Source organism: Staphylococcus sp. FSL W8-1207 (genome assembly GCF_038003745.1).
In the GTDB taxonomy this organism is placed as follows: domain Bacteria; phylum Bacillota; class Bacilli; order Staphylococcales; family Staphylococcaceae; genus Staphylococcus; species Staphylococcus equorum.
On sequence record NZ_JBBOPU010000002.1, the window covers coordinates 346,028 to 403,698 of the forward strand.

At 32.6% G+C, this 57,671-nt stretch carries 55 protein-coding genes and 2 riboswitches (2 of these 57 running past the window's edge); of the genes, 26 read left to right on the forward strand and 29 right to left on the reverse strand.

The genetic code is table 11. The annotated features are described in order from the left end of the window. Positions 1 to 715, reverse strand: partial view of a xanthine permease PbuX gene (gene pbuX, locus NSR03_RS11330; protein ID WP_002506047.1) — the 5' portion only. The gene continues 554 nt to the left of window position 1, outside the view; only the first 715 of its 1,269 coding nucleotides appear in the window; the start codon lies at positions 713 to 715; its stop codon lies off the left edge, out of view. Continuing rightward, positions 712 to 1,293, reverse strand: a complete 582-nt coding sequence (xpt, locus tag NSR03_RS11335) for a xanthine phosphoribosyltransferase (protein ID WP_002506048.1) — start codon at positions 1,291 to 1,293, stop codon at positions 712 to 714. The genes pbuX and xpt overlap by 4 nt, the downstream gene beginning before the upstream one ends. 248 nt (positions 1,294 to 1,541) lie before the next feature. After that, positions 1,542 to 1,644: riboswitch (purine riboswitch) on the reverse strand. A 227-nt stretch (positions 1,645 to 1,871) separates the two neighbouring features. Between xpt and NSR03_RS11340 the strand changes: the two genes are divergently transcribed. The 4 genes from NSR03_RS11340 (at position 1,872) to NSR03_RS11355 (ending at position 6,034) form a co-directional block, all read left to right on the forward strand. Further along, positions 1,872 to 2,285: a general stress protein gene (locus tag NSR03_RS11340; protein WP_002506050.1), complete on the forward strand. Its 414-nt coding sequence runs from the start codon at positions 1,872 to 1,874 to the stop codon at positions 2,283 to 2,285. A 247-nt stretch (positions 2,286 to 2,532) separates the two neighbouring features. After that, positions 2,533 to 3,195 (forward strand): hypothetical protein, encoded by a 663-nt coding sequence (locus NSR03_RS11345; protein WP_069820972.1) that lies wholly within the window; start codon positions 2,533 to 2,535, stop codon positions 3,193 to 3,195. Between the two features lie 125 nt (positions 3,196 to 3,320). Further along, positions 3,321 to 4,376, forward strand: a complete 1,056-nt coding sequence (locus tag NSR03_RS11350; RefSeq protein ID WP_021339646.1) for a hypothetical protein — start codon at positions 3,321 to 3,323, stop codon at positions 4,374 to 4,376. Between the two features lie 278 nt (positions 4,377 to 4,654). Beyond that, a complete protein-coding gene (locus NSR03_RS11355; RefSeq protein WP_002511994.1) occupies positions 4,655 to 6,034 on the forward strand; it encodes an L-cystine transporter in 1,380 nt (459 codons plus the stop codon). A 120-nt stretch (positions 6,035 to 6,154) separates the two neighbouring features. Here NSR03_RS11355 and NSR03_RS11360 read toward each other — a convergent pair whose 3' ends face one another. Together NSR03_RS11360 and nfsA are read right to left on the reverse strand one after the other, a co-directional pair. Then, positions 6,155 to 6,730, reverse strand: coding sequence for a hypothetical protein (locus NSR03_RS11360; RefSeq protein ID WP_031266072.1), 576 nt, complete (start codon positions 6,728 to 6,730; stop codon positions 6,155 to 6,157). Positions 6,731 to 6,805: 75 nt separating this feature from the next. Continuing rightward, complete coding sequence (nfsA, locus tag NSR03_RS11365) at positions 6,806 to 7,561, reverse strand: oxygen-insensitive NADPH nitroreductase (RefSeq protein WP_069820971.1); 756 nt, start codon at positions 7,559 to 7,561, stop codon at positions 6,806 to 6,808. A gap of 166 nt (positions 7,562 to 7,727) precedes the next feature. Here nfsA and NSR03_RS11370 point away from each other — a divergent pair, with 166 nt between their 5' ends. From NSR03_RS11370 to NSR03_RS11415, 10 genes are all read left to right on the forward strand, one after another. Continuing rightward, positions 7,728 to 8,507 (forward strand): 2-keto-4-pentenoate hydratase, encoded by a 780-nt coding sequence (locus NSR03_RS11370; RefSeq protein ID WP_021339642.1) that lies wholly within the window; start codon positions 7,728 to 7,730, stop codon positions 8,505 to 8,507. 356 nt (positions 8,508 to 8,863) lie between these two features. Next, entirely contained in the window at positions 8,864 to 10,855 is a 1,992-nt protein-coding gene (locus NSR03_RS11375) for a catalase (RefSeq protein ID WP_021339640.1), read from the forward strand. Between the two features lie 417 nt (positions 10,856 to 11,272). After that, positions 11,273 to 11,626: a helix-turn-helix domain-containing protein gene (locus NSR03_RS11380; protein ID WP_021339639.1), complete on the forward strand. Its 354-nt coding sequence runs from the start codon at positions 11,273 to 11,275 to the stop codon at positions 11,624 to 11,626. A gap of 152 nt (positions 11,627 to 11,778) precedes the next feature. Continuing rightward, the gene (locus NSR03_RS11385; RefSeq protein ID WP_002511990.1) at positions 11,779 to 12,711 is read left to right on the forward strand and encodes a LytTR family transcriptional regulator DNA-binding domain-containing protein; all 933 of its coding nucleotides are present in this window, start codon (positions 11,779 to 11,781) and stop codon (positions 12,709 to 12,711) included. Between the two features lie 95 nt (positions 12,712 to 12,806). Continuing rightward, positions 12,807 to 13,655 (forward strand): ABC transporter ATP-binding protein, encoded by an 849-nt coding sequence (locus NSR03_RS11390; RefSeq protein ID WP_064783255.1) that lies wholly within the window; start codon positions 12,807 to 12,809, stop codon positions 13,653 to 13,655. Between the two features lies 1 nt (position 13,656). Further along, positions 13,657 to 14,364, forward strand: coding sequence for an ABC transporter permease (locus tag NSR03_RS11395; RefSeq protein WP_021339637.1), 708 nt, complete (start codon positions 13,657 to 13,659; stop codon positions 14,362 to 14,364). A gap of 381 nt (positions 14,365 to 14,745) precedes the next feature. Further along, a complete protein-coding gene (gene ahpC, locus NSR03_RS11400) occupies positions 14,746 to 15,315 on the forward strand; it encodes an alkyl hydroperoxide reductase subunit C (RefSeq protein WP_002506062.1) in 570 nt (189 codons plus the stop codon). A gap of 16 nt (positions 15,316 to 15,331) precedes the next feature. Beyond that, positions 15,332 to 16,855: an alkyl hydroperoxide reductase subunit F gene (gene ahpF / locus NSR03_RS11405; RefSeq protein ID WP_002511987.1), complete on the forward strand. Its 1,524-nt coding sequence runs from the start codon at positions 15,332 to 15,334 to the stop codon at positions 16,853 to 16,855. Positions 16,856 to 17,202: 347 nt separating this feature from the next. Beyond that, the gene (locus NSR03_RS11410) at positions 17,203 to 17,820 is read left to right on the forward strand and encodes an NDxxF motif lipoprotein (RefSeq protein WP_021339636.1); all 618 of its coding nucleotides are present in this window, start codon (positions 17,203 to 17,205) and stop codon (positions 17,818 to 17,820) included. A gap of 365 nt (positions 17,821 to 18,185) precedes the next feature. Next, entirely contained in the window at positions 18,186 to 18,401 is a 216-nt protein-coding gene (locus tag NSR03_RS11415) for a hypothetical protein (protein WP_002511986.1), read from the forward strand. A gap of 41 nt (positions 18,402 to 18,442) precedes the next feature. On the opposite strand, the gene NSR03_RS11420 is transcribed toward NSR03_RS11415, so the two are convergent. After that, positions 18,443 to 19,021 (reverse strand): histidine phosphatase family protein, encoded by a 579-nt coding sequence (locus NSR03_RS11420; protein ID WP_021339635.1) that lies wholly within the window; start codon positions 19,019 to 19,021, stop codon positions 18,443 to 18,445. A 147-nt stretch (positions 19,022 to 19,168) separates the two neighbouring features. Between NSR03_RS11420 and NSR03_RS11425 the strand changes: the two genes are divergently transcribed. Next, positions 19,169 to 19,534, forward strand: coding sequence for a DUF4870 domain-containing protein (locus NSR03_RS11425; RefSeq protein ID WP_002511984.1), 366 nt, complete (start codon positions 19,169 to 19,171; stop codon positions 19,532 to 19,534). 94 nt (positions 19,535 to 19,628) lie between these two features. Here the strand turns inward: NSR03_RS11425 and NSR03_RS11430 are convergent, their stop codons facing one another. From NSR03_RS11430 to NSR03_RS11440, 3 genes are all read right to left on the reverse strand, one after another. Continuing rightward, positions 19,629 to 20,255, reverse strand: coding sequence for a LysE family translocator (locus tag NSR03_RS11430; RefSeq protein WP_002506068.1), 627 nt, complete (start codon positions 20,253 to 20,255; stop codon positions 19,629 to 19,631). A 123-nt stretch (positions 20,256 to 20,378) separates the two neighbouring features. Beyond that, positions 20,379 to 20,693 carry a DMT family transporter gene (locus NSR03_RS11435; protein ID WP_002511983.1) on the reverse strand — a complete coding sequence of 105 codons (315 nt, stop codon included), beginning with the start codon at positions 20,691 to 20,693 and terminating at the stop codon, positions 20,379 to 20,381. Then, a complete protein-coding gene (locus NSR03_RS11440) occupies positions 20,693 to 21,019 on the reverse strand; it encodes a DMT family transporter (protein WP_002506070.1) in 327 nt (108 codons plus the stop codon). Before NSR03_RS11440 ends, NSR03_RS11435 begins: the two co-directional genes overlap by 1 nt. A gap of 51 nt (positions 21,020 to 21,070) precedes the next feature. Further along, positions 21,071 to 21,168, reverse strand: a riboswitch (guanidine-I (ykkC/yxkD leader). Between the two features lie 300 nt (positions 21,169 to 21,468). On the opposite strand from NSR03_RS11440, the gene NSR03_RS11445 reads away from it, so the two are divergent. Further along, positions 21,469 to 21,693, forward strand: coding sequence for a hypothetical protein (locus NSR03_RS11445; protein WP_021339634.1), 225 nt, complete (start codon positions 21,469 to 21,471; stop codon positions 21,691 to 21,693). Between the two features lie 207 nt (positions 21,694 to 21,900). Beyond that, positions 21,901 to 22,077 carry a hypothetical protein gene (locus NSR03_RS11450; RefSeq protein ID WP_002506072.1) on the forward strand — a complete coding sequence of 59 codons (177 nt, stop codon included), beginning with the start codon at positions 21,901 to 21,903 and terminating at the stop codon, positions 22,075 to 22,077. Between the two features lie 70 nt (positions 22,078 to 22,147). On the opposite strand, the gene merA is transcribed toward NSR03_RS11450, so the two are convergent. Further along, on the reverse strand, positions 22,148 to 23,470 hold the full coding sequence (gene merA, locus NSR03_RS11455) for a hypothiocyanous acid reductase MerA (protein WP_021339633.1): 1,323 nt from the start codon (positions 23,468 to 23,470) through the stop codon (positions 22,148 to 22,150). Further along, positions 23,457 to 23,891, reverse strand: a complete 435-nt coding sequence (gene hypR / locus NSR03_RS11460) for a redox-sensitive transcriptional regulator HypR (protein WP_002511981.1) — start codon at positions 23,889 to 23,891, stop codon at positions 23,457 to 23,459. Before hypR ends, merA begins: the two co-directional genes overlap by 14 nt. A gap of 193 nt (positions 23,892 to 24,084) precedes the next feature. Here hypR and NSR03_RS11465 point away from each other — a divergent pair, with 193 nt between their 5' ends. Then, on the forward strand, positions 24,085 to 24,459 hold the full coding sequence (locus NSR03_RS11465; protein ID WP_021339632.1) for a VOC family protein: 375 nt from the start codon (positions 24,085 to 24,087) through the stop codon (positions 24,457 to 24,459). Positions 24,460 to 24,688: 229 nt separating this feature from the next. Next, the gene (locus NSR03_RS11470) at positions 24,689 to 25,435 is read left to right on the forward strand and encodes a poly-gamma-glutamate hydrolase family protein (RefSeq protein ID WP_021339631.1); all 747 of its coding nucleotides are present in this window, start codon (positions 24,689 to 24,691) and stop codon (positions 25,433 to 25,435) included. A gap of 70 nt (positions 25,436 to 25,505) precedes the next feature. Here NSR03_RS11470 and NSR03_RS11475 read toward each other — a convergent pair whose 3' ends face one another. The 12 genes from NSR03_RS11475 to rpsF form a co-directional block, all read right to left on the reverse strand. Then, positions 25,506 to 26,639 (reverse strand): BglG family transcription antiterminator, encoded by a 1,134-nt coding sequence (locus tag NSR03_RS11475; protein WP_251470786.1) that lies wholly within the window; start codon positions 26,637 to 26,639, stop codon positions 25,506 to 25,508. A gap of 110 nt (positions 26,640 to 26,749) precedes the next feature. Next, complete coding sequence (locus tag NSR03_RS11480) at positions 26,750 to 27,364, reverse strand: BglG family transcription antiterminator (protein WP_226957286.1); 615 nt, start codon at positions 27,362 to 27,364, stop codon at positions 26,750 to 26,752. 83 nt (positions 27,365 to 27,447) lie between these two features. Beyond that, a complete protein-coding gene (locus tag NSR03_RS11485; protein ID WP_069802607.1) occupies positions 27,448 to 28,827 on the reverse strand; it encodes a glycoside hydrolase family 1 protein in 1,380 nt (459 codons plus the stop codon). Positions 28,828 to 28,839: 12 nt separating this feature from the next. Continuing rightward, positions 28,840 to 29,154 carry a PTS lactose/cellobiose transporter subunit IIA gene (locus NSR03_RS11490; RefSeq protein WP_002506079.1) on the reverse strand — a complete coding sequence of 105 codons (315 nt, stop codon included), beginning with the start codon at positions 29,152 to 29,154 and terminating at the stop codon, positions 28,840 to 28,842. A gap of 6 nt (positions 29,155 to 29,160) precedes the next feature. Continuing rightward, complete coding sequence (gene celB, locus NSR03_RS11495; RefSeq protein WP_031266071.1) at positions 29,161 to 30,456, reverse strand: PTS cellobiose transporter subunit IIC; 1,296 nt, start codon at positions 30,454 to 30,456, stop codon at positions 29,161 to 29,163. Between the two features lie 9 nt (positions 30,457 to 30,465). Beyond that, on the reverse strand, positions 30,466 to 30,780 hold the full coding sequence (locus tag NSR03_RS11500; protein WP_002506081.1) for a PTS sugar transporter subunit IIB: 315 nt from the start codon (positions 30,778 to 30,780) through the stop codon (positions 30,466 to 30,468). A gap of 215 nt (positions 30,781 to 30,995) precedes the next feature. Then, positions 30,996 to 31,265, reverse strand: a complete 270-nt coding sequence (locus NSR03_RS11505) for a hypothetical protein (RefSeq protein WP_231111866.1) — start codon at positions 31,263 to 31,265, stop codon at positions 30,996 to 30,998. A 485-nt stretch (positions 31,266 to 31,750) separates the two neighbouring features. Beyond that, positions 31,751 to 33,052, reverse strand: coding sequence for a peptidoglycan recognition protein family protein (locus tag NSR03_RS11510; RefSeq protein WP_069813766.1), 1,302 nt, complete (start codon positions 33,050 to 33,052; stop codon positions 31,751 to 31,753). 216 nt (positions 33,053 to 33,268) lie between these two features. Continuing rightward, a complete protein-coding gene (locus NSR03_RS11515; RefSeq protein ID WP_002506085.1) occupies positions 33,269 to 33,457 on the reverse strand; it encodes a hypothetical protein in 189 nt (62 codons plus the stop codon). 295 nt (positions 33,458 to 33,752) lie between these two features. After that, positions 33,753 to 33,995, reverse strand: coding sequence for a 30S ribosomal protein S18 (rpsR, locus tag NSR03_RS11520; protein WP_002506086.1), 243 nt, complete (start codon positions 33,993 to 33,995; stop codon positions 33,753 to 33,755). A 51-nt stretch (positions 33,996 to 34,046) separates the two neighbouring features. Further along, on the reverse strand, positions 34,047 to 34,580 hold the full coding sequence (gene ssb, locus NSR03_RS11525; RefSeq protein WP_069813764.1) for a single-stranded DNA-binding protein: 534 nt from the start codon (positions 34,578 to 34,580) through the stop codon (positions 34,047 to 34,049). Between the two features lie 19 nt (positions 34,581 to 34,599). Continuing rightward, the gene (gene rpsF, locus NSR03_RS11530; RefSeq protein ID WP_002511967.1) at positions 34,600 to 34,905 is read right to left on the reverse strand and encodes a 30S ribosomal protein S6; all 306 of its coding nucleotides are present in this window, start codon (positions 34,903 to 34,905) and stop codon (positions 34,600 to 34,602) included. A gap of 402 nt (positions 34,906 to 35,307) precedes the next feature. Between rpsF and NSR03_RS11535 the strand changes: the two genes are divergently transcribed. Further along, a complete protein-coding gene (locus NSR03_RS11535) occupies positions 35,308 to 36,102 on the forward strand; it encodes a GH25 family lysozyme (protein WP_069813762.1) in 795 nt (264 codons plus the stop codon). An 887-nt stretch (positions 36,103 to 36,989) separates the two neighbouring features. On the opposite strand, the gene ychF is transcribed toward NSR03_RS11535, so the two are convergent. The 6 genes from ychF to NSR03_RS11565 all read right to left on the reverse strand — a co-directional run bounded on the left by ychF (position 36,990) and on the right by NSR03_RS11565 (position 45,241). Then, the gene (gene ychF / locus NSR03_RS11540; RefSeq protein ID WP_002506090.1) at positions 36,990 to 38,087 is read right to left on the reverse strand and encodes a redox-regulated ATPase YchF; all 1,098 of its coding nucleotides are present in this window, start codon (positions 38,085 to 38,087) and stop codon (positions 36,990 to 36,992) included. Next, on the reverse strand, positions 38,087 to 38,302 hold the full coding sequence (locus NSR03_RS11545; RefSeq protein ID WP_002506091.1) for a DUF951 domain-containing protein: 216 nt from the start codon (positions 38,300 to 38,302) through the stop codon (positions 38,087 to 38,089). The genes ychF and NSR03_RS11545 overlap by 1 nt, the downstream gene beginning before the upstream one ends. Before the next feature lie 21 nt (positions 38,303 to 38,323). After that, a complete protein-coding gene (locus NSR03_RS11550) occupies positions 38,324 to 39,208 on the reverse strand; it encodes a mechanosensitive ion channel family protein (RefSeq protein WP_002506092.1) in 885 nt (294 codons plus the stop codon). 1,303 nt (positions 39,209 to 40,511) lie between these two features. Then, on the reverse strand, positions 40,512 to 40,880 hold the full coding sequence (locus tag NSR03_RS11555) for a DUF2294 domain-containing protein (protein ID WP_002506093.1): 369 nt from the start codon (positions 40,878 to 40,880) through the stop codon (positions 40,512 to 40,514). Positions 40,881 to 41,082: 202 nt separating this feature from the next. Continuing rightward, the gene (locus NSR03_RS11560; RefSeq protein WP_069820969.1) at positions 41,083 to 43,710 is read right to left on the reverse strand and encodes a DUF2309 domain-containing protein; all 2,628 of its coding nucleotides are present in this window, start codon (positions 43,708 to 43,710) and stop codon (positions 41,083 to 41,085) included. Position 43,711: 1 nt separating this feature from the next. Next, a complete protein-coding gene (locus tag NSR03_RS11565; RefSeq protein WP_002506095.1) occupies positions 43,712 to 45,241 on the reverse strand; it encodes an NADH dehydrogenase subunit 5 in 1,530 nt (509 codons plus the stop codon). Between the two features lie 547 nt (positions 45,242 to 45,788). On the opposite strand from NSR03_RS11565, the gene NSR03_RS11570 reads away from it, so the two are divergent. The 6 genes from NSR03_RS11570 to NSR03_RS11595 all read left to right on the forward strand — a co-directional run bounded on the left by NSR03_RS11570 (position 45,789) and on the right by NSR03_RS11595 (position 52,524). Next, entirely contained in the window at positions 45,789 to 46,673 is an 885-nt protein-coding gene (locus tag NSR03_RS11570) for an AraC family transcriptional regulator (protein ID WP_002506096.1), read from the forward strand. Positions 46,674 to 46,833: 160 nt separating this feature from the next. Continuing rightward, positions 46,834 to 48,132 (forward strand): alpha-glucosidase/alpha-galactosidase, encoded by a 1,299-nt coding sequence (locus NSR03_RS11575; protein ID WP_069820968.1) that lies wholly within the window; start codon positions 46,834 to 46,836, stop codon positions 48,130 to 48,132. 197 nt (positions 48,133 to 48,329) lie between these two features. Then, positions 48,330 to 49,694: a melibiose:sodium transporter MelB gene (melB, locus tag NSR03_RS11580; RefSeq protein ID WP_069820967.1), complete on the forward strand. Its 1,365-nt coding sequence runs from the start codon at positions 48,330 to 48,332 to the stop codon at positions 49,692 to 49,694. Positions 49,695 to 49,817: 123 nt separating this feature from the next. Beyond that, positions 49,818 to 50,084 carry an FmdB family zinc ribbon protein gene (locus NSR03_RS11585; RefSeq protein ID WP_002511959.1) on the forward strand — a complete coding sequence of 89 codons (267 nt, stop codon included), beginning with the start codon at positions 49,818 to 49,820 and terminating at the stop codon, positions 50,082 to 50,084. Between the two features lie 321 nt (positions 50,085 to 50,405). After that, positions 50,406 to 51,224 carry an oxidoreductase gene (locus tag NSR03_RS11590; RefSeq protein WP_002506100.1) on the forward strand — a complete coding sequence of 273 codons (819 nt, stop codon included), beginning with the start codon at positions 50,406 to 50,408 and terminating at the stop codon, positions 51,222 to 51,224. A 22-nt stretch (positions 51,225 to 51,246) separates the two neighbouring features. Beyond that, a complete protein-coding gene (locus tag NSR03_RS11595; protein WP_002511957.1) occupies positions 51,247 to 52,524 on the forward strand; it encodes a condensation domain-containing protein in 1,278 nt (425 codons plus the stop codon). Positions 52,525 to 53,095: 571 nt separating this feature from the next. Here NSR03_RS11595 and NSR03_RS11600 read toward each other — a convergent pair. After that, positions 53,096 to 57,671 carry the 3' portion of a non-ribosomal peptide synthetase gene (locus NSR03_RS11600; protein WP_285328665.1) on the reverse strand. Its footprint extends 2,873 nt past the window's final position, so the window shows 4,576 of its 7,449 coding nt (coding positions 2,874–7,449); the start codon falls outside the window, past its right edge; its stop codon occupies positions 53,096 to 53,098.

Sequence of the window (57,671 nt, forward strand, 5' to 3'; positions counted from 1 at the left end):
ATTCTATCAAGCTGACTAATGCAACGATGAAAAATACAAGCGTCGCACCTAAGTCAAAGCTGAAAGTTGAAAACCTAAATGGCTGCGGTAACGCAAACCAATGCGCTGTTCCAACTTGCTTCACATCTACAATACCAAATATCGAAGCTAAAATCGTCCCTGCAACCAATCCTATTAAAATAGCAATAGATTTTAGAAAACCTGATGTAAATCGTTGAACGATCAAAATAATAATTAACGTCGCTGCACCAAGCATAATATTCGTAGCATCACCATAATCTTTTGCGTCTTCTCCACCAGCTAAATAATTCATTGCAACTGGCATAAGGTTAATCCCTATTATCGTAACTACACTACCTGTTACAACAGGTGGGAATAACTTCACTAAATGCGAAAAGAATGGTGCAATAACAACAACTAGGATACCTGATAAAAATAGTGAACCATATAAGTCACCAATACCTTTTGTCTGACCAATCAAAATCATTGGTGCAACTGCAGTGAATGTACACCCCAATACAATAGGTAATCCTGTACCAGTACCTTTCCAAACTTGTAAAAATGTAGCCACACCACACATAAAAATATCTACTGTAACTAAGAATGCAATCTCTTCTGGAGAGAAGTCTAAACTTGTTCCAACAATAATAGGAACTAAGATGGCTCCTGCATACATTGCTAATAAATGTTGTAAACTTAAGAAAAAGGTCTTCATGCTTCGTCCCCTAGAAACGTTACTTTGTTTCCACTTAAAGAAGCAACTTTACATAGTGATGAAACCGTAAGACCCGCTTGTTCTAATCGCTCTCTACCGGGTTGGAAGCTTTTCTCTACTACAATGCCAACACCGACCGTAGTCGCGTGCGCTTTTTCTACAATTTCGTTTAAACCAAGTGATGCATCGCCGTTCGCTAAAAAGTCATCTATAATTAATACGCGATCATGCTCACCTAAAAACTCATTTGAAACAATGACCGTACTTGTCGTGTTTTTTGTGAATGAATGGATATCTGCTTGATATACATCTTTCTTTAATGTACTCGGCACTGCTTTTTTCGCAAATAGACACGGTACATCAAAGTGCATTGCAGCCATGATAGCTGGTGCAATACCTGAAGCCTCTATTGTTAATATCTTAGTAATACCTTCGTCCTTAAACTGCTCATAAAACGTTTGTCCTACATCGTACATTAACCTTGCATCGATTTGATGATTTAAAAATCCGTCCACTTTCAAAATCTTCTCATCAATAACGACACCATCTGCTTCTACTTTCTGTTTCAACAAATCCACTCGAAAACCTCCTCATTTTGTGTACAAAAAAAGTCCTAAACTAACTTAGTTTCAGGATCTATGAGTGAACTTGCAATACGAGAAGAAGCCCTTCTTCAACTTTTAACTAATGTTGCCCAAATTGGTTGTTTCACATTCATTTCCCAAATTATATGTAAAAAGGTTAGATTTGTGACAACAGTAGCGATAAGTGTTCTAAAACGTGTATGTCTTCCTACGATTTAAAACATATGAATTCGAATTACTTATGTATTGTATTGGTTACCCATAGTCATATCGTTAATGGCGACATGGTAGAAACTTCTAAAGCCTTATCCTTTAGATTATATGAGTTAGATAAATTATTAACTGATGATAGCAAATTTTAGCTTTATTTTCAATACACATATTACAAGTAAGCGCTTTATGACGACCTTTTTATTACTTTTTTCTCGAAAATGTAAACGTTTTCTATAGCGAGAAAATGATGTTTGTCAGAGTTGTCTTTCCGTTATATAATAAAGTTGTATTCGTTTTATCTATATGTGAACTGGGTAAATACTTAATAATCATTAAAACAATGGCTGGAGGGATTTTACATGACAGATTTTACAATTGTACAAAATGAAGAAGAATTATTACAAAAAGTTAAAGAAAAAGTTTCTGAAGGATATGATGAATCAGAGCTATCCGTTTTATCTAGAACAAAACTCCATATTGATGAATTACATAATTCCGAAGTGAGTTTAATAGCAACAAGCGGATCATTTAGTGATAAAATCGCTAAGATTATGACTGGTGAAGACGGTGAAGAAGTTGTCTTATCTCACTACGATATTACAGATGATGAAAAAGAACATTATAAAAAGGAAATACTGAACGATAAATACATTATCGTAGCTGCGAGAGATACTTCTTCACATGAAGAAGTAGAAAAAACAAATGCTGCTTATGAAAGTGAATCAGTTGTAGGGCATCATTATGCCGAAGAATCAAATGGGCCAAAATCGTAGAGATACACTTATTACAATAATTTTGAGTCTGAAACATAATTGTATTTTTAATTTAGAAACTGCATAGTAGTTCACTAGATATTTAGTTATCCTAGTGGGGGGCGGGAATACGAAATCAAAATTTGATTTCTGTCCCGCTCTTTTTCTATTACATAATAATTATTAACAAGATTTGAATCATGCGTTAATAAATTACAAATATAACTATTATGTTATAATGAACGCAATAATTTTGGGGGGTGTGTCTATGGAATTTAAAGCCGTAACATCAATTGATGATCCATTGTTCAAATCAGCTTTAAAGATATATGACGAAAAGTTTGATATCGGATTAACAGAGGACGAACAAATATTTAAACAATCGTTAAAAAATGAGCGTACTAAAGATGATTATTTATTTTTAGTAGGCATCGACTCAGAAAAACCAGTGAGTTTAGCTACTGCTCACTATGAAGCAACGACGAACTCAGCTTTTTTAATATATTTAATAGCCCTTGATCAACCTAACCATGATGAATTAATCAATTTAACACTGAAGCGTATGGAAAAAGAAATTAATAAATTATCTAATCAACTACATGCTCATGATGTTAACTTCATCATGTTGGAAGTGCCAAAAGAACCTGAAGAAGTGTCTGAAGATGAGATAACTATTATGGATAACAGACGTCAGTTTTTATTCGAAAATGGTTTCGAAAGACAATATGATATCGATTATTTAGCACCCAGTCTGAAAAGTTTTTCTGAAGGACGACCTATGGATTTATTTATTAAAGCTAATATCGAATTAACTAAAGATATTTATGGTCCAAGTATTAAATCGAATTATATATTAAAGTATGTATTTGCTAACAGAATATCTAGAAGTGTTATTTATCCTTTACTTACAGAAATGGATTTGCGCAAATGATAGCAGGCACTACTTGAAATCACTGTTAAAACAGTTTAGACTAACATAGAGGTAAGACTGACGTTTCACTAACCGAAGACAAACGTCCGTATACATAAATCACTTATATGAAAGGACTTATTACTATGTTAACTAAAGAATTTGCACTACGTGTAGAGCTAAGTGAAAAACAAGTCCGTAAAATCGTTCAACATTTAGAAGAACGCGGGTACCAACTTAGCAAAACCGAATACCGTGGCCGTGAAGCTACAGATTTCAAAGAAGAGGATATTGAGCTTTTCCAAGAAATTGCCGAAAAAGTTAAACAAACCAATAGTTATGATTTAGCTTTCGAGGAATTAGAAAAAGAAAAAGACTTCCTACAAGTGCTTGTTAAAGACAATGACAGTAATCTACCTACTGATCAAAACGTATCTAAACTTGTGGATGACTTACGCTCTGAAATCCAAAAAATGCGTGACGAACGTCAAATGCTCGGGCAAATGATTAACCAAGTACACCAACAGCAGCATGAATTACATGAAATGCAAAATCAAATCACATCAAAATTAGATGCTAACACTGAATCATTAAAGGCTATCCAAACATCAACGGATGAAATTAAGACAACTCAAAGTGTGATTCAAGATTCTCAAAAAGAACAATCAGAACTTGTGAAATCTAATGTTGAGACAGACAATATCACTGCTTCTACCGGTACAACTGCTAGTAAGGGAGATAAGTTGACTGATAATACTACTGAACAAACTTCAGCTGCTACTACACATCCAGCTAAAGACAGTAAAGTAAGTACTGAAAACACTTCAAACCCAGCTCAAGTTGAAGATAGTGAGATTACGCAAGTTGGTGCTCAACCATCTACTGTAGCTAAACCAACAACTGATGATAGCAAAGTTGCTTCAGCTACTGCTGCTTCAACTTCTTCTACAAGCGAGACAGCTAAAGAAACTGATACAGCGCGTGCTACAGCTTCAACAGAAGAAAAAGATACAACTTCCGTTGATAAAGCTAAAGATGACTCAATCCAAAAAACACCAGACAATGATCATGCTACTGACATAGCATCATCTAGTGAGCAAGAAACAGCTTCAGAGCAAACACACGCTTATGAATCACCACTTGCTAAAGAAGAACCAAAAGATGAACGCAAAGGATTTTTTGCTCGTTTATTCAACCTATAAAGAAACGCTAATTTATTTAAACCATCCCCAACAATCAAGGGATGGTTTTTTTATATAATTATCCAGTATATCAATCTTCTCTCCTCACCCCTTGCTCCACCGATAAAAACGCCTTCATAGCAGTGCCTCAACGCATTTCACTATTGTCAGAATATAAAGTCATTTTTATTTTTAAATTTTCTTGCAAAATAGACTTGAATATTATCAACTTTTCTAATATCCTTAGTATGCTTATCGGAATTAAAAATATTAAATTATGAAAGTGTAGGTCCTGCTTTATGTTATTAACAATTCTTAACATCGTCATTTTTGTGGCCTTCCTCATCGGATTATATGTAATGGCTAAACGACACGTGTCATTTCCAAAACGTGTTTTTAGTGCTTTAGGCGTAGGTATCATTTATGGTATTTTCATTCATCTAATTTATGGTGTGGATTCTACGATTACTAAACAAACAACAGATTGGTTTAGTATTGTCGGTGATGGCTATATCGCATTATTACAAATGATAGTAATGCCCTTAATCTTTATTTCAATCGTTTCAGCTTTCACTAAAATTCAAATTGGAGAAAAATTTGCTAAAATCGGCATTTATATTTTCATGTTCTTAATCGGTACAGTAGCTATCGCAGCTATTGTCGGTATTGTATCTGCCCTAATTTTTGGTTTAGATGCTTCTTCTATCGATTTAGGAAGTGCTGAAAGCTCAAGAGGTAATGAACTTGCAAGTCAGGCTAAAGGCATGACTGCCAATACATTGCCACAGCAAATCTTAGAGTTACTACCAAGTAATCCATTCTTAGATTTCACAGGTCAACGTACAACTTCTACTATTGCAGTTGTTATATTTGCTGCATTTATTGGTTTTGCATTTTTACGTGTAATGCGCAAACAACCTGAAAGCGGAAATATCTTAAAACGTGGTATCGATGCATTGTACAACCTAGTAATGGCCATTGTAACGTTCGTATTACGCTTAACACCTTATGGTATTTTAGCAATTATGACATCAACGATTGCAACAAGTGACTTTGGTGCTATATGGACATTAGGTAAATTTGTGCTCGCATCTTATGCAGCACTTATCGTAATGTATATCATTCACTTAATTATTGTTACAGGATTAGGTTTAAACCCTGTTACTTTCGTTAAGAAAACAGGTGAAGTACTACTATTTGCCTTTACGTCTCGTTCAAGTGCAGGCTCATTACCACTTAACGTACAAACTCAAAAAAATCGTTTAGGTGTACCAGATGGCATCGCTAATTTCTCTGCCTCATTTGGTTTATCTATCGGACAGAATGGTTGTGCGGGTATTTATCCAGCTATGCTAGCTGTCATGGTAGCACCTGCTGCCGGTGTGGAAGTTAACTTACAATTTATATTGGCAGTTATCGGTGTTGTCATTATTAGTTCATTTGGTGTAGCTGGTGTTGGTGGCGGCGCAACGTTTGCTTCAATCATCGTATTGTCTACACTGAACTTACCTGTTGCACTTGCTGGTGTGTTAATTTCTGTAGAGCCATTAATTGATATGGGTCGTACTGCATTGAACGTCAATGACTCTTTACTTGCAGGTACAGGTACAGCTAAACTGACAGACAACTTAGATAAAGACGCATATAATGCAGAAGAATATGGTGAAATTACTGGCTAATCAGCCTTTAACAAGAACAATACTGCTCATTAATTGTTCTAACTATAACTAAAATTAAAAATGTTAAAAACCTTCCCAAACCGTGTCATTTCACGTCGTTTAGGAAGGTTTTTATTTTATCTAGTATTCTGGTTTAAATGGTCCCCAAGTGATTCTTTCTTTACCGTCTAGCGGAATCGCATCAATTTCTTTCGATACATCATCAAACCATTTTAAAAAAGCAGGTTCTTTTTCCAAATATGCCTCAACGCTTTCTTGCGTAACATCATGTAAATACCACGCTTTACTTTCAAATTCATATTGAATTTGAGCATATGCTAACCTAACTTTGTCTACGCTATCGTATAAACAATTCACCTGTTTCACTAAATTCGGTGCTTGAGAAACGATACTACCTGAAATAACCTTTTTATGTGTTTCGTTATCCAAGTCATTCCACATTCTGAGTTGGCCATCCATTTGAAAAAACAAATCGATTGTTGAATCTTTCTCATCAAAGGTTATTAAAATAAATATGCGCTCAGCTGTATGATCTACTGAATTGATTGCAGTGACAAGCACTTTTTGTGCCATTTTCGCCCAATACTTTTGCGCTTCTTCCGGGGTTAGTTTGTTCTCAGATGAATAAATATATTGATTATTTATGTCACGTCCATCAGTCTCATCTGTTTTTTTTCTAAAAAATCTATTAAACATGCTCAACTTAACCAACCCCTTCCTTAATGTAATGAGTTTTTGAAAATGAAACACTTTAGCTATCTTGTTATCCTATTATTTTCTAATAAAACCTGCTCTATTCAATTGATCTAACATATCCAATCTTTGTTTTGCGCTCATAAAATTCGCGATTTGATTAGACCATGTTTCACTACGTTCACCGTTTGTACGCGATTTATAATAATCACTTACGGTTTGATCATATCTTTGTAATTCTTCTTTTTGCTCGTCCTTATCGCTATTATATCTATCACGATGAAAAACATGTTCAAACGGTAAACGTGGTTTCGGGCTACCATCTTCCTCATCTTTAGGTATGCCAAGTGCCATACCGAATAGAGGGAAAGTATGCTCAGGTAGGTCTAATACTTCTTTAACTCGTTCAACATCATTTCTTAATGAGCCTAGATAAACAATTCCATATCCCATATCCTCTGCTGTAGCAGCGATATTTTGTGCTACTAACGTTGCATCTATTGTACCAACGAGCAAGCCTTCCGCAGATTCAAATGATGTCTCCATTTGATGCTTGGAATCTTCATTCACTATTGAGTGTCTATAATAATCCATTACAAAAACAAACAAATAGCCATTTTCTACGACATAAGGCTGTCCAGATACTTCTTTTAAATCTTCTTTTATCTCAGAATCTTCTATACCTATAATGGAATAAGTTTGTAAATAACTAGAAGTCGAAGCGCTTTGCCCTGCCTCAACAAGTTGTTTAATATGCTCTTCTGGAATAGGTTCTTTCTTAAAATTTCTTACTGAATGGTGTTTTTTCAATAAGTTGTACACGTGATCAGACATGCTATCGCTCCTCTTTATGAAATATATCCATATCTTACCAAAAGCATATTTTGATTGCTTATATTATGTTTACCCGTTTTTCACCTTTCTTAAAAGATTTGAAAGTAATTAAGTTTATGGTTAGTATAATAGTAACAATATTCTGAAAAAGGAGTGCTAATATTTCATGACACAAGCCAATACAACTGTCGTAGATGCATTGTTTGAAGCCTTTAAACAGCACGAACCCATAAATTTTGTTAGTCAAACACACAATATCAGTGAACGAGAAGCGTACCAAACACAAGATTTACTTATCGATAAACTTCAAGACGTTGATCAATCCAATATCGTCGGCTATAAAGTAAGTATGACGAGTGCAGCAACACAAAGTATCGCTAATACTGATGAGCCAGCTTATGGCACAATACTTTCCTCTAAAATTGTAGAAAGCAATGGCTCTGTATCACTTTCAAGTCTATTTTCACCTTTAATTGAACCAGAAATTATGTTTATTCTAACGAAAGATTTATCTTCTAATCCAACAAATGAAGAAGTCCTATCTAGCGTTAAAATTGCACCAGGTATTGAAATACCCGATGCACGTTACAAAAATTGGTTCCCTAATTTCACTTTAGGTGATTTACTAGCAGACAACACTGCGACAGGATTAATTGTTGTTGGTGAAACAATTGATCCTTTGTCATATGAAGATTTTGCAAATATCCATATGAAACTATCGTATAACGGCATAGTAGAACATGAAGGTGATTCTACAGAAGTGCTTGGCAACCCAGTTGAGTCTGTTAAATGGCTTGCACAAAAACTCGCAACGCACGATAAAAAATTACACCAAGGTCATATCATTTCTTCAGGTACGTTTATATCCCCTATCCCTGTAGAATTAGGATCTTATAAAGCCGAATATAGCGATGTAGGACAAGTGGATGTCACATTTGTAGACTAGTCCCTCTTTCGCTCACAGCACAGGTTATTTCTGTGCCAAAGAATATAGACAAATCAAATGCTTTTCAGCATTTGATTTGTTTTTTCGTATTTTTCTTTAAAAATGATAGTGCTTAGGTCGACTCCTACGAAAAAGTAAGTAGCCGAAGACCACAGTCTAAGCCTGTAATCGTGGAAAACGTGTACACAACTGCCAACAATCTCGGAATCTTGTCTATAATCAATCATATATAATCTTCCCCCTATACATACTATAATTTATAAATCATTTAAAATAATTCATTTAACTCATAGATATGTTTCTCTTTATCGTAACGTGGAAAATATTAAATGTACGTAAAGATAGGGGGTATTTTAATGAGCAACAAAAAGAAAGATCAATTAAATGAAGTAGAAAAAAACAATGACGATAAAGCAATGACGACTAATAATGGTGTCAAAGTAAGTGAAGATGAAAACACGTTAACTGTTGGTGAACGTGGTCCTAGCTTATTAGAAGATTTCCATTTCAGAGAAAAAATCATGCACTTCGATCATGAACGCATTCCAGAACGTGTTGTCCATGCCCGTGGCTTTGGTGCACATGGCGAATTTCAAGTTTATGAAGATTTATCGAAATATACTTCAGCCGACTTTTTAACTCACCCCGAGAAAACAACGCCCGTATTTGTTAGATTTTCCACAGTTCAAGGTTCTAAAGGCTCTCCTGATACAGTTAGAGATGTCCGTGGCTTTGCGACAAAATTTTATACAGATGAAGGTATTTTCGACCTAGTAGGTAACGATATACCAGTATTTTTCATACAAGATGCAATCAAATTCCCAGATTTAATTCACGCAGTTAAACCTGAACCACATAACGAAATGCCTCAAGGTGGTACAGCACATGATACATTTTGGGATTTCTTTGCTCAAAACCCAGAATCTACACATACCGCTGTATGGGCTATGAGTGATCGCGGTATACCTAAAGATTTTAGACAAGTCGAAGGTTTCGGTGTGCATACGTTCCGCCTTGTTAATAACGAGGGACAGTCTTATTTTGTTAAATTCCATTGGAAACCACTTCAAGGGCTAGAGTCTCTCGTATGGGATGAAGCACAAATGCTACATGGTAAAGACGTCGACTTTCATCGTAAAGATCTTTATGAATCTATCGAAAAAGGCGATTATCCTGAGTGGGAATTAGGCCTACAAATTATTCGTCCTGAACAAGAATTTGACTTTGATTTTGATATTTTAGACCCTACGAAGATTTGGCCTGAAGATGATGTTCCAGTACAAAGAGTTGGTAAAATGACACTAAATCAAAATGTTACGAATGTGTTTGATGAAACAGAGCAAGCCGCATTCCATCCAGGACATATCGTACCAGGTATAGACTTTTCTAATGATCCATTATTACAAGGACGTTTATTCTCCTATACAGATACACAAATCACGAGATTGGGCGGTCCAAACTTCAATCAAATTCCAATTAATCGTCCTGTAAATGAAGTACACAACAACCAAAGAGAAGGCATGCATCAAACAAGTGTAAACAAGGGACAAGTTGCGTATCATAAAAATGCATTGAATAATAATAATCCTCATACAACACCGAAAGAAGAAGGTGGTTATGAGCACTACCAAGAAAAAGTTGAAGGCCGCAAGATTCAAAAACGCAGTGAAAGTTTCAAAGATTATTATAGCCAAGCCAAACTTTATTTAAACAGTTTGACTCAGCCTGAATTTGATCATACAGTAGATGGCTTTTCATTTGAAATCGGTATGTGTAAATCGGTTATGGTTAAACAAAATGCTGTTAATCAATTGAACAAAGTTGACCGTACATTAGCCGAACGTGTAGCTAAAAATGTAGGTGTGGAAGTACCCACAGAAAATGAAGAAGTCCAATCAGATGCAAAAGATAGTAAACTAACAATGGAAAAATTCGGTATCCCATTAGCTGGACATTCTGTAGCTGTTGCAGTAAATGGCGATATTAGTGCTGACACGCTAAAATCATATGCTAAAACGTTCACTGAAAACAAATTGAACTACGCATTTGTGGGACAACATCCTAAAGATATCTCAGAAGACTACGGTATCACTGAAACATTTGATACTGCTCATCCAACTTTATTTGATAGCTTAATTGTACTTTCAGATGGTAGCGATATACTCCCACCTGTCGAGGAGTTTGCAGAACTCACTTATAAACACAATAAACCATTAATCGTTAACCAAACAGCTGCGACAAATTTAGCAGATGCCAAATTGAATCTAGCAGCACCTGGTGTTTTCGTATCGGATGACCCTAATACAATTGTGCAAGCTTTTGATAGAGCAAGATACTGGGACAGATAAAAAATTCACAAATAATCATTGAACACCAACACTGTTTAATTTAAATATATTATATTATTTTTGTTTAAAAAATAGCAGTAATTTGTGCCGACTCCTGCGGGAAAAGCACTAGCTGAAGACTACAGGCTGAGGCTGTGCCCGCGGAAAGCGTGCACAAAAAAAGTACCAACACTCTAGCTGCCTAAGTTATAACTTAGGCAGTTTTTTATTATAATGGAAGATAATGGGTATTATTACATTAAAGAGGTATTCACAAATACATTTCAACATAGTTCAACATGTTACATATTTAATTTTTTAAAAACTGCTTAAGATGATAAGCACGCGATTGCAACCTGCCGTTGCGGCAGACAATAACATTAGGTTCGTGACGCTGAACATGTAATATATTACCTTTAAACAAAGGATGTGGTTGTTATGGAAATTGGAAAAAAGATTAAAGAGCAAAGAGAGCAAAAAAATTGGTCGCAGGATGATTTAGCTGAAATACTTAACATTTCACGCCAAAGTATTTCAAAATGGGAATTAAATAAAGTCTATCCAAGCATTGATATGTTAATTAAAATGAGTGATCTGTTCGACATTTCATTAGACGAACTCATTAAAGGGGACAAGCAACTGAAACATACAATTATTGAAACATATCAGCAACCTGTTTCAGATGATAAAGAGAAACATCCTATGAATGGTTGGGAATTCCTAGCAGGATACTGGTGGTTGTTCTTCCCTGTTGCTGCAATGATTTGGTGGATAATACAATCATTCATGTAATCAAGTACTAACACCTTCTTTAGTAACTTTATACTTTTAAAAAATACGAGACCTATTTCAAACTGTAAATAGGTCTTTTTTCATGAAAATCTCACACATTATTACTATAGCTTGTTATACTGTTTTATAAATACACTATAGGAGTATTATTTATGGTTAAACATATAGAATTATTTGTAAAAGATAATAGATTGGTTGAACTTCAAAACGATTTAGCTACTATTGTCACAGAAGATGAGTTTCAAAATTCAATTATAGAACTCAATCAAGATACGAGCGGATTCAAGACATACACGCTTAAAGCACCACTACCAGAGCGACTATCAGTAAAAGAAATCATTAAATTTTGGTGTAAGTGGTACGATTCAAAATTATCCTTAGATACAGTCCTTTATGAATGTAAGTTATTCTCCTTCAATCACAAGAAAATTAAAAAGCTCACAACTTCTGAACTTAAACTCGTCCATTTAGCAAAATTATTCCTTGTACCTGAAACGAAATTTATTATTAAAGAACCTTTACAAAATGTCTCTATTGAAACAAAACACACCGTACTCAACTTACTCAATGAACTCAGCAAATACAATTCGATTATTACGTTAACAAATCACACAGAAGAAGCGTTACTTATCAGCAACAATTGTTATCGCCTTACTGAAAAAACATTTAAACCTATAGAAATATCACAATATGAACCAAATCATCAGCAAGATATAAACGACAGCAACCAATTAGAGCGTCAACAAATCAAACGTTTAACAGTTAAAACCAATGAAAAAACGTTATTTTTAGATCCTATCGACATTGATTACTTAGAAGGTCAAGATGGCAAAGTTGTTATACATGTAGGTAATGAACAATATACCCATGATACGACTTTACAATCTATTGAAAAAATTATTGTTCCTTACGGTTTTTATCGATGTCATCGTTCTTATATCGTAAACTTACAAAAAGTTAGTGAAATTATTTCTTGGTCTAAAAACAACTATTCGATACGACTCAATAATACTAAAGAAATACTAATTCCTTTATCTAGGCAAAAAGCAAAAGAAATAGAACGATTTTTCAATATTAATGAGTAACAATTCAACACTTATACGTTACATTTCACCTTCTTTTGAACGTCAGATCCGCGTGAACACGTTATGCTGAAGTTAATTCAAAAGGAGGTAATTTAATGGAACACATAATTGAAATGAATCATGTAACAAAATCATTTAAAAACAAAATAGCAATTAAAGATATGAATTTCACTGTAAAAAAAGGAGAAATTTTTGGTTTCCTTGGACCTAGTGGTTCTGGCAAGACAACAACAATTAAAATGTTAACTGGCACATACGATCCGTCTAAAGGTAGTCTAAATGTACTTGGACACAATGGTTCTGAAATAGGTGCAAGCAACTTCATGTCAAAAATTGGTATCCTTACAGATCACAGCACTGCTTATGAACGCCAAAGCATTTGGGATAACTTAAAGTTATTTGCCAAACTTAATCAACTACCATTACAAAAAGTTGACGAAGCTTTAGAATTTGTCGGTCTAACACAGGATAAAAAATCATTATTTAAAAACTTGTCTGCTGGTATGAAGCAACGTGTACTACTTGCTAAAGCAATCTTACATCAACCTGAGTTATTATTTTTAGATGAACCAACAGCATCTTTAGACCCTATGACAATTCAACACGTGCATAAAGGACTTAAAGCACTAAACCAACGTGGCACAACGATATTTTTAACAACGCATAATATGGAAGAAGCAAACGCATTATGCGATCGCGTGGCTTTTATAGAGTCAGGTGTACTCAAAGAACTTGATACACCTGAGAACTTTCGTTTTAATCATGCAAATCATACAATTAAAGTCATTCATAATAATAATCGAGAAAAAACCTTACCCATGACTACCGAATCCGCACAGTATATTACAGATATGCTCGAAGCAAATGATTTAAAATACATTTCATCTGATTTACCTACGCTTGGCGATGTTTTCTTGAAAATCACTGGAAAGGAGCTTGTTTAATATGAATATCACACGCTTATCAGCACTGTTAGAGAAAGACTTTAAAGAATCTATACGAAATCCTTCTATTATTTTCATGCCGTTAATGATCATATTAATCAGTATATTTTACAGTATCATTCCAACTACAAATGCAGTTCAAAGCGCACCGGCTGTAATGCAGTTCATCATAATTAACATGGCATTTGTTTTTGTTGCCACATCACCGCTTATCACAATGATCTCTGAGGAAAATGAAAAAGGTACATTGAAAGGCTTAGTAGAGTCGCCAGCATCTAATATTGAAATATTGTTATCTAAAGTCATTATCACGTTTATAATCACTATTATTACGACTATTATAAGCTTAATGATTGTGAACAGTAACGTGAATTTCGATTTCCAAACTTATTTAGGCCTTGCAGTCATGCTATGCTTTTACCTTGTACTTGGTTTAGTCTTTGGTTTGTTGTCTAATACTGTTGGTACTGCCACAACATTAATGATGGTGCCCTTCATTCTCTTTGGTATGACACCAATATTTAATACCTTAGAAGGTGTTATAAAATTAGGCTTTTTCGACAAAGTACTAGAAATATTACCTTTTGGCTTAATTTTAGAATTAGAAATCAATAACGCTAGCTTGAATCTACTATATCTTGTGATTTGGTTTATTCTTATTATGGTTTCCTTGTTCATTACTTATAAGTATAAATTCCGTAAACGTTAGTCGTTCACAAAATTGTAAAAAACACTCTAAAAAGCTGTGTAATTCATGTTTTCAAGCCATTTTAATAAATAATAAGCCTTTCTTCTCATTTTCATATGTTTAGTTGAGAATTGAAAGGCTATTTAATATGTAGAAAGATTATATCAATTATGTAAACGCTCTCTTTTTTATGCATATTTTCACTTACCACTAATGGTTCAAAAGCACACATAGAGCGTTATTTTACACTTTTGTATATAACCTTTCATCGTTGACTAGAATATATGAGCGTGCAATAATAGTAAGTGAAAGATTAGAATTATTACAATTAACAAACTATAATAATCTACTTAACTAATATTCTAATCAAAATTAGTTAATAAATCAGGAGGATGTTTTTTTATGTCTTTAATTAACAAAGAAATTTTACCATTCACAGCTAATGCTTATGATCCAAAGCAAGATGAATTTTTCGAAGTTTCAGATGAAAACTTAAAAGGTTCATGGAGTGTTGTTTGCTTCTATCCAGCAGACTTCTCATTCGTATGTCCAACTGAATTAGAAGATTTACAAGGACAATATGATAAATTACAAGAATTAGGCGTAAACGTGTATTCAGTATCAACTGATACGCACTTCGTACACAAAGCTTGGCATGACCATTCAGAAGCAATTAACAAAATCCAATACACTATGATTGGTGACCCTTCTCAAACAATCACTCGTAGCTTTGACGTATTAGACGAAGATTTAGGTTTAGCTCAGCGTGGTACTTTCATCGTAGACCCTGACGGTATTGTACAAGCAGCTGAAGTGAATGCTGACGGTATCGGTCGTGACGCAAGTACATTGGTACACAAAATCAAAGCAGCACAATATGTACGTCAACACCCAGGCGAAGTTTGCCCAGCTAAATGGGAAGAAGGTTCAGAAACATTACAACCTGGTCTTGACTTAGTAGGTAAAATCTAAGGAGGCATTGATTTAAATGCTTAATGATCAGCTAAAATCACAATTACAACAATTACTTCAATTAATGGAAGGTGACGTTGTACTAAGTGCAAGTTTTGGTACAGATGAAAAGTCTAAAGAATTAAAAGAATTGTTAGACGAAGTAGCAGAGATGTCATCTCGCATTACTATAGAAGAAGTTGACCTTAAACGTACACCAAGCTTTTCTGTTAATAGACCTGGTGAAGAAACAGGTATTACATTCGCTGGTTTACCAATGGGTCATGAGTTCAACTCTCTTGTTCTCGCTTTGTTACAAGTAAGCGGTCGTGCACCAAAAGAAGAACAAGCAGTTATAGATCAAATCAAAGCTTTAGACCGTCCGTTACATTTCGAGACTTTTATTAGTCTAACTTGTCAAAAATGTCCCGACGTTGTTCAAGCTTTAAACTTAATGAGTTTGGTAAATCCAAATATCACACATTCTATGGTAGATGGATCTATCTTTAGAGAAGAGTCTGAAGACATTATGGCCGTTCCTGCAATTTTCCTAGATGGAGAAGAATTTGGTAATGGACGTATGACAGTTCAAGATATATTAGCAAACTTAGGCAGTCAAGCAGATCCAGCTGAATTTAATGACAAAGATCCATATGATGTATTAATTGTCGGAGGCGGACCTGCAAGTGGTAGTGCAGCAATTTATACTGCACGTAAAGGTTTACGTACAGGTATTGTTGCAGATCGCATCGGTGGTCAGGTCAACGATACCGCTACTATCGAAAACTTTGTCACTGTTAAAGAAACAGATGGACCTAAATTTACTTCAGCACTCGAAGATCATATTAAACAATACAATATCGATGTAATGACTGGTATTCGTGCCAGCGATATTGAAAAAACAGACGATGGTATCATTGTCACTTTAGATAATGGCGCACAATTAACAAGTAAAACTGTTATTATTTCAACAGGTGCACGATGGCGCAAGCTAGAAGTGCCTGGCGAAGAAGAATTAATCAATAAAGGCGTTGCATTCTGCCCGCATTGTGATGGCCCATTATTTGAAAATAAAAATGTTGCTGTTGTAGGCGGCGGTAATTCTGGAGTCGAAGCTGCAATCGATCTTGCAGGTATCGTTAAACACGTAACGTTACTTGAACGTAACGCTACGCTGAAAGCAGACAACGTATTACAAGAACGTTTGGCTTCTTTACCAAACGTAACTATAATAAAAAATGCTCAAACAACAGAAGTTTTAGGTGACAGTGCAGTAACTGGTATTAAATATCAAGATAAATCACTTGGCGAAGACCATACTTTAGAACTCGAAGGTATTTTTGTTCAAATTGGTTTATTACCAAACACTGAATGGCTTGATAATTATGTTGAATTAAACCAAGCTAAAGAAATTGTAATTGATCGTAAGAATGCTACAAGCATCCCTGGTATTTTTGCAGCTGGTGATGTTACAGACGATCGCAACAAACAAATTATTATTTCTATGGGTGCTGGTGCAAATGCAGCATTAAACGCTTTTGATTATATTATCAGACATTAATCTCAAGCTCTAGATTAAATAGAACCCTTTTGTGGTTCTATTTTTTTATGCCCTTTTCCCTGAATATGAGTATTACCTTTGCGTTCTTATTCTTGTATCTATGTAATTAATTATTCATATTAGCTAACATTTTAAAATGAAAATCTAATGAATTTTTAAATTTATATGGCAACTATCCTCTTTTATTATTAATTTGTTCAATAGATTGTGCGTTTATTATTTAATTCATCATACAAATAGATAGCACTACATGATACGCTTAAGTTATAATTTTCTAAGAACATATGTAAACATACAATGGGACTGTTAAAATAGAATGACTTATTATTAAAGGAGCAATATTATTTATGAAGAAAAGTATACTTTTATCGTTAGTTTTGGTGCTAGCTGTCATACTCGCAGCATGTTCAAATGGTAATTCAGAAGATGAGGAACATAATGAACGCAATGCCCCTAAAAACGTGAGCAAATTAGCTGAGAAAGATATCTTCCATTCAGATAAAAAGGGTGAAGATATTAGTGAAGATGAAATGAATAAAGCGATTAAAAAATATTTAGATGTTAACTCACTTATTATTGATAATAAATACCTCATGCAATATAAGTTAGATAAACAAATAGGTACAGATACAAAAATCACTGATGCGCAAGAAAAACGTTTATCAAATTTATCGAATAATGCAATTAAAAATGATCTTCACTTTAAAGACTTCGTAGAAGATAACAACATGCCGAGCGGTTATAAAGATAATCTAGATGAAATTATCGCTTACTTTACATCCTTAAACAGTACAATTAAAAACGTTGATAAAGAAATTGAAGAAATAGATTACCAACCTGACAACAACCTCAACGTTGTTGACGTTCCTGCTAAAGTTGCCGGAAATGTTAATCATAAAAAGCAAAAATCAATTAAGAAATTCCTTGATGACAAAGGAATTGAAAGTGACGCAGTAGATAAATAGATGACAAATGGGAGTGAGACAACGAAATCTAATGTTTCTAACAAGATTTCTATTCCAGCTGCATTTGTGTCAAAAGATTGTTGTTTTAGCGCCATACTTTTCATTTATGTTTCATAATATTAGCTAAGGTTACAAAATGATGACATGTCACCTTTCCGTGGTGGCAAAGGCGTTAAGACTATTTTTTACTCAACCATTTATATACTCTGACTTATTCTCGTAAAAAACCTTACATGATTGTAAGGTTTTTTAATATGATTATCCTGTTTTTCTCAAAGCTTAATTTGTTAAGATATATACAAGTTAAGAAATACGTTATTAGAAGCACAGCCACTCATTAATAATTTTAAGGAGGCCACACTGTTATGATATTAACTATTTTAATAGGTGCCATGGCTGCTATTTTCATAGCTTTTAATCTCTTTGAGAAGAAAGAAAAATATGGCGTCGTTTCTTTTAGAACAATCGCGCTAAGTGTAACTTACGTCATACTGGCTGTTATTGTCGGAAGCTTTTTAGACAATATCAATACATTATTCCAAGGATTTCATGATAGCTTGACAGCAGCTAAAAAATATTAAACCTGAACCGACAATGTCGCAGTTCAGGTTTTTTGTTTGTCTTATATTTCAAGTTCATAGGGTACACAGTTTTCTATTTTTCTATCAATTACAGTTTCTTTTGTTTCATAGCGTAAATAAACAAGAAAACATCTGATTACGACCTGATGCGCAACGATTGCGATAGACTCTAAAGACGGATCAAGTTCTTGTTCAAAAAATTGTTCAACACGCTGTAATACATCCGAATAGCTTTCTCCTTCAGGGGCTTTTTGCGTAAAACTATGGCGAAAAGCAAGTAAATTATCATCATTAAAATAAGCATGATATTCGGGGTTTTGTTCAATTTCATTTACCATTTTGCCTTCAAAGATACCTAAAGAACGCTCTCTTAATAAAGGCGTTACACTTGCTGATATGTGCTTATCAAATATGGCATTATATGTTTGTCTCGTGCGAGTCAAATCAGATATATATACGTGCTCGATGTTCTTTTTTTCAAAGTAGCTTTGTAGTAATTGAGCAGAATGTACACCACTTTCTGTTAAAGGCACATCTAACTGACCACAAAAGTATTTTTTTCCTTGTTTTTTATCATAATTAGACTGTGATTCTCCATGACGAACTAAATAAATTTTCATAACGATTACCTCTTCTCTATTTCTATTTATAATCCAATATTTCATTATTCTTTTTCACGAAGCTCATATCTTACAATACTGTTAGATGAAGTAATATACCTATATTTCAATACTTATTCTTGTTATTATCCAATTGAGGTGATACAAATGAGCGAAAAAATGTTACATCATGACACACAAAGTGGTCGCGTATTAGCAGCAGTCAGTTATTTCAGTATATTCTTTGCACCAATTATATTACCTATTATCCTATGGATTTTTGCTGATAAACCTGCTTCAACTCATGCAGCAAAATCGTTATTTTACCATATTATAACGTATATTGGACCAATACTATTAGTTTTAAGCGCAGCGTTCGGAACTGCAATTATCGATCAACAGAACACTACAATTGCAATAATAGCAATTGTAGTAGCAATCCTCCTATTAGTTGTAACAATTTGGTACACTATCAAAAATATATATCGTGGTATCAAGATATTGATTTCTGAAGATGCTTATTTCCGTCCATAAAGCATTGCAATTTTCTAGAAATTCTATTTAGAAAGTGAATGAGGCTGAGACATGTATTTGTCCCAGCCTTCTTTCGTTATACTTTTAAGTTAAATCAGCTGCTTTTACTAAATAATAAACTGATAGATAAACCAATAAGGATGGCACCTACTGCATAATCAAACACCGCTTTTATTTTTCTATTTCCAAAAAGTAATTTGATATATTGGAATATGTATACGCAAAAAATAAACCAGATGAGAATAACTGTTGTTACTATTGCCGATAATATTGCAATTTGAGATGACACACCTTCGCCAGCAGTTATAAATTGCGGTAATATACTTATGTAATAAAGTAATGCTTTAGGGTTTAATATTGTGCTGATAAAACCTTGTCGATAAGAACTTAAATAACTAATCTGTTGTGCCTGCATTTGAGATGTTGAAAAATTCATGCTTTGACGTGCACAGATGATACTTTTAATTCCTAAATAAATCAGATAACATGCGCCTAAAATTTTAATCATTAGAAAGACATAATACATATTTGCCAAGATAAATATAATGCCAAATACTGCTAATAATGAATAGATAACGTGTGCTGACGTAATACCTAATGCGGCCATTGCGCCATTACCTTTACCTGAAGTAATTGAATTTTTCATTACTACAAAAAAATCTGGACCAGGAACAATAATAATCATTAATGTAATCGTAATAAATGCTGCAAGTCCTTCCATCACATGCACCTCCATCTTAACTACATCGTATCAATTCCGCTATGTCACCGCAATACACCTAGCCCATATTTCTTTTTACCAGCTGATTAGAACCCCCCTTTATTACTTCTTATTACTTCCACGTTAACTCAATAATTTCAAACCAACCGTACTAGCTAATATGACTGCAATACAAATTATTCTTTTGATATCGGTAGACTCTTTATAAAAAACCATACCCAATATCGCTCCGCCCACTGCACCAATACCTGTCCAAACTGCATACGCTGTACTCATAGGTAATTGAGTCATTGCCATAGATAAAGCTAAGAAGCTCAAACTAAAGAAACCTATCAATCCTATGACAGCAGATGTTTTTCGTGTATGCGTATAAGCATTTAAAAAGTTAATGCCTAACATTTCAAAAACACCTGCAATGATTAATAATATCCAAGCCATTATGCTTCTCCCCCTTTATCTGGTGTGACTAATTTCAAACAAATCACACCTAAAAGTAATGTTAAAATTAATATAATTTTTCCATAATTAACTTCCTGGCCAAAGAAAGCAAAATCAAATATAGTGACACCTGTTGTACCCAGACCAACAAATACTGCATAAGATGTACCCACTGGTAACATTTTGGATGCATCTATAAGCAAATAAAAACTTAAAAATATAGCTATAATTGTTAACATCCATTCTAGACCTGTCGTTGCATGTGTTAACCCAATGACCCAACCAACTTCAAATATTGATGCGATAATAATTTTTATCCAATTCATTCATATTCCTCCTATTAAAATAAAAAAGCCCGAGAGATAGTTATCACTACTATCTCCCAGGCTTTTATCCTTCCGTGTCACATTCAACATGTGGCTTCCTCTCGGACCAGTCCAACATTGAGTGTTGCGGAACCCTAGAAAGCTTTTATTTAATTCTCTGTATCATATCAATTTATCTTATAGACATCAAGCATAGCATTTCATTCTTACTCAATTTAAAATTATTATCATTTAAAAACGCTTACAAGAAACACTTAGGTGTCTTTTTACATTTTTATTTTAAAAAGTTTTAATTATTTAAGTCATTACCCTCTACATTTTATGAATTTTCATGTATACTATATATCAGATTAGAACTATTATAATCTAAATGCTTAATCAATGAAATGAATTCTCAATTAAAACAATCCGATTATTGGATTGAAATATAAAAAAAGTGAGGGATTACTATGCAATTATTAAATTACAAAATGCACAATGATGAACTCATCGCTACAGTGTTATCCGATAAGAAGCAAGTATTCAAATACACGTTTGATGTAAACACGCCGGAATATGAAATCTTAGATGTACTTGAAGAAATTAACGAATATGTAGACAATGGTCACCATCCATTAGGTTGTTCATTACTAAAAAATTATACACACGCGGATGTGAGTCAAAATAGTTTATAATATTGATCACACAGCAAAAAGATGAGTATTACTGTTCACTTAGAAACAGTAATTACTCATCTTTTATTTTTGCTTGTTAATCTTCATGAAAAATACTACCTTTAATTGAACTGTGCATGGTATATTGAGTTAGTTAACATCATATACCGGGTAAATACATAATAAAGATATTCAAACGTGATAAATATAGTTGGGGGGGGACGCAAAATGTTCTATGGTTCAATATTACTCATTATTCTTGGTATTGTACTATTAATTTTAAATAAACGCCTTTCAAAAAAAGGTGATACAAGTAAAAAACAAAGTTTTATTAGTTTCGGCGTGATGTCATTAGTTTTTGGTCTTTTTGGCCTTATAGGTGTTATTATTATGGCATTGACTTAATATTTATTGCATGTAAAAAGGTGATAGAGCCCCTCAAGGGGAATCTATCACCTTTTAACTTTCCACACTATTACATATCAAATAAATCATTAAATGATTCAACCATCGTTGGATGTGTATAAATATTATCTTTCAATACCTTATAATTTAACTTTTGATCTATTGCTAATTTTAATACATTAATGATTTCTTCTGATTCTAAGCCATATAATGTTGCTCCAAGTATTGTTTCCGTATCTTTATTCACTACTACTTTAAACAAGCCTCTTGGATCATTATTCACTTTATGTCTAGGGATAGCGTTAACTGGAAGTGCGTTTTCTATTACATTGTAGCCTTGATTTTTAGCTTCTTGACCAGTCAAACCTACACGTGCCATTGGCGGATCAATAAATACTGTATAAGGCACAGCGCCTCTATTTTCAGTAGAACGCACACCCGTTCCAAAGAGTTGATCTTTAACAATTCTAAAGTCATCTAAAGAGATATATGTGAATTGCATACCACCTTTAACATCACCGATTGCATAAACATGTTGCGCATCCGTTTGGAGATATTCATTCACTTTAATTTCTCCATGCTCACCAAGCGTTACATCCGTATTGTCTAAATCTAAATCCACATTAGGCTTACGACCAGTCGCTAACAGGACTGCATCCGCTTCATAATCTCCATTAGACGTATGCACAATAGTTCCAGATTCAGTATCTTCAAAGCGCTCTGTGTTCACATTGTATATGATATTTACACCTTTGTTAGCTAAATCTTTTTTAACTTCTGTAACTATATCATGATCTTCTTTAGGCATAATATCGTTGCCACGTTCAAGTACGGTCACTTGTGTATCGAAGTTAGCAAACATTGACGCAAATTCTAAAGCAATATATCCAGCACCAATGATGACTAATTGCTTAGGCTGAAAATCCAAACTCATAATCCCAGCAGAATCGTATAAATGCTGAGAACTTTCGACGCCTGTAATTGGTGGTATGACTGACATTGCGCCCGTATTAATAACGACATCTTCTGCATGCAATGTTTCCACTACATCCTCATTGTCATTTAATAACTTCACTTCATTGTTAGATTTGAACTTCGCAGTATAATCTAAGACTTCAATATTATTATCATCTGCAAGATTATGATAATTTTTATTATTCAACGCATCTACCACATCTTTTTTTCTAGAAAATGCTTTGTTAAAATCATTATGAGTTAGACCTTCGTGAACAAGCGTTTTTGAAGGAATACAACCAACATTGATACAAGTGCCACCATACATCTTTTTAGACTTCTCAATGACTGCTACTTTTTTACCTTGTGCTGAAGCAAATTTCGCTAATGTTTTACCACCTTTACCAAATCCTATAATCACTAAATCAAATTGTCTCATGAATATCCTCCTTCATTACATCATTTAATACATCTGTAATTGTTATAGTTTTATAATAATTTATTAATATATCATTTTCTTTTTGCTGAAACTTAGACATTGTAGTCCCTATTTCCCTGGAAATCTCACAATCACTACCTTCGTCACCTGTAAAAATACGTCCATCTGATCTTTCCTCATTAAATAATTCAAATAAGTCTGCCAGATTAACATCAGCGGTTACTTCATTAGCTTGATAACCACCATACTTCCCCCTACTAGCATCTAGGTAATGTTGATCATTTAACTTTCTTGTCACCCTGCGTAATTGCACAGGATTAATACATATCCGCTCTGATAATGAACCACTACTATAACGTGCATCTGAATGCTTAACTAGAAATGTTAGCAGATGGACTGCTATATTAAACTCTAAATTCATTCGCATCACCTTTAATTGTAACTTTTATAATTACATTAAAACATGTCTTGAAATTACTCGAAAGTTTTTTGCTTATACTATCTATATTCCCAATTACAGTAATATATATCTAACAATGTTATTGTTTTGCATTACTGACTACATTTAATATACTTATGTGCAAGGTGGTATTAACAATAAAGGAGATGGAGAAATGATTAAAAAATTAGATGAAGTTATGATATACGTATATGATCACGATAAAGCAATTGAATTTTGGACAAAAAACTTAAACTTTGTAGTAGTAGCCGATGACGAAGAAATGGGTATGCGCGTAGTAAAACTGCTTCCAGAAGACGATGCTCAAACTGCTATTGTATTGCAGGACAAAGCGAAAGTTGACGAAATGGACATGGGTGTCAGTACAACTACACCATCACTGATTTTCGCAACAACACAATTCGACCACTTATATGATCGTTTGAAATCTAATCAAAATGCAGTTGGAGACATTATGGATTTACCTATGGGTAGAGTCTTTAATTTTGCAGATGCCGAAAACAATTATTTCGCAGTTAAAGAAATATAATTCTACGATACTTTAAATGAACTTTGCTCATGATCTAGGACATAAATATATCCCTCCGCCTCAATTATGAAAACATACAACTTACCTTAATCTAGCATGTTCTTCCCATAATAATTGTAAATAACTGTTAAGTCGTAAGTAATGTAATTGTAATCAACACATAACCTGTATAACCCATTAAGTTTGTTATACTTTTATAGCCACTAAATATGTATTACAGGAGACAATTATGAAAAGAATCTTCCACTTGTATTTATATTATTTAATTATGTTAGCTATCGTTGCCGCTATTTTACTTTCTTTATATTTTTTATATGTGTGGAAAAACAATCAGCCGCAAAATCAAGACTATTATAAGAATTTCGAAGAACTGAAAGCTGACACAAAAGAAGATCGTGATTGGCAAATCAATTCAAAAACGACAAATAACAAAGATATATTAGTTACTGCTATTCATGGTGGCGGTATTGAGCCTGGCACTTCTGAATTGGCAAAAATCATTTCTAAAAAAGGTAACTTTAATCTATATAGTTTTGAAGGTTTATTAAAATCGAATAATGCTAAATTGCATATTACTTCGACTCGTTTCGATGATCCCAAATTAAAAGACATGACGAGCAAATCTGATGAAACGGTGTCTATTCACGGCATTCGAGAAGATAAAAAAGTTGTCTACATTGGTGGTAAAGATAAAGATATGGCCAAATCTATACGTAAGGAATTAGAAAATGAAGATTTTAATGTTGAAAATAGCCCTGATTATGTAAATGGCGATTCCAGCCAAAATATCATTAATAAAAATGATACAGGCTCAGGTGTTCAACTTGAGATTTCAACAGAATATCGTAAGTCATTTTTTGAGGACGATGAGCTTGGTCGCTCCACGAGAGAAAATCCAAATGATTACAGACAATCCATCTACGACTTTGCTGAAGCTGTTACAAAGGGCGTAAAAGAGCAAACAACAAAAGATTAGCAATAAAAAATCCAGGAAGTCTACCTTAATTAGAGTAGTTTTCTGGATTTTTATTGTTTTAAATTCATTATTAATAAATATCAAAGTACGTTTCTTTTAAATCTTTTTCATTTGACTGATTTAATAATTCTACTACTAAACTAAAATCATTAATAATATGACTAATCCTTTTGAAAATAGGTTCCATCTCAACTGTTGTTTGTGATTTTAAACCTAAACAAAAGACAAGTTGAACATCTTTGTCCCCCCATTGAATAGGTTTGTCTAATTTAACTATATAAATAAAAGATTGTTTAGCAGACGGTGTAACAGGATGAGGAACAGCGATAAGGTTACCATAAGCCGTAGTAGCTACTTCTTCTCGTTCATTAACTTTTTCAAAAAAGTCTGATTTTATATAATGCAATGCTTTTAAATCAGACTCAATTTCTGATAATAATTCATCTTTGCTTTCAACATTACTTTTAATCGCAAAAAGTTCAATTAACTTTTCTTTTTGTCCTACATTGTAGTTATCTATAAATTTTTTCAAGTTTAAAATATCTACATCAGTTAAAATTGTATTTACATAAATGACAGGTACAGAGAAATCTTTTTCCAGAGGAATTGTTGATATTATTAAATCTGTTCCTTGCAATTTATGTTCACTTAACTCATACAATTGTAATGAATTGGTTGTCGTGATTTCGTTACTAAAGTTTTCAATCAATTTATATTTTATTAGCTGTGAACTAGCCAAACCAGATGCACAAACAATAGTTGTATTGATTTTGTTATCCAGATTGTTCGGTTTTTTCAAAGCCAATTCAAAATGCAAAGCAAGGTAACCAATTTCACTTTCAGAAATTCTTATTTTGTATACTTCTTCAATTACTTTACTTCCTACTAAAGCGATATCAAATGAAAATGGATAGTTCTTTTTAATTTCTGCTAATAATGGATTTCTGATATTCATTTTATATTTATATCTCGTAATAGAAGTAGATAAATGTAAGCTTAGATTATTTCTCAATTCTTCTTCATCTGTTAAATCTAAGTGAAACACTTGTTTTATTCTTCTTAAAATATGCTCTATCAACATATTTAATTCTTTATTTTCATGAATATTAGCGTTTTCTGAAGTAAGACCTGACGTTAATATATGTGCCCAAATATATTGTTTTTCTTTAGTAGGTAATTGGATATTAAAATTGCATTCTATCATTTCTACTAACTGCTTAAAAAATTGATTAACATCTTCACTCGTTTTCGTATAGCCATTAAATATATTACCTTCATCTTTAATAATGAGTTTATGTTCAACCCTAAACAGTGCTATATATATATATGAACAACCAAATTTTCTAATTTCACATCAGGTATTGTAATGTTAAATCGATTGATTATTCCGATAATTTTATTTTTAAGTACATTTATTTCTTCGCTATCAAAAAGCTCATCCATAGATAACGGATCTAATAAAAACTCTGCAATCGCATATCTTTTCTGAAATTCATGTCCATCTATTTTCAACCCATGATATGGGCTTGTTATCAGATTCAAATCATGTTTTTCTAACTGTTCTCGTATCATTTTCAAGTCTTTCTTTATAGTCGTATCACTTACAAACATTCGTTCACTTAAATCGTCAATCTTTACATAGTTATCCAGTACAAGTAATTGACTAAATATATATCTAACTCTACTATCTTGATTATTAAAATTGAGAAGCTCATCTTTTAAATATTGATCATTTAGGAATAAATTGAATTTTTCTTTATTTTTTATTATCAATTTATATCCCACTGATTTCTTAGAAAAAATATAAAATCCAAATTCTTTTTCTGATTCATTTAATTCTTTCAAATCATTTCTAACTGTTCTAGGAGAAACACTCAAACTTTTACCTATAAACTCCCCAGAAATATAGGTGCTTGAATAATTATACATAAGCCGTATAATTTTTAAAGTTCTTTTGTTCTTTTGTTCATTCCCTCACTCCAATTACCTTACACTTTAGTATTGATTATATATTATAATTCAAACATGTTTTCCTCTGATAATTTTTTAAACCAATACCCACTCTTTTTAATTGTACGTGCTTGCGTATTAATGTCCACAGAAATAAATCCATATCTATTTTTATAGGCATTCATCCAAGACCAATTATCCATAAATGTCCACATATGGTAACCTTTACAATTTGCACCTTCTTTAATAGCTTTATTAAGCCAATACAAATGATCTTTCAAAAATTCGATTCTATAATCATCTTGTATTTGATTGTTTTCTATAAACCTTGCTTCATTTTCTACGCCCATTCCATTTTCAGAAATAAATGAAGTAATATTGCCATAGTTATTTTGTAAGTTTTTCATGATATCATAGATACCTTCTGGATAAATTTCCCAACCTCTATAAGGGTTCATTTTTCTGCCTGGCATTTCATAATTATCAAAATAAAATTCTGGGGTGAATGGCGAATTAGGGTTAGGTATATTTTCTTTAGCTTTAACACGTCTAGGTAAATAATAATTTACGCCTAATAAATCTACTGTATTATGTTTTATGATTTCCAAGTCTTCACTCTTATAAAAAGGCATTAAATCCTGTGCTTTGATCATTTCTACTAATTGTTCTGGAAAAGTACCTTTTGTAGCAGGATCTAGAAAACTCTTATTAAAAAATAAATCTGCTATTAATGCAGCTTTTTTATCTTCTTCATTTTCACTTCTTGGATAAGAAGGTGTTAAGTTCAACACTATGCCTATTTCTCCGTTATAGTTCTGTTCTTTAAATAACTTGATTGTTTTAGCATTTGCTAATATCGTATTAAAAGCATATTGAAAACCTCTTTTGGCATCATTGATATCAGGATAACGGAAATTATATAAATAGCCTCCTTCAACTGGCACAATCGGCTCGTTAAACGTAAACCATTTTTTCACTCTATCACCATATAAATCAAAGCATTTTTGTGCATAAGCAACATAATTATCGACAACTTCTCTCGATTCAAACCCTCCTTTATTTTGTTGTTTCATAGGCATATCAAAGTGATATAAATTAACAAAAGGCTCAATGCCATTAGCTATTAATTCATTAATGACATTATTATAAAATTCAACTGCGTTTTCGTTTATATTTCCTGTATCTTGATTTATCATCCTTGTCCAAGAAATGGACAAACGAAACGAATTATGGCCTGTTTCTTTCATCAGTTTAATATCTTCTTTATATGTGTTATAAAAATTCGATGTGACATCTGGTCCAACATTATCATAAAATCGATTTGGTTCTTTTTCATACCAGTAATCCCATATGGATTGTTCAGTCATAGATTTCGTTCCTTCAGTTTGTGTCGCACTTGCCGCACTGCCCCACCAAAAATCTTTCGGAAAAGTAATTTTCATAAAAGTTCTCTCCTATCTGTTTGCTTTTATTTCTTGATAAATATCGATGATTTCGTTTGCCATATCTTTTATTGTTAGTGCATTCATTAAATGATCTTGTGAATGTATAAGTATTAAATTTAATTGATAATCTTTTCCTTGTGCTTCTTCTTGCAATAAACTTGTTTGAAAATTATGCGCCTTATTTATTTCTTGCTCTGCTTCTTTCATTTTTTCCTTAGCAGTCTCGAAATCATTTTCTTTCACATATTGAATTGCTTCCATTGCACTTGACCTACCATTTCCAGCTAGCAAGATAATTTGGAATGCTATTTCTGTATTATCCATGATATATTACTCCTCACTCTTTGATTTTTCTTGTTCTTTTCTAAAATAACCATTGTCCAATACTTTAAAGAATGGTAACCAAATTAAGAACGTAACAATTAAATTAAATAGCTGTAATACTGCACCTTGCCAAGCGTTTCCTGTAGCTAAATATCCACTTATGAAAATAGGAGTTGTCCAAGGAACAATGACGCCAGAAGGTTTAGGTACCAATCCTAATCCCATAGAAAAATAAGTTATTATAGTTACTACGACTGGAGCAATAATCCATGGTACAAGTATAATTGGATTCATTATTACTGGTAATCCAAATAATATCGGTTCGTTTACATTGAAAATAGAAGCTGGGGCGCCTAACTTCCCAATTTCTTTGTTTTGCTGACTTCTGGAAACAATAAATATCAATATAATGACTACCATTGTGCCACCAGTACCGCCCATACCTACTAAGAATGTGTCTATAAATTGTTTGGTTATAATATTAGGCAACTCTTGATTTGCTTTAAATGCCTCTAAATTTTCGTTATTCAAAGAATACCAAATTGGATCAAATACAGTATTTACAATGATTTGGCCATGTAATCCGAAAAACCAAAATATTTGTATTAGAAGTACTGCAATAATTGTAGCCGTCAATCCGCTACCTAATTCTGTTAATGGTTGTTGCAAAATTGTATAAATAAAGTTTTGTAATGTATCGAAAGGTGTAAAAGAAATTAATATTCTAACGATTAATATCACCGAAAGTGTTACCGAAATAGGAATTAAAGCACTGAATGATTTGGCCACTTGAGTTAGTACACCATTAGGCATTTTAATTGCTATCTCTTTCCGACATAGATAACTGTAAATTTCACACGAAATAATAGACACAAAAATACCTAAGAACATACCTTTTGCCCCTAAAATCTCGACCGGTATGACGCCTTCCGTTTTTTCAAAAACTTGAGGTGTTAAAATCAAAACACTACTTAATGCTGTTACAGCGCCATAAATACCTTCAAATCCATTTTTCTCTGTCAGCTTATAACCAATACCTATAATTACATATAGCCCCATTATAGAGAGCGTGGACTCTGAATCTGGTCCAACCATAGCTTGCCAAGCCGAAAATTGTGATTCAGATAATATTTTGTCTAAAAATGGAAAATTGGCTATTACAATAAAAATTGAACCAAAAATAATTAAAGGTAAAGCAACCATAAATCCATCTCTTAAACTCGAAAGATACTTATTGTTATTCAAGTTATCTGCAATTGGTAATAATATATCTTCTAGTTTTTCCATAAATTTATTTTCCATATGGTTTCACTACTTTCCTATTAAATTTAGTGATTGCTTTAATACACCATCACCATCAATACGCCCATATGCAACAGTATCAATAATATCAATAGGAATTTCGATATTGTTTTCTTTAGCGTATTTTTCAAATTTTCGCTTCATGAATCTCATTTGCGGACCAATTAATAACACGTCATAGTTATCTAATTTTGAAAAAGCATTATCACTTGATACTGCTTCAATGTTAACTTCAATATCAGCACTTTCTGCTGCCTCTTTCATCTTGGTAACTAATAAACTTGTAGACATCCCTGCGGAACATGATAATAAAATATTTTTGATATAAATCATCCCTTCTGTTTGTTTATCAAACTATACTATGTATGCGCTTACACATTAATGGACAATTTTTCCTTTACTATAGGAAAATGAGTTTAATAATCTAGAAAGATTATATTATCTTGGTGTTTTGTTTATATAACTTTAAAGAGTAAAATTATTATAAAAACCGTTTTACTATTAGAAATAGCAAAACGGTTAAGGGTTTAAACTTTTCATTATTTTATTTTTTTCAAAAGAAAGGATGCTAAAGCACAGATAATTGTCACCCAAAGTAGGATACTAAATACGATAGCATTGCTCCCACTTATTGTGATACCCGTATTAAAATTTCCGTTAGGGTCACTTTCTATATAGAAATTTGCGCCAAATACAAATAGTAAGGCAATAAAAGATACAATGCCAACTACATCAAACAATAATTTAATATAAGGATATTTAATATTTTTAGCTATCATGTGACCATTCCTTACTTTAGTTTTATTCACTGCCCTAGATTAAAAAGCTACTATACTTCTATTTAATTTTAATATATCATAAAAATTTTAATTGTGATATTATATTACTCAATTGTTTTTTTATTTTTTTAGGAGGCTTTTACTATGGAGTTAATAGTTGCCATCATAGTTGGTTTACTTATAGGGTTTTATTATCATAAAAAAAGAAGTATTTGACTGTAAAAGATTGGTTTTTTGGCTTATTCGTTATACTAATAGCTGTAATTATAACTAGCGGCTTTATGCACATAGACGCTTTAGTGGAAGGGTTTCAAGATGGTATAAAAGAAGACGTAGACCTAAAATAAGTTTGTAGCTAAAATATTGCATATAAAACTACAAAAGGAAACAACACGATCCGAAGACTATAGGTTGAGTCCGTTTCCTACTCAAGTGAGTCTAAGAATATAAAATAGCTGTTAGATATCACAAAGATATCTAACAGCTATTTTTAACATTCATTAAACATTATAAGGCTATTTTATTTTTAAAATTTGTCCTGTTTTAATGCTATTTGAATCTAGATTATTATCGGATTTTATTTTACTCACTGTTGTATCTTGTTCTTTAGCGATACTATACAAGGTATCATCTTTTTCAACGGTATATGTTTTAACTAAGTAGAGTGTTTGCCCTTTACTGATATTATTCGTTTCAAGATTATTCCATTTTTTGAGATCTTCAATACTCACTTTGCTTCTTTTAGAAATATTGTATAAAGTGTCACCTTCGACTACTTTATGTGTATCACCTGAAATACTATCGTCATTACTATCAGGGTCCGTCAATTTCAATGTTTGACCGACGGATAATGTATTATCGTTTAAGTCATTCCATTTTTTAATATTATCAATTGTTACGCCACTTCTCTTAGATATACTATACAATGTATCGCCTTTAACTACTTTATAAGTAGAACCTGTAATGGCATCGTCATCTTCGCCACCTAATTCTTTATAGTGTTTCTGAACTAAACTATAAAATTGATTCATGTTATAGCCCCATTGGTTAAAATAACCTACAGGGTCAGTATGGTTTGTCCCACCCCAGTATTGACTAACTGCATTATGACTAATAATTGTTCCAGTTCCTTGATTATTATCTGCAAGTGAAGGTTGTAGTCCGTTTTGTTTTAACATTTTAGCAGTCAAATAAGCTTGGTTGTTCACAGACTTAGAAAAACCATCAAATGTGTTAGATCTTGTTAATTCTATTTGATAAAAATATGGGTTAGCATTCGCTCCGGCGCCCCATGCTAAATAGTCGCTTGGCGCTGTTTGTATAATTTTGTCGCTACCTGCATATGCGTGAACAAAGGCATTATTGTAGTTATTATACATGTAATTTACTTCACCATCGATTGTACTATTAGGGTTTGCAGTTTCATGAATAACGACACCGATGAATTTCCCTGATTTATAATTATATTTTGGTAAATTATTCATACGAGAATCTTGCACTATTTTTGCAGGTTCTATGTTGTTATTGTCTATGTATGTATTAACGTCTTGGTACGCTCTATTTGCAAATGTACTCATTTCTACTGAATTATGTTCTGCAACTTTATCATGTAGCTTCAAATCCCCTGCCGTTAACTGTTCTTTCAAAGCTTGCGGACTCATTTTTTGTGCTTTTTCAAAATCTATTGCCTTACTTGTATTTTCATTTTTAGTTTCTTCTGCACTCTTATTAGAATTATCTTCTTGTGCGGTTGCAACTGTACTACTTAACAATAAACTTGTAGCTAACATTAATGACAAATTTACCCTATACTTCATAACACCATCTCCTATTTCAAATATTTAAAAACACGACACTATATAAATATCCATTCCTTGCACAACACCTTATTGTCTCATCTTATAATATTATAAGATTATTTACAAAACATAGTTTTATTTTATGCTATTATTTTAAATGTTTTTATATAGTCATAATCATTATTTTGATTTTCGCACAAAAAAGCTACTACCTTAAAAGGCAGCAGCTCATATTCAAATGTCCATAATCACACTAGATAAAATAGCAACCAATGCGACTACAAGTACCAATACTAAAAGTGAATCAATTCGTTTTTGGTTACGTTCATTCATAGGTTTTCTAAATTCTTTTAATGCGAAAAATCCTGTAATTAATACAATGACTAGACACAATAAATGAAATACCAACGCTAATATTTCCATTATCATCACTCCAAACTTGAAATAATTAAGTTTGTTGCTTTAAATCTTCTTATATTATTTAGGCTTTTCATGTACAAAGCCTTCTCGATTCGATATGTTACGATTTATATTTCACAGTTACAAAAAACAAAGATTAATTTATATTCTTTTTATTCAATTACCCCTTTTTCGACGATTAGAAACAAATATCACTCGTTCATCTAGCATATGTAATAATAAAATTCTCCACTATAATTAACACTACAAAAATAACCCCGTAAGCCTAAGTTTACGGGGTTTTCAAATACAATATCTATTATTGTTCTTCTTTAACATATGGTAATAATGCCATATGACGAGAACGTTTAATAGCTAATGTCAACATACGTTGATATTTAGCTGAAGTACCTGTTACACGACGTGGTAAAATTTTACCGCGTTCTGAGATAAAACGTTTTAATAAGTCTGTGTCTTTATAGTCGATGTGTGTAATTCCGTTTGCTGTGAAATAACAAACTTTTTTACGACGACGTCCGCCTCTTCTTGGTCCACCTGCCATGGTAACTGCCTCCCTTTTTATGATATTTTCTTATTTATATACGCTATATAATTAGAATGGTAAGTCATCATCACTAATATCAATTGGTCCGTTTGCATTTGCAAATGGATTATCCGATTGATTATTTTTGTTTGATGAATTGTTGTTATTATTATTGTTGTTGTTTTGGTTATTGTTTTGATAAGATGACGTATTTTGACCTGATTGTTGTCCGCCAAAGTTTTGGAAATTGTTATTTCCTTCTTGGGCATGACGTTGGTTTTGGTTTTTAGGTTCAAGGAATTGAACACTATCACAAACCACTTCAGTTACAAATATACGACGTCCTTCTTGGTTTTCGTAGCTACGTGATTGAATGCGACCGTCAACGCCAGCTAAACTACCTTTGAATAAGTAGTTATTAACATTATCTGCTTGTTTTCTAAAAACGACACAGTTAATGAAATCTGCTTCGCGTTCCCCTTGCGCATTTGTAAACGTACGGTTTACTGCTAGAGTAAAAGTCGCAACACTCACGCCTGAGGGTGTTGTTCTATATTCTGGATCTTTCGTTAAACGACCGACTAAAACAACTCTATTTATCATTTAAACGAACCCCCAATTATTATTTTTTAGTCTTATCTTCGTCTGCACGAATTACGATATAACGGATGATATCATCGTTGATTTTAGCTAAACGTTGGAATTCATCAGTAGCTTCATTGTCTTCAGCTTGGATACGTACTAAGTTGTAATAACCTTCACTGAAATCATTAATTTCATAAGCTAAACGACGTTTACCCCAATCTTTAACTTCTAAAGCCTCTGATCCGTTAGAAGATAAAATACCGTTGAAACGTTCAACGACAGCTTTTTTAGCATCTTCTTCAATGTTCGGACGAACGATGTACATAACTTCATATGTTCTCATTTATAATTGCACCTCCTTGTGGTCTATGCGGCTCATCATCATATGTGATAAGCAAGGAATAATTTTCATTACTCACAATCAAGAATTATAGCACAGCGCATTACATTTTACAATGGTTATTGTACTGCTATAATCTAAAAAATATCAAAATGTTTCATATGAAACATGCTGTACAGTCACAATAAAATGCCTTTCCAATTTCTTGCAAAACGCTTTATGCTGATATTTAATATTTAAATTCTAAATAAAATTAATCTTAATAAAAAATTGATTATATAAAATATATGGTTGATAAATCTTTTTAATTCTAATAGCATACAATTTGAGTTCGTTTTTTATAATTATAAACTTATTTAGCACCTAGCATTTTCAAAATATTAATTACATATAAAGGAGAATATTATGGTTTCAGTAATCAAAAAAGGTTTAGTCACTGCAAGTGTATTATTTGCATCAACGTTAGCAATGAACGCAGCACACGCCGCTGGAGATACATCAAACCAAAAAGGAACGATGGGGTATGGCTATCAACAATACATTGAAAAACACCCTGAAAAATCATCCAAAAAAAGTTCAAGTGAAGTACAATCTGAAGCAAGCACAACACAATCTGGCGAACGTGTTCTAGACATTTCAGAATGGCAAGGCGACTTAACTGAACAAGAAGTTATAGACCTTAAAGCTAATTACGACTTCATCATCATTCGTGCTCAATACGGCTCTGAAAAAGTGGATGCTTCATTGGAACACAATTCAGCTTTATTAGACAAACACGGCTTGGACTTTGGCGTATATTCTTATAGTATGTATGAAAATCCTGAAGATGCACGCTACGAAGCTCAAACATTATACAACCGTGCACCTAAAGCTAGCTTTTACATCAATGATTTTGAACAAGATACAGTCACTTCAGGTACTTCAGAAGAAAGTACATCAGCATGGTATGATGAAATGAAAAGTTTAGCTGGTAACAAGAAAGTACTATTCTATTCTTATGAAAATTTCATGAAGGAACATGCTTCAGAATCAGTAGGTGAATATGACGGTTATTGGATCGCTAACTACAATCCTGGCCAACCTACTAGTGAACATGTCTTATGGCAATATACTGATAGTTACTCATCACCTGAGCTAGATCAAAATGTCGATGCAAACTACACTGGTCCAGGTGTCGATACATCATGGTTCACAACTTAAATTGATATACTTTAAAAATATATTAGTCGAAGATTACATGCTGACGTGCACAAACTAATGCCAATGTCGACACTCTGAGACAATCTCTATAATAGAGATTGTCTTTTTTTAAAGCGTTAATTGAATATACTCTAATTTTATTGTAAGAAAAAAGACCAAACAACACGATTGGTTGTCCGGCCTCTTATATATTTAAATTCAACGTTATAAGTCGTTAAATTAAAATGTATTTTGATTGGGTGTTAAAGAATCATAACCTTTAATTAGGGTACTTCTAAGTAACTTTTATACTGGTAAGATGCTTGATACTAAGTCTAAAACTGTTTGTAATAATCCGCCTAACATAGTAACGCCTCCTTATTCTAAACATTGAATGTTGTTATTCTAATTGTTTAATCTAAGTGACACTTAAAATATAAATGTTACACAAAATATCTCGTATTATTTAAGTAATGCTTTAAAAATTAGTTCGATAATATTTTCTATCATAATCGAGCCCCTCCCATCACATAAACCTACTCACTATTTTTTAACTATTCTACTTGATCAAGGATTAATCCAAGAATTTGTTCTACTAGATTTGCTAACATATGATGCACCCCCTTGAAGTGTCTAAATACAGACTAACATAAAACAAATTCCAATAAAATCATTTTGCGACCAAAAACAATATATTTACTAAAAGTTAACTTTATTTTTACATAAATTAATTATTTAATGTGTAATTCAATTGATTGTGCTTTTATTCACTAAATATTCTATCGTACTGTTCCCTATTTTAACTTTATATAATTGTGTAAAATTCCACAAAATACACATTGTAGTTTTACACAAAATAAAAAAGCCTTCTCATCACTATTTTGTAATGAGAAGACTTCATGCTTATCTTACACGTTAAATCTAAAGTGTACGACGTCGCCATCTTTCATAATATATTCTTTACCTTCTAAGCGCTGTTTCCCAGCATCTTTGGCACCATTTTCGCCATTGAATTCAACGTAATCATCGTAGCTTGTTACTTCGGCACGGATAAAACCACGCTCAAAGTCTGTATGAATAATACCCGCACACTGTGGCGCTGTCATACCTGAGATGAACGTCCATGCACGTACTTCTTGAACACCTGCAGTAAAGTACGTTGCTAAACCAAGTAAGTCGTATGTTGTACGAATTAAACGATCTAAACCAGGTTCTTCAATACCTAAGTCTTCTAAGAACATTTCTCTATCTTCATCTTCAAGCGTTGCAATTTCTTCTTCAATCTTAGCGCTAATTACGATAACTTCTGAATCTTCTTTGCTTGCATACTCACGAATTAATTTAACTTTTTCGTTATCTTCATCGCCAATTTCATCTTCGCCTACATTAGCAATATATAACATTTCTTTAGAAGTTAATAACTGTGCTTGATTTACAAATTTTTGATCTTCATCATTAAATTCAAGGCTACGAACAGGATTTCCTTCTTCTAATGCTTCTTTAATTCTTGCTAAAATGCGAGCTTCATTCACTGCATCTTTATCTTTTTGTTTCGCCATTTTTTCTGCTTTTGGCAAACGTTTTTCAACAGATTCTAAATCTGCCAATACTAATTCCATATTGATTACTTCGATATCATCAACTGGGTCTACGCGTCCTGAAACATGTGTCACATTATCATCGTCAAATGCACGTACTACTTGGCAAATTGCATCTACTTCTCGAATATGTGATAAGAATTTATTACCAAGTCCTTCACCTTTAGAAGCCCCTTTAACGATTCCAGCGATATCTGTGAATTCAAATGTTGTTGGGATGGTTTTCTTTGGTTGTACCATTTCTGTTAATTTATTTAATCTGCTGTCTGGCACTTCTACGATACCTACGTTAGGATCGATTGTCGCGAACGGATAATTCGCTGCCAGTGCACCTGCTTTTGTGATTGCATTGAAAAGTGTAGACTTACCTACGTTGGGCAAACCAACTATACCTGCTGTTAAAGCCATTATTCATTCTCCTTATTTTCAGTATCTTGATGAGACACTAATATTTTTTTTAGTTTTTTATTAAAAGTTTGTCTTGGGATCATAATACTTCTTTGACAGTTTTCACATTTTATCCGGATGTCTGCACCTACACGAATGATTTTAAAACAATTCGTGCCACACGCATGTTGTTTTTTCATCTCTACAATATCATTTAAACCGTAATTTGATGTCATTCTGTCACACCTCCGAACATCTTATGCATTATTTTGTTGATTCGCGTCGTATTGTACCATCATAGGTTTCGGTATTTGAATCTCATGCTTTTTAAATAATTTTAAAATCTCTTTTCTTAAAATACGTGCACCTGAAAAACCTTCTCCGGGTATCGTTTCAGCAGAAATCCACAGTGTAATTTCATCTCTTGTAATGGAATTAATACCAATCACTTCTGGATTTGATATAAATAAATAATATTTAGAACGCATTGTTTCAAAATGTTCGACTAATATCTCTTCTACTTTATCTATATCTTCTTCTACGGAAACCGGTATTTCTACCATTGACTCACCATTCGTTACTGAGTAGTTTGTAATTTCACCAACACTACCATTAGGTAATGTTGTTAGCTCGCCCGTAATCGTATTAATTCGCATCGAACGTAAACCAATTGACTGTACTGTACCTTCCGCAACGGTAGTACCACTACTATTGATTTTAACATAATCTCCTACATCAAATTGATTTTCAAAAATAATGAAGAAACCAGTGATAATATCTTTAACAATTGTTTGTGCGCCGAAACCAACTGCTAAACCAACAACACCAGCACTAGCAATAATGCCTCCAACGCTTATACCAAACTTACTTAAGATTGTAGTCAATACGATAAACCATACCACATATGCTACTACGTTTTGAACTAATGCTATTAAAGTTTTAGAACGTTTTTTATTCGCCTTTTTACCTCTATTTTGTATTTTAAAGAATTGTGCTATTCCTTTATTTATAAAATGTAAGACAATCCAAGCCACAATGATATAAACAATAATCATGATGATATTCGATATCAATGTTTGATATGTCTCTGGCTTGGTTAATGGTTCAATTAATGAATAAAGGATGCTTTTAATTTGATCCAACTACACTTCCTCCTTAGCCATAACTCTATACCATTCTATTATAGTCAATTTTTCTATGAAATAAATCCAACTTCAGCTTTAACTTCATAGAAAATTTTATAATTAAGAACAGTCGAAATATATTTTACAGAGACATAATTATTTTCTCTCACTAAAATAATTATAGACTTATATAGTTTATTAAAAATGTATCTGAAAGGATAGTTTTAAACCTTATATTGTACTTAAGCTTTAAAGGAGTTCTTTAATGAAGCTTTATATCAATAATCATTAAATTAATCGGATATTTCTAGTAATAGACTAATGATGCAATGATTAAAATTTGAAATTTCATTATAATATAACTTTTATGTATATCTTTAATCTTATTCCTAGTCATAAGATTGCCTACAGAACTTAAAAAATGGCAAAAGAAAAAGAACCATAATTAAAAATTATGATTCTTTAACACCCAATTTAGAATTATACTATAATACATACACAAAATTCAAGTGTTTTACATTTTATTTGTTAAATTTTCAAACAAACAAAATTCACTACCTCCCAAATGTCTATAACTCTATTTAAATATATATAAATTTCACCAATCTCTTTTTACAATATTTAAAATACAACTAAATAAATATAAAATTACAATAAATTTAATATAATAACACTTGCGCATTAAATATAAACACTTAGGGGTTTTTTACCAATTTTTTATGTATTTATTATAATATTCAGATAAAGGGGGTGTATACAATGTTAGCAACTCTAGTAGAACAAATCCTTAACTTAGTATTAGACCAAGTAGAATAGCAATTACAAGATAGTATTTATGAAGGAGGGAATTGAAATGATCGAAAACATCGTTGAACTCATCTTCAAATCACTTTTAAAATAATCCTCGTAAATTTAGATTGAGACAATATTGCACTTTGTATAGCGTCTTGAACTATTAGGTTACATAACTTTTATAAGGAGGGGTATTATGCTAGGAGATATCGTACAAACAATTTTAGATTTAGTATCAAGTATTTTACCATTATAAGAACAAAACGTTAACGCTTAAGAACTCTAATTAAAGATTATGATTCTTTAACACCCAAATATATATATGATGATAGTCATTTTTTAAGTAAACGGTTCTTCTGAATTCCTATAATTAACAAGCACTTACTGAGCCTTACATCGGTAAGTGCTTGTTTTTGCCAAAAATGCTTTAATTATAATATTAAAAAGCCTAATCAACTTCTATTTGGAAATTGATTAGGCTTTTTAAATACTAGCATTTAATTTTCATTAATAAATATGGTGAATTGTTCTATTCAGCAATTTGTTTTTCAAGGTCATTATGAAGTTTAAAAATCATCACACGTTCACCTGTACGAGAACTTAAATCAGTATGAAAACCTTTGACTTCTTCGCCAGTAATGGATAATACAATGTCATCGAGTGCTTCAATACCTGATTCCACGAGTTTTGAGCGTGTTCTTTTAATTGTTACTAGTCCTTCGTTCGTTTCACAAACTTTATACTCTGCTTGTGTTAATACACCTTGTAAACTCACAATAATCATATCGCGCAATATATCTGTTTTTACAGAAAGAGAGCCACGGCCAAGGAAGTCCTTTTCCCATTGAGTAATTGCTTTGCTGATTTCAGACTCATAAGTGCCTTTGGTTGTTTTCATTTAGTATGCATCTCCTGTAGAACCAAAATGAGGTTAAGTTAGATAATTATTTGAATAAAGATAACATTATCATTTTTTCATACTTTTCTCCATAGTTCTACAATATCACCTGGGAAATCATTTATATTATATTTAATAAATTAAGTACGATAAGATATCAATATTCTCATAGATCTTCGATGACATGATATTCAAATATAGCTTAATAATCCGTTGACCAGTCATGCCACTGGCCATCTTCATCAATCGTTGCTAATCTCACCCAACCGTTTTGTACTTTTTGTTGGAATGCTTTGTCCGCTTCCAGTCGTTCTTTCACAAAGTCTTCAGGCGCTTGAATCACTACAAGTAAACGTATAGGTGAATGATACATTTTATCATCTGACGACATCACGGATTGCCAAGGTAAACCTGTTAACAAATCACTCGCATTCCCTTGCATAACTCCAATGCCAGCTGTCACCGTTTGTGTTGTTTTACTACCACTACCATAATAATGGGGCGCAACTGTAGAAGCGTAATATTGTAAGTTAATCCATTGTGCTACAACTGCAGGTCCACCGATAATATTTGCTAATATACTACCATCAAGGTCGTTTTTCCAATCATAATTATGTAAAAACGCTCTACCTTGTAAGTTACCGTGCTTTGTTAGCTCACGTTGTCCAATAATAAAGGAGGCATTTTTAGCTAAGCCCCACTCTGGTCTTATCTCGCTCCAATCATTTGATAAGCGATGCGCTTCATTAACAGGGTTTTTCTTCGTTACGTTATTATTTGGTAATTGTTCTAAGCGTTGTTCGTTAGCATAATAACTGACGTTAGGCATTGCTGCTTCGATAGCATCATAAGCTTTTTGTGCCTCTTCTGGTAATTCTGGTACATAAACCCATTCTAATACGTCCACAGAAGTCTGATGTTCTGCAGCTGCGAATACGGTCGTTTCCGGAATTTCAATACCCTCACGTGCTAGCCCCTGTCTCACTTCTGGCAAGTTACATAACTTCGCTAATACTTTGCCATTAAAACCACTTGCTGCACCACCACATGCACCACAATCTAACGAGGCAGCATACGGGTTATTCGCACTTTGACTGCCATGACCACACATAACAACTAAGGGTGAAAAATCTGTCGTTAAATCCATTAAGCGTAGTGCTTGGCGTGTATAATTTAACTTCTCATCTTTTGTAAACCCTACAGGCAAACCATCTTCTTTACGATGATGGTGATCAAGTGTCAATGCTGTATCTTCTGGTTTTTGTAACCAACCTGCATAGAACCTGCGAATCCCATTTCCTACACGATTAGGTATGAAACTACGCGTAAATGTTTGTAGCGTTAACCATGGACCACTGAGCTCTGGTAAGAGTAAACTTGGTAACACATTCTGCTTCATTTTTTTAAAAGTATATGTGACCGATTCAAGTACATGCTTACGTTGTCGGAAAATAGTTGGTTCTTTTTCCTGTGTATACTCTTTAATTTTATGCTGTGGCTTACTCATTACAGGTAAAGATGGATGACTATGTTGATTCCCAAGTTCATTTTTAGCAATCGGCAAACCAAAGAACCCTGCAATACCTATCGTTTCAAAGGGACCTGCTGCTTCAATTTGTTTACGAAATGGCTCAGAACGCACATCTATACAAAATGCCATTTGTGCGAGTGGCGTGTCATTCTCTAACAACGCTTGCTTCTCAGGCGCAATAATCTTTCTTAATTGCTGATTATATGTTGCTTCCCACGCCTCTAACAATAATTTACGACGTAATTGATCATTAAACTGAGCGGCAAACAATACATGTTGTTGTTGTTCTTGTGTTGTTAATTTGTCCCATTGTTCTGCCGTAAAACCACCCCATTGCATCCATGACAAAATGCAATCCGGTAATGAAATAGATTGATTCGCTGACGTGTCATTTGTCGATATGTCTGATAAATATGGTTCCATGATTACCCACTCTATCCCTAAGCGAATCGCAAGGTAATCTAATAACAATGACTCCATTTTACTATTATTTTCGTGCTGCCATAGCATCATACCTGCCCAACCTGGTAATGATAATAAATGATTCTCTAAATAATTTTGTGTATCTTCCTCAGCAATACCTAATTTTAACAATGTTGTTCTAATTAATGATTCAGCATCATCAGGTAAAGTCTTCAATCGAGCACGTTGGTGTTTCGTTAACGCTGGATCATATTGGACTAAACGTCTCCATGAATAGAATAATCCTTTGTCACGATGAGGCATTGTCCACCCTGATTGTGCATCATCAACAAATAACTTACACCATTTAATAACGTGATAATCCACTGTATCGATTAATTTTTTATTATTTTCATCCATTACATATGTAGACAATAACGACGTTGAACTTTTGACATCACTTGATAAATCTACATCCTCTAACTGTTGAGCCAATGCATCGACTTGCTCTTGTACATGCTGATTAGATTTTAAAGGATGTAATTTTAAAGCATTACGTCCATATTTCACTGCACTTTCTCTTGGGATTGCTAACGACGCTTGCTCCAACCACTGTTGGAATCGTTCCTCTATCTTACAGTCGTCTATTTCGCCCTGTTTCTTAGCTTCTAATATACTTGCTATCGCAGGGTAAATATCTACTTCTCGCACTTGTTTAAGCCAATGTGCAACTTCATCAAACGTTTTATCCTCTAACCCAGACCACGGACTTCTTGCCGCAAACACTGAAATGGGTGATAACGGGACAATAACCTTACTTGCAGCATCAATTAATTTTCGAATATCATTATGATTGTTTTGTGAAACATAATCTGTCTCTCTGTTTGTTTCCCCCATTTTAGTGTCCTCCTTTTGTTAAATATGTTTTAAGGTAGTTTGGATGACGTTCTACAGTCTCAGCTTTTGCATCACCGATACGTACAAGCCACATATATAATATTGAAAATGCAACCGATGAACGATTACGCGCGACCCACGTACTCATTAAACTACCAAGCAAGAGCACTAAAGCTACAATTACAACGACAAGCATAGGTGGTTGAACACTATTGAAAGTCATCGTATGTAAGGCACTAGCGAAGAAATGATGAACGATAAAGTATACTGCACCAACGACGATGAGTATCAATAAGCCCATGATACGTCCGAATTTCCCTTCTCCAAATGCCACAAGTTGTGTCCATGATACAGATAATGACCATGCTAAGATGAGTCCACTCACTAAGCGGTAGCCTTCTCCAGGCGATGTAAGCCAAAAACCTAAACCAATCGCCAAAGCTAATATACGTCCTGACACAATCCATAAGTATGACATTCTCTCACTTGCACGACTTGGTACATTAAAGTGACGCACTGCTGAACCAGAACGTAAGAAGAGCGTTGCTTTAAATAGACCATGTAAAATCAAATGGATAATCGCAGGAATGTATGCACCCATTGCACACTGGATTAACATAAAGCCCATTTGTCCAATTGTTGATCCTACTAAAAGTCGTTTATAGTCTACATGCACTAAACTTATACCTGCACCAATCAGTACAGAAATACTCGCAAACAATAACAACACAAATGTTGCAATGTCACCATTAAATATCGGTGAAAATCTTGCTAATATGACGCCACCCGCATTAACGATACCTGCATGCATAATAGCCGACACTGGTGTTGGCGCTGCAACTGATTCTATCAACCATCTTTGAAATGGAAATTGTGCAGCTGGTACCATAACCGCTAATATAATGAGCATATTAATACCAAAACTTTCCCACGCATTAATTTGAGCTAAATTTGAAGCTGTGAAAATTGAGGTGTATCGCCATTCACCAGTTAGTAATGTCATCCACACTACTGCCAACAATAATGCTATCCAACTTAACAAAAACAATTTACCAGTTACTTTTGCAGCAGCTCTCGTCACTTTCCAAGCGCTTGTTAAGCTGATTAATAGCGTTAAACCAAGTAACGTTATGCCCCAACTGACAACCATAATACGCAAATCACCTGTTAACCAAGCCATGGCGGCAAAACTAGTCGTAATTGTAAATAAAGTGAAGTACTTTCTATAACTTCGATCGCCCATTAGATACTGTACACAATAACGTTGAATGATTAAGCCTATGACTAAAACGAAAAAGGCCATTAACCACGCTAGAAAATCTGAATACCAAAACCCTACTTCTATATTTTTCGGTGCGCCTATAAGTCCGATAAATGCTACAAGCGGCGGTAATGCCACTAAGAATATATGTATACGCACATACGCCAATGGTATGCGTGAATTTAAAAACATTATGCCACTCAATACAGAAACAATGACAGTGATAAAAAATATAATTAACAGTATTGATACATTAAGCGATGTGAGCATATTAGATTCTCCTTTCTTTTTACATTACTTTTAGCGTTACAAGATTAAACTACTTTCATTTATAACTTGTTATGTCCAGTTATTTTTCCATTAAAAAAAGCCGACAATATACAATAAACCACGCATGATTTATTACAATTGTCGGCTTCATTACAACGCACTTTTTAAAGAAGTGATTTGCTTTGCTACCTTATATGTATGAATGTTTATGAATTTTATACTCTAAAATATTACATTTAATCTTATATGACGGATGATTTTAACTTTTCAACACTATTCGTACACTTTTTCAATTTGCCAATAATATTATTAACAACTTGCTAAAGCTTTAACATCGTGAAAAAAGCAGTATTCAACGACTATATTTATTTTTATTTAATATTACAAACATATACTTATTATTCGTGATTGTCAAGAAACACAAACTTCATTCAAATCTGTACCTCCTATTGTAAAAGTGCAAAATATAACAACTAGTTGTTCGAGAAATGAGTGAAATGTAAATGAAGCATGTTAAAATGAGTAACAAAAGTTGGGAGGCGTAGATTTGGAAAATAGGTTAAATTATAATTCTTATGGTTTTAGATTTAAAGGAGATTATCAAGATAAAGTTGCTGGATTAAATGCAATGGGTTTTGAACTTCAACAAAGCCAAGAATACAAATGGCATGGTTTAAATCGTGGAGAAAATGATGTATTTATCTTTCAGTATACGACAAATGGCTATGGCATTATTCAAATAGAAGATAAAACTTTTAATTTAGAAAAAGGAGAAGCTTTTTTTGTCAAAGTTCCAAGTAACCATTGCTATTATCTACCTCATAATTCAAATGAATGGGAATTTCTCTATTTCACAATTTATGGCGATGAAGTCAGTAGATTATTTAATATAATTGTAAATACATACGGAAATATATTCAAATTACCTTTACACTCAAAACCAATTAAACATATTATAGAAACTTTAGAAAAAGTGGATACTATCGGAATCAACCATGGTTACGACGCTTCTTCTTGCGCCTACGCCTTTATTATGAAGTGCTTAGAGTATTTTGAATACGGCTATCAACACTCTGATGATTTCCCTCTATCTATTACAAAAGCGATTAACTTCATTGAAAAACATTATCAAGAAGACATAAGTCTAGATGATATTGTTAAAGTGTCTAATTTATCTAAATATCATTTCACCCGCCAATTTAAAAAGTCTATAAAAGAAACCCCCATTAATTTTTTAGCAAAAACTAGAATAAACAAATCACTTATTTTATTAACCTCAGATGATAAGAACATTGAATATATCGCACAAGAAGTGGGCTACACTTCTAGTAATTATTTTAGTAAAGTTTTTAAAAAGTTTATCGGGACAACTCCAAATAATTACAGAAAAACCATCAATATAATGCCTGTAGATAAAGTTTTTACCGATTGATAAAGAGCAATATATTACTCTTTTTAAAAATATTTACGCTTGTTTATCCTCTAGTTAATGACTAACCTAAAAGTAAGCTATAGCGATTCAAGTATTTTATTTCCATAAAATAAATTCAGTTGTTTAAGTTTTATTTTCCAACTGTCAGGAGGAGTAAATATTGAAAAAGATTACATTTTTAGGTGCAGGAAGTACTGTTTTTGCAAAGAATGTACTAGGCGATTGTATGACTGTGGATGCTTTGCAAGATTTTGAATTTGCATTATTTGATATAGATAAAGAGCGTTTAAAAGATTCAGAAATGATGTTGAATAACTTGAAACAAAACATGAATTCTACCATTACAATTAAAGCATATCAAAATCGTAAAGCAGCATTGAGTAGAGCAAAATATGTCATAAATGCAATACAGGTTGGTGGCTATGATCCGGCTACAATTACTGATTTTGAAGTACCAAAAAATTATGGATTACGACAAACAATTGCCGACACACTTGGCATTGGTGGCATTTTTCGTAATTTGAGAACTATTCCCGTAATGCAAGATTTTGCCAACGATATAAAAGAAGTTTGTCCCGAAGCTTGGTTTTTAAATTATACAAACCCCATGGCTGTTTTAACAAATATTATGTTGAAAGAAGGCATTAAGACAGTGGGCCTATGTCATAGTGTGCAAGTATGTGCTAGTGAATTACTTGAGTCTTTGGAATTACCAAAAGATAACATACAGTGGAAAATCGCTGGAATCAATCATATGGCTTGGCTATTAGAAATTAAACGTAACGAAAAAGATCTTTATCCAGAAATTAAAAAGCGAGCTAAAGAAAAACAAAAAACAACTCACGACGACATGATTCGGTTTGAATTACTGGATAAATTTGGCTATTACGTCACAGAATCGTCTGAACATAATGCCGAATACCATCCATACTTTATCAAAAGCCAGTATCCGGAATTAATAGCTAATTACAATATTCCATTAGATGAATATCCACGACGTTGTGTTAAACAAATAGATGATTGGAAACAAATGCGCGATGATATTGTTAATGATCAAAACCTTTCACATGAACGATCTCATGAATACGGTTCTTATATTATTGAAGCTATGGAAACAAATAAGCCATTTAAAATTGGTGGCAACGTTTTAAATACAGGTGGGTTAATCAATAATTTACCTGAAAATGCAGTTGTTGAAGTTCCTTGCTTAGTTGATGCAAATGGTGTTTCACCTACTTATGTTGGGGATTTACCAGAACAACTTGCATCCCTCAATAGAACAAGTATAAATACACAATTATTAACAATTGAAGCTGCTTTAACTAAAAGTAAAAGTAAAATTTACCAAGCTGCTATGTTAGATCCACATACCGCAGCTGAGTTATCTATTAACGACATTATTTCCTTATGCGACGATTTAATTGAAGCACATGGCAATTGGTTACCAGAATATAATTAAAATAAAAACCAGGCTTTTACTATTTATCTTAGAAAAGTCTGGTTTTTCTAAGATTATTAAATTCCATTAATGATTACACAATGTAGAAATATAGCTTAACACTCTATTTCACAAGCATATTAACTATGCGTATTTTGTTAACGCAATGATTTAAAGCGCTTTCATTATTGATTAGATACTATAGAGAGGTGATATAATTGAAGAGACAAATAACCCGTAAAGAAAAATATTCATTTGGAATTGGTGCATTTGGTAAAGATTTGGTTGTTAACTTAATAGGTATATATCTTATGTATTATCTTACCGACATCTTAGGTGTTGCGGCCGGTTTTGTGGGCTCCTTATATTTTGTTGCTCGTATTTGGGATGCGATTAACGATCCAGTCATGGGAATGATTGTGGATAAAACTAAATGGGGGAAATTCAGACCCTGGTTAGTCATAGGCACACTTATAAATTCTATTGTAACAATTATTTTATTTACAAATTTTGATTTAACAGGAACAAGTTTATATATATTTATTTCAATTATGTATATTCTTTGGGGCATGACTTATACAATGATGGATGTTCCTTATTGGTCATGGTTACCTAATCTAACCAATAATCCCACCGAACGTGAAGAAGTATCTGTCATCCCTCGTATTTTTGCGAGTTTAGCAAACTTAATTCTTGGAGCTATAGGTTTAAGCGCTGTAATATATTTAGATACAATTTTCGGCACTGGAGATCAATCTACTGGTTTCTTAATTTTAACGGGAATTATCATTCTTTTTTTCATAACTACAATGGGCATTACCGTATGTAATGTAAAAGAGGCTCCTACAAATATTGATACTGGTATTACACTACGCTTTAAAGATATTTGGCGAATACTATTTACCAATAAAGAATTACTAGCCTATATCGGTATCCTAATTACGTTTTTCTTATGTACTCAAATCATTGGCAATGTACTCATTTATTATTTTAGTTATGTGGCAGAATCAAAATTCTTATTTGCCCTATATAACGGTATGGGATTTGTAGAAATTATAGCATTAATTCTTTTCCCTAGAATTGCCAAATTACTTACAAGAGAACGTATATTTCCGATTGCAACATGTAGTATCATTATAGGCCTACTCATTTTATTACTAGCTAGTTATGTTTCACCAAGTGCTATATTACCAGTTGTTATAGGTACTACTTTTATAAAAATTGGCACTGGATTTATCATGGGTATTATAACAGTTTCTATTGCCGATGTAATAGACTATAGTGAAATGAAATTTGGTCAAAGAAACGAAAGTGTCATTACTTCTACTCAAACATTTTTAATGAAAACAGCTATGGCAGTTTCTGGTTTGATTACTGGTTGGAGTTTAACTTTTTTAGGTTATCAACCTGGTGTAGAACAAAGTGAATTCACCAAGAATGGATTGCGTTTTATCATGACTATTCTACCTATTATTTGTATAATAGCAAGTTACCTCATTTATAAATGGAGCTATAATTTAAAAGGTACATACATTAAAGATGTAGTACATGTATTGAATCAAAGAAAAAGTAAAAAAGGTTGATATTAAAAACAAACGAAAGTATTAGATACTCTCATTTATTCCTTGATTTTAAAATTCTACACTTTCAATTCCCCGGGAAATATTCAAAGGTGATATTTTGCCCAAATTGGAGCCTGATGAATAATGCCAAACTACACATACACATGTCCGAATTGTGATGAATTTACAATTCGTCAATCCATGAACGACATACACAATAACGTTTCGTGCCCTGAATGTGGACATTTATCTAAACGTGTATATACTGCTTTTCAAACCTATGGAATGGACTCAAAGTTAAAAAATCGTATTGAACAAGGACAACAACCCAAACTCGTTACCAAAGATAAATTACCTCAACAAAATCGTGCAACTACAAATGCTGTCAGACCTTGGATGGCCGGACATTAATATATTTAATAGCATTACAAATACTCAGATCCACCATTGCTTAGAATTAAGTAGTAATGGTGGATCTTTTATATTCATTACTTCTAAATAATAATTTCATCGGTACATTCACACCCTCACACTGAGTACATTTAATTTAAAAACATTAATTTTACTTTCAGTAGATAGAATTAACATTTCGTTAATAATTTTAATAAAACTAAAAAGAGTTATTTTTTAATAAAAGTATAATTTGTGATATATTTATAAAATAATCATCATATATATATTAAGTTTACTTAATATTTTTATTTATTTTCAAAAACAAAGGGGATGGTTTTAATGAAAGTTGCTATAGTCACAGGAGCAAGTAGTGGAATTGGTTTTGATACAGCTAAAATGTTAGCCAAAAAAGACTACCGTGTTTATGCTCTTGCAAGAAACACAAAGAAAATGCAAGGTTTATTAGCATATAATGTCAAAATAATGAAACTAGACATAACAGATTATAATGCAATCAAAGAAGTAGTTAACCATATTTTAAATAAAGAAGGCCATATAAATATTTTAATAAATAATGCTGGCTATGGATCATATGGTGCTATTGAAGATGTATCAATTGAAGAAGCGAAAAGACAGTTCGAAGTAAATCTATTTGGTCTATCTGAAATAACAAGAGCCGTTATACCTTCCATGCGTGAACAAAAAGCAGGAAAAATTGTAAATATATCGTCAATCGGTGGACGTATACCTAATTATCTAGGAACTTGGTATCATGCTTCTAAACATGCTTTAGAGGGATACAGCGAAAGCTTACGTTTAGAACTTTCCGAATTTGGTATAGACGTTATCGTTATTCGACCGGGTGGTATAAAAACAGAATGGTCTTCTATTACAGCTCAAAATCTTAAATCATCTGCTAAAGGAGGAATCTATGAAGAAAAAGCTTTAACCCTGGCAAATTCAATGATTAAATTAAATTCACTTAATTTATTTTACCCTCCTTCCGCTGTAGCTAAAGTTATAACTAATTCAATAGAAAGACGCTTTGTAAAACCGCAATATATTGTCGGTTTCCTTGCTAAAACCTCTATTTTTTTACATGCATTACTACCAGTTAAGCTATATAATTTTATTATCAAAAAACCGGTATCTAAATAATTTATGACAGGAGCGAATTTAAATGTCCACTGCAAATCTAACTTTGGCTCAAAATCATTATGCAATGTTGGAGTTATCACAACCTAATACAAGCATTTCTAATCTTTCTAATTTATTATATATCGAAAACACTTATTCTTATGATGCAATAAACAATGCATTAAATAAGCTTGTTGAAAATTTTGATGCATATAGAATTCATATAATTAATGAATCAGGTGAACTAAAACAATCTTTACAACCTTTTAATTTCGAATACTTCCCATTAGTTGAATTTACAGACGAAGCTCAATATAACGCTTGGATTGATCAACAAAAAAGCAAATGCTTATTTGATTTAAATAGCGATTTATACGACTTTACAATTGTAAAAAAACCCGATGGAAAACATTGCGTTTTCTTCACACATCATCATATTATTACTGATGCATGGAGCATAACGCATTCCGTTAACTATGTCGCAAAAACTCTGATTGGCCACAATATGGAACCCAATCCTTATTCTTATTTAGATATCACTAATGATGACAAAAAATACTTAAATTCTAACCGTTATGAAATCGATAAAAATTATTGGTTTAATAAAGTATTGAATTTTGAAATTACTGATTTTTTACCAAAGTTACAAAATGAAAATTATAAATCAGTAAGAAAATCTTATTCTCTTACTGAAGATGAATTTAAGTTCCTTCATAAAATGTGCAGTGATTATTCTATTAGTATTAGTACAATGTTTATGTCTTTAATGCATTTATATGTTAGTAAATTATCGAATAAGAAGCAAAATTCAATTGGTTTAATGGTACATAATAGAAGTAGTAACATCGAAAAAGAAACTTGTGGTCTTTTTACAAAAGCGCTACCATTAATTGTTGAAATAAACCCTGAGCAAACTGTTGAAAGTTTTATCAACTTAGTTAAAAAAGAGAACTTCACTTTACTAAAACATAGAAAAATACCTACTACATTATTAATAGAACAAAATAAGGAAAAAGATGTAACGGCCTTAGCTGATTTTGCTATTTCATATCATAATATGCAATATGATAATGAAATTACAAAAGAAGGTTTTAAAGAGGAATGGTTATTAAATGAAGCAAATCTTTACAACAAATTAAATATGAATATTAGTAATAGAAATAATGAGAATACATTGCATATCGATTATGACTTCAGCACATTCTATCTAAGCGAGACTTATATTGAACAAATGCATTATAGTTTAATGGATATTTTAGTTCAATTTCATAATAATCCGCACACATGCTTAAACGACATAGACGTTGTTCCTTTTAAATGAGGTCGATAATTCATGGTAAATATTACTTTGTTTTGTATTCCACATGCAGGGGCAATAAATTTATATTTCACCCCTAAAATATAAACTTCAAAAATGATATTGCTTTAAAACCATTAGAACTTCCAGGTCATGGAGAAAGATTAAGGCTCTTTGTTAAAGAGGATTGATACAATTTTTTGAGATTAGGCAACCTTATGTTGCTTAATCTCTTTTTTGCTTGAAGAAGCATAAAGTATTGAAGTTAGTAAAATACGGCTCATACATATCAAGTGTATGAGTCAAAACTTTGTACCTTTCTGTTAAGTGAAACGGTAAATATTTTTCATGAGTGTAATTTTCTATCTTTTACGATATCCATGACTTTATATGTTGTTGCGTCGCAAAAGATGAAACTATTAACACTTGTCCACATGTTTAACGCATTTAAATTCATCCATCTTATTTTCAATGATAGATATTTTTGCGCTTTTTTATACCAAAAAACAGGACTGATTTTTAAGTCTGTCCTGTTTAGTATAGATCCTAAAAAATAAAAACGAGGTAGCAAAATAAAATTTGCTACCTCATTTTGTTAGAAATTATTTTTTGTATGATTAATCATTATATTTAATGTATTTTCACTTGTTGGTTCCCACTGGAAATTCAATTTTTCTAGTATGAAATTAGTTTTATAATCCAAAATTTCAAAATGTGCTTTATTAAATAATGTATTGTCTAAGATACCTGTATGCAGTAGAAATGCATTGACTTCATCACTCATTACACCAAGATTTATACATTCCATTAAGTGATCCAAAAAAGCATCCCAATAAACAGCTTCTATATAATGGTTGTTCTCATTATATACTGCCATTAATTTCTGGAGTGATAAGCGCTTGTTGTTATAAATGTGATGGATTTCATTGCTTAATTGATCATTCAATATTAATTTATTACATGCTTTTGCAGCTTGGTCCACATGAGTAAATTCTAAGTCATCTTCTTCGAGCCTTGGAAACTTTTGAAGCATCTTGAATGATTTTATAACACTATAAAAAGCATTTTTTTCTTCATTTTTTTGAAAAATTCCTGTTCTAGAGTCACATTGTAAGTTACCTAGTCTATAAATGTTCGTCTCAATGCCTTCTTCACGATAAGCAATAAGTAATTTTTCAGCTTCTATTTTACTATCAATATAAATATTATTTGGTTTTTGAGAAATATCCACGTCATATTCAGAAAAAGTACTACTATCTTTATCCTCTATACTGCCTGAAGCTATACTAATTGTAGACATATGGTGAATTTCTTTTTTATTTTTATCTTTTGCAAACGATATTAAGTTATGGATTGATTTAACATTTGTGTTATAAGAAGACTCTTCTGTCGCAAAATGATTTACATTTGCTGCTGCATTTATAATAATATCTATATTATTTACTAAATAATCATAATTGCTATTAGAAAAACCTAAATATTTTGATTCAATATCGCCCTCTACAAAATGAATACGACTCAAATCCTCTGTTTTTAATTGAGAATTAAAGTAATAGAACCAATTGTTATTTAATTTGTTCTCACCACTTATTTTTTCACTATTTCTCACTAAGACATAAATAATTAAATCTTTACGTTCTAGTAGATCTTTTAATATATGGATACCTAAATAACCTGTAGCTCCTGTCAATAATATTTGTTTATCTGATTTAACTACATCTTTATCAATAAATTTATAATTTTCATTACTTTTCACTTTGTAATCATTGATTTCAGATATAAAGTCACTATTAAAATGATGTTCATTCTTAACATTCGGAATTTTTAATGCGTCTAATTTTGTCATTACATTCATTTCTTCACGTTCAACCAACGCTTTACTTATAGATGCAATGGTCTGTAACTCAAAGATGTCTTTAATTGATATATTATATGATTTAGATATTAAAGATGTTAACTTTATAGCCTTAAGTGAATCTCCTCCCATTTCGAAGAAATTATCATGAATACTAATTTGATCCACATGTAATACTGCTTCAAACGTTTCTGCTACAGCGCTTTCTATATCATTTGTCGGCGCTACATATACTTTACTTTCAACTTTAATTTCTGGTAAAGCTTTTTTATTCAGCTTTCCATTTGAAGTTACTGGCAGTTCATCAAGTTGCGTCATATATGCAGGTATCATATAATCTGGTAACTTTTGACCTAAAGATGTTTTTAAAGATCCAAAATCAAGTGAGTCATCTGATACTAAATACGCACAAATAGATAGTTCATTATCAACCATCGGTCTCGCTACAATCGCTACATCATTGATATGAGTATGTTGTCTTAAAATACTTTCTATTTCACCCAATTCAATACGATAACCGCGTATTTTAACTTGTTCATCTATACGGCCTATATAAATAATATTGCCGTCGCCATTCCATTTCGCTAAATCTCCCGTACGATATAATTTACCTTTCCCAAATGGATTATCAATAAATTTCTCTTGTGTTAATTCAGGACGATTTAAATAACCTGCTGTGACACCGACACCTGCAATACAAAGTTCACCAGGCACTCCGATACCCATTATATTATTATCTTCATTTAAAATATAAGCTTGAATATTGGAGATTGGTTTGCCGATTGGAATCGAATCATATGTTTTATGATTTTCACAGTCAAAACTTGTTACGTCAACGGTTGTTTCAGTAGGGCCATATAGGTTGAGTAAGGCAGTATTGTTTTTATTTCCAATAAAATGATTAAAGTCATTAACTTGTTCCGGTTTTAATGCTTCTCCACTAGCTAAAACATATTTTAGTTTCGAAATGGCTTGTGCGTTGTTTGTAGATTTAATAAAATTAACAAACATATTTAACATCGACGGCACGAAGTGAACCATCGCTACTGAGTAACCTTCTAATAATTCAGTTATTTTTTCAGGGTTCCCTTCTTCTCCAGAAGGTAGTAGAACAATTTGACTACCAAGCATTGCCCAGCCAAAGATTTCCCATACTGAAACATCGAAGGTATAAGGCGTTTTAAATAATATTGTATCTTCACCATCGACATTATATTTATTTATCACCCAGTTTAAACGGTTCATAACGCCTCCACTATGCGCCATAACGCCCTTCGGTTTTCCAGTTGTACCTGAAGTATAAATAACATACATTAAGTTAGACTCATCTGAAATTTGTTTTAAATTAGAAGTTGGGAATGCTTCTAACCTTGTTGTTTCAGTTAAATCAATGACTTTATTTCCATAATTTATAGCTTCATCTAATTCTCGATCTGTTAATAAAACCTTCGGTTGACTATCTTCTAAAATATAATTAATGCGGTCAATTGGGTACTTAGGATCGATTGGAACATAAGCACCACCTGCTTTTAAAATCCCATAAATACCAATAATCGTTTCAAGTTGTCGATCCATAATTAAGGCAATTAAACTGTTAGCTCCAACACCTTCAGCTCTTAATTGATAGGCAAGCTGATTCGCACGTGCGTTTAACTCATCATAATTTAAACTTTCACCTTCATACGTAATGGCTGTTTGATAAGGCGTTGCTTTTACTTGTTTTTCAAAACGCTCTACAAATGTTTCCTTATTATTTAAACTAGCCTCTGTATCATTAAATTTATCAAAAATAACTGCTTTTTCTTCTTTAGTTATCATCTCAATCTCAGTCATTTTTTGAGAAGGATCCTTTGTAATTTCAACTAAAATTTCCATAAAGTGTTTCAACATACGCTCTATCGTCGCTTTACTAAATAATTCACTTGCATATTCTAATGAAACTTTATACCCTTCATTTTCTTCAATTGTCATACTCAAATCAAATTTCGCATTTGTATGTGATGCTTCTTTAATTTCAACAGACCAATCATTAATTTCAAATGCTTGATTATCATTATTTTGTAAGGCGAATAATACATCGAATAAAGGATTACGACTTAAATCGCTTCTTTCTACTACTTCTTCTACTAAATCTTCGAGTGGATACTCTTGATTATCAAAAGCTTTTATAGAAAGGTTTTTCACTTCTGACAATAGTTGCTCGAACGATTTATCCCGTTCTGGATAGCTTCTCATTGCCAACGTGTTAACAAACATACCTAATATATCTTCGGTATCTTTATGTGTTCTTCCGGAGACAGGGCTACCAATGACTATATCTTCTTGCCTACTATATTTATGAAGTAATACCATAAATGATGCCGATAAAATCATGTAATCTGTACTACCTGTTGTTTGCGCAAGCTGATGAATCGCTTTCTTAGTTTCATTAGGCATGTGCATTGACATTGTTCTACCTTTAAAACTTTGCTGTTTAAGTCTAGGGTAATCATAAGGTAAATCTAAAACAGGTGCTTCCTTTTCAAATTGTGATAACCAAAATGAACGTTGTTGACTTAAATCACGTTCACGCATCCATTCACTATAGTCTCTATAACGTATTTTCAATTCTTCTAATGCTTGGTTTTGATACAATCTCGAAAAATCTTTGATAATAATATTAATAGATAGACCATCTGAAATGATATGGTGCATATCAAATAATAAGAGATATTTTTGTTCGTCACTTTTCACTACTTTTACTCTTAATAGCGGCGCCTGTGCTAAGTCAAATGGACTTACAAATTCACTTAACAGAGTATCATCGTTAACTTCCATTTCCTCTTCATAATCTATATTTATAGATACACTATCCTCAATAATTTGAACAGGTTCTCCTTCAAACACTTCAAAACGTGTCCTTAAAATTTCATGATGGTTAATTAAACTCTGGAAAGCAAAACGTACACGTTCAATATCTACTTCACCTTTAATTTCAAATATTCCAGGCATATTGTAAGCCGTTTGTCCCTCTGTCATTTCATTTAAAACATATAATCTCTTCTGTTGTGAAGACACGTAATAAGCGGATTTATCTTCAGCTTGTGGAATATCTTGAATATTCGTATGGTCTTCACTATTTTTTATAAACTCAGCTAATTGGGCAACCGTTGGTTTCTCAAAGATAATTTTTAATGGTAATCTGATTCCAATATAATGTTCAATTTCATTGATTACACTAATGGCTTTAAGTGAATGTCCTCCCATTTCGAAGAAATTATCATGAATACTAACTTGATCCACATGTAATACTGCTTCAAACGTTTCTGCTACAGCG

Coding starts and splice junctions, on each gene's coding strand:
- NSR03_RS11515 (WP_002506085.1), bottom strand. CDS start 33,457: ATGGAAATATTAGCGTTGGTATTTCATTTATTGTGTCTAGTCATTGTA.
- NSR03_RS11480 (WP_226957286.1), bottom strand. CDS start 27,364: ATGTATAATTATTCAAGCACCTATATTTCTGGGGAGTTTATAGGTAAA.
- NSR03_RS11385 (WP_002511990.1), top strand. CDS start 11,779: ATGGTTAAACATATAGAATTATTTGTAAAAGATAATAGATTGGTTGAA.
- NSR03_RS11445 (WP_021339634.1), top strand. CDS start 21,469: ATGCAATTATTAAATTACAAAATGCACAATGATGAACTCATCGCTACA.
- NSR03_RS11510 (WP_069813766.1), bottom strand. CDS start 33,052: ATGAAGTATAGGGTAAATTTGTCATTAATGTTAGCTACAAGTTTATTG.
- NSR03_RS11465 (WP_021339632.1), top strand. CDS start 24,085: ATGATTAAAAAATTAGATGAAGTTATGATATACGTATATGATCACGAT.
- NSR03_RS11590 (WP_002506100.1), top strand. CDS start 50,406: ATGAAAGTTGCTATAGTCACAGGAGCAAGTAGTGGAATTGGTTTTGAT.
- NSR03_RS11430 (WP_002506068.1), bottom strand. CDS start 20,255: ATGGAAGGACTTGCAGCATTTATTACGATTACATTAATGATTATTATT.
- celB (WP_031266071.1), bottom strand. CDS start 30,456: ATGGAAAATAAATTTATGGAAAAACTAGAAGATATATTATTACCAATT.
- NSR03_RS11545 (WP_002506091.1), bottom strand. CDS start 38,302: ATGACATCAAATTACGGTTTAAATGATATTGTAGAGATGAAAAAACAA.
- NSR03_RS11440 (WP_002506070.1), bottom strand. CDS start 21,019: ATGAATTGGATAAAAATTATTATCGCATCAATATTTGAAGTTGGTTGG.
- NSR03_RS11345 (WP_069820972.1), top strand. CDS start 2,533: ATGGAATTTAAAGCCGTAACATCAATTGATGATCCATTGTTCAAATCA.
- NSR03_RS11565 (WP_002506095.1), bottom strand. CDS start 45,241: ATGCTCACATCGCTTAATGTATCAATACTGTTAATTATATTTTTTATC.
- NSR03_RS11490 (WP_002506079.1), bottom strand. CDS start 29,154: ATGGATAATACAGAAATAGCATTCCAAATTATCTTGCTAGCTGGAAAT.
- NSR03_RS11370 (WP_021339642.1), top strand. CDS start 7,728: ATGACACAAGCCAATACAACTGTCGTAGATGCATTGTTTGAAGCCTTT.
- NSR03_RS11420 (WP_021339635.1), bottom strand. CDS start 19,021: ATGAAAATTTATTTAGTTCGTCATGGAGAATCACAGTCTAATTATGAT.
- NSR03_RS11425 (WP_002511984.1), top strand. CDS start 19,169: ATGAGCGAAAAAATGTTACATCATGACACACAAAGTGGTCGCGTATTA.
- NSR03_RS11340 (WP_002506050.1), top strand. CDS start 1,872: ATGACAGATTTTACAATTGTACAAAATGAAGAAGAATTATTACAAAAA.
- NSR03_RS11380 (WP_021339639.1), top strand. CDS start 11,273: ATGGAAATTGGAAAAAAGATTAAAGAGCAAAGAGAGCAAAAAAATTGG.
- NSR03_RS11390 (WP_064783255.1), top strand. CDS start 12,807: ATGGAACACATAATTGAAATGAATCATGTAACAAAATCATTTAAAAAC.
- NSR03_RS11360 (WP_031266072.1), bottom strand. CDS start 6,730: ATGTTTAATAGATTTTTTAGAAAAAAAACAGATGAGACTGATGGACGT.
- NSR03_RS11435 (WP_002511983.1), bottom strand. CDS start 20,693: ATGGCTTGGATATTATTAATCATTGCAGGTGTTTTTGAAATGTTAGGC.
- NSR03_RS11355 (WP_002511994.1), top strand. CDS start 4,655: ATGTTATTAACAATTCTTAACATCGTCATTTTTGTGGCCTTCCTCATC.
- NSR03_RS11595 (WP_002511957.1), top strand. CDS start 51,247: ATGTCCACTGCAAATCTAACTTTGGCTCAAAATCATTATGCAATGTTG.
- NSR03_RS11450 (WP_002506072.1), top strand. CDS start 21,901: ATGTTCTATGGTTCAATATTACTCATTATTCTTGGTATTGTACTATTA.
- NSR03_RS11585 (WP_002511959.1), top strand. CDS start 49,818: ATGCCAAACTACACATACACATGTCCGAATTGTGATGAATTTACAATT.
- ychF (WP_002506090.1), bottom strand. CDS start 38,087: ATGGCTTTAACAGCAGGTATAGTTGGTTTGCCCAACGTAGGTAAGTCT.
- ahpC (WP_002506062.1), top strand. CDS start 14,746: ATGTCTTTAATTAACAAAGAAATTTTACCATTCACAGCTAATGCTTAT.
- NSR03_RS11415 (WP_002511986.1), top strand. CDS start 18,186: ATGATATTAACTATTTTAATAGGTGCCATGGCTGCTATTTTCATAGCT.
- hypR (WP_002511981.1), bottom strand. CDS start 23,891: ATGAATTTAGAGTTTAATATAGCAGTCCATCTGCTAACATTTCTAGTT.
- NSR03_RS11470 (WP_021339631.1), top strand. CDS start 24,689: ATGAAAAGAATCTTCCACTTGTATTTATATTATTTAATTATGTTAGCT.
- NSR03_RS11560 (WP_069820969.1), bottom strand. CDS start 43,710: ATGGGGGAAACAAACAGAGAGACAGATTATGTTTCACAAAACAATCAT.
- merA (WP_021339633.1), bottom strand. CDS start 23,470: ATGAGACAATTTGATTTAGTGATTATAGGATTTGGTAAAGGTGGTAAA.
- NSR03_RS11475 (WP_251470786.1), bottom strand. CDS start 26,639: ATGATAGAATGCAATTTTAATATCCAATTACCTACTAAAGAAAAACAA.
- rpsF (WP_002511967.1), bottom strand. CDS start 34,905: ATGAGAACATATGAAGTTATGTACATCGTTCGTCCGAACATTGAAGAA.
- NSR03_RS11350 (WP_021339646.1), top strand. CDS start 3,321: ATGTTAACTAAAGAATTTGCACTACGTGTAGAGCTAAGTGAAAAACAA.
- NSR03_RS11555 (WP_002506093.1), bottom strand. CDS start 40,880: ATGAAAACAACCAAAGGCACTTATGAGTCTGAAATCAGCAAAGCAATT.
- rpsR (WP_002506086.1), bottom strand. CDS start 33,995: ATGGCAGGTGGACCAAGAAGAGGCGGACGTCGTCGTAAAAAAGTTTGT.
- NSR03_RS11485 (WP_069802607.1), bottom strand. CDS start 28,827: ATGAAAATTACTTTTCCGAAAGATTTTTGGTGGGGCAGTGCGGCAAGT.
- NSR03_RS11395 (WP_021339637.1), top strand. CDS start 13,657: ATGAATATCACACGCTTATCAGCACTGTTAGAGAAAGACTTTAAAGAA.
- ahpF (WP_002511987.1), top strand. CDS start 15,332: ATGCTTAATGATCAGCTAAAATCACAATTACAACAATTACTTCAATTA.
- NSR03_RS11535 (WP_069813762.1), top strand. CDS start 35,308: ATGGTTTCAGTAATCAAAAAAGGTTTAGTCACTGCAAGTGTATTATTT.
- NSR03_RS11410 (WP_021339636.1), top strand. CDS start 17,203: ATGAAGAAAAGTATACTTTTATCGTTAGTTTTGGTGCTAGCTGTCATA.
- nfsA (WP_069820971.1), bottom strand. CDS start 7,561: ATGTCTGATCACGTGTACAACTTATTGAAAAAACACCATTCAGTAAGA.
- NSR03_RS11375 (WP_021339640.1), top strand. CDS start 8,864: ATGAGCAACAAAAAGAAAGATCAATTAAATGAAGTAGAAAAAAACAAT.
- ssb (WP_069813764.1), bottom strand. CDS start 34,580: ATGATAAATAGAGTTGTTTTAGTCGGTCGTTTAACGAAAGATCCAGAA.